The 57,671-nt window shown below is 42.3% G+C and carries 52 protein-coding genes (1 of these 52 cut by a window edge); 29 read left to right on the top strand and 23 right to left on the bottom strand.

The annotated features are described in order from the left end of the window. Entirely contained in the window at nucleotides 1–579 is a 579-nt protein-coding gene (locus BUB99_RS14195; protein ID WP_073123384.1) for a Maf family nucleotide pyrophosphatase, read from the top strand. On the opposite strand, the gene BUB99_RS14190 is transcribed toward BUB99_RS14195, so the two are convergent. The 6 genes from BUB99_RS14190 to BUB99_RS14165 form a co-directional block, all read right to left on the bottom strand. Continuing rightward, entirely contained in the window at nucleotides 563–1,222 is a 660-nt protein-coding gene (locus tag BUB99_RS14190) for a DUF3575 domain-containing protein (protein WP_073123381.1), read from the bottom strand. The genes BUB99_RS14195 and BUB99_RS14190 overlap by 17 nt on opposite strands. Before the next feature lie 3 nt (nucleotides 1,223–1,225). Next, nucleotides 1,226–1,813 carry a hypothetical protein gene (locus tag BUB99_RS14185; protein WP_073123378.1) on the bottom strand — a complete coding sequence of 196 codons (588 nt, stop codon included), beginning with the start codon at nucleotides 1,811–1,813 and terminating at the stop codon, nucleotides 1,226–1,228. A 17-nt stretch (nucleotides 1,814–1,830) separates the two neighbouring features. Next, nucleotides 1,831–2,280 (bottom strand): hypothetical protein, encoded by a 450-nt coding sequence (locus tag BUB99_RS14180; RefSeq protein ID WP_073123374.1) that lies wholly within the window; start codon nucleotides 2,278–2,280, stop codon nucleotides 1,831–1,833. Nucleotides 2,281–2,395: 115 nt separating this feature from the next. Further along, complete coding sequence (locus BUB99_RS14175) at nucleotides 2,396–3,682, bottom strand: citrate synthase (protein ID WP_073123371.1); 1,287 nt, start codon at nucleotides 3,680–3,682, stop codon at nucleotides 2,396–2,398. Between the two features lie 67 nt (nucleotides 3,683–3,749). After that, entirely contained in the window at nucleotides 3,750–4,574 is an 825-nt protein-coding gene (locus BUB99_RS14170; RefSeq protein WP_073123368.1) for a prohibitin family protein, read from the bottom strand. A 78-nt stretch (nucleotides 4,575–4,652) separates the two neighbouring features. After that, nucleotides 4,653–5,909, bottom strand: coding sequence for an asparagine synthetase B (locus BUB99_RS14165; protein WP_073123364.1), 1,257 nt, complete (start codon nucleotides 5,907–5,909; stop codon nucleotides 4,653–4,655). A 305-nt stretch (nucleotides 5,910–6,214) separates the two neighbouring features. On the opposite strand from BUB99_RS14165, the gene BUB99_RS14160 reads away from it, so the two are divergent. Next, nucleotides 6,215–6,988, top strand: a complete 774-nt coding sequence (locus tag BUB99_RS14160) for a hypothetical protein (RefSeq protein WP_073123363.1) — start codon at nucleotides 6,215–6,217, stop codon at nucleotides 6,986–6,988. 26 nt (nucleotides 6,989–7,014) lie between these two features. Here the strand turns inward: BUB99_RS14160 and BUB99_RS14155 are convergent, their stop codons facing one another. After that, nucleotides 7,015–7,659 carry a hypothetical protein gene (locus tag BUB99_RS14155; protein WP_139281021.1) on the bottom strand — a complete coding sequence of 215 codons (645 nt, stop codon included), beginning with the start codon at nucleotides 7,657–7,659 and terminating at the stop codon, nucleotides 7,015–7,017. Between the two features lie 196 nt (nucleotides 7,660–7,855). Between BUB99_RS14155 and BUB99_RS14150 the strand changes: the two genes are divergently transcribed. Further along, nucleotides 7,856–8,290 carry a hypothetical protein gene (locus BUB99_RS14150; protein WP_073123360.1) on the top strand — a complete coding sequence of 145 codons (435 nt, stop codon included), beginning with the start codon at nucleotides 7,856–7,858 and terminating at the stop codon, nucleotides 8,288–8,290. Between the two features lie 61 nt (nucleotides 8,291–8,351). Here the strand turns inward: BUB99_RS14150 and BUB99_RS14145 are convergent, their stop codons facing one another. Beyond that, entirely contained in the window at nucleotides 8,352–9,821 is a 1,470-nt protein-coding gene (locus BUB99_RS14145) for a Na+/H+ antiporter NhaC family protein (protein WP_073123358.1), read from the bottom strand. A gap of 107 nt (nucleotides 9,822–9,928) precedes the next feature. Here BUB99_RS14145 and BUB99_RS14140 point away from each other — a divergent pair, with 107 nt between their 5' ends. The 4 genes from BUB99_RS14140 to BUB99_RS14130 all read left to right on the top strand — a co-directional run bounded on the left by BUB99_RS14140 (nucleotide 9,929) and on the right by BUB99_RS14130 (nucleotide 12,762). Continuing rightward, the gene (locus BUB99_RS14140; protein ID WP_084190567.1) at nucleotides 9,929–10,522 is read left to right on the top strand and encodes a YceI family protein; all 594 of its coding nucleotides are present in this window, start codon (nucleotides 9,929–9,931) and stop codon (nucleotides 10,520–10,522) included. Between the two features lie 97 nt (nucleotides 10,523–10,619). Next, nucleotides 10,620–12,113, top strand: coding sequence for a sodium-dependent transporter (locus tag BUB99_RS14135; RefSeq protein ID WP_073123354.1), 1,494 nt, complete (start codon nucleotides 10,620–10,622; stop codon nucleotides 12,111–12,113). Next, nucleotides 12,110–12,217, top strand: coding sequence for a MetS family NSS transporter small subunit (locus tag BUB99_RS20255; RefSeq protein ID WP_119844136.1), 108 nt, complete (start codon nucleotides 12,110–12,112; stop codon nucleotides 12,215–12,217). The genes BUB99_RS14135 and BUB99_RS20255 overlap by 4 nt, the downstream gene beginning before the upstream one ends. A gap of 74 nt (nucleotides 12,218–12,291) precedes the next feature. Then, nucleotides 12,292–12,762 carry a pyrophosphohydrolase domain-containing protein gene (locus tag BUB99_RS14130; RefSeq protein ID WP_073123353.1) on the top strand — a complete coding sequence of 157 codons (471 nt, stop codon included), beginning with the start codon at nucleotides 12,292–12,294 and terminating at the stop codon, nucleotides 12,760–12,762. Nucleotides 12,763–13,707: 945 nt separating this feature from the next. Here the strand turns inward: BUB99_RS14130 and BUB99_RS14120 are convergent. Next, nucleotides 13,708–14,049 (bottom strand): T9SS type A sorting domain-containing protein, encoded by a 342-nt coding sequence (locus BUB99_RS14120; protein WP_139281020.1) that lies wholly within the window; start codon nucleotides 14,047–14,049, stop codon nucleotides 13,708–13,710. Nucleotides 14,050–14,339: 290 nt separating this feature from the next. Between BUB99_RS14120 and BUB99_RS14115 the strand changes: the two genes are divergently transcribed. Together BUB99_RS14115 and BUB99_RS14110 are read left to right on the top strand one after the other, a co-directional pair. Then, on the top strand, nucleotides 14,340–15,443 hold the full coding sequence (locus BUB99_RS14115; RefSeq protein WP_073123347.1) for a family 20 glycosylhydrolase: 1,104 nt from the start codon (nucleotides 14,340–14,342) through the stop codon (nucleotides 15,441–15,443). Beyond that, entirely contained in the window at nucleotides 15,433–16,596 is a 1,164-nt protein-coding gene (locus tag BUB99_RS14110) for a DUF5009 domain-containing protein (protein ID WP_073123345.1), read from the top strand. The genes BUB99_RS14115 and BUB99_RS14110 overlap by 11 nt, the downstream gene beginning before the upstream one ends. A 1-nt stretch (nucleotide 16,597) precedes the next feature. Here BUB99_RS14110 and BUB99_RS14105 read toward each other — a convergent pair whose 3' ends face one another. From BUB99_RS14105 to BUB99_RS14095, 3 genes are all read right to left on the bottom strand, one after another. After that, nucleotides 16,598–17,416, bottom strand: a complete 819-nt coding sequence (locus BUB99_RS14105) for an alpha/beta hydrolase (RefSeq protein ID WP_073123343.1) — start codon at nucleotides 17,414–17,416, stop codon at nucleotides 16,598–16,600. Nucleotides 17,417–17,500: 84 nt separating this feature from the next. Beyond that, nucleotides 17,501–18,070, bottom strand: coding sequence for a peroxiredoxin-like family protein (locus BUB99_RS14100; RefSeq protein ID WP_084190566.1), 570 nt, complete (start codon nucleotides 18,068–18,070; stop codon nucleotides 17,501–17,503). A gap of 67 nt (nucleotides 18,071–18,137) precedes the next feature. Further along, entirely contained in the window at nucleotides 18,138–18,743 is a 606-nt protein-coding gene (locus BUB99_RS14095) for a thioredoxin family protein (protein ID WP_073123341.1), read from the bottom strand. Nucleotides 18,744–19,195: 452 nt separating this feature from the next. Here BUB99_RS14095 and BUB99_RS20430 point away from each other — a divergent pair, with 452 nt between their 5' ends. After that, nucleotides 19,196–19,366, top strand: coding sequence for a hypothetical protein (locus tag BUB99_RS20430; RefSeq protein WP_158584116.1), 171 nt, complete (start codon nucleotides 19,196–19,198; stop codon nucleotides 19,364–19,366). A gap of 163 nt (nucleotides 19,367–19,529) precedes the next feature. Next, the gene (locus BUB99_RS14090) at nucleotides 19,530–21,668 is read left to right on the top strand and encodes a tetratricopeptide repeat-containing sensor histidine kinase (RefSeq protein ID WP_073123339.1); all 2,139 of its coding nucleotides are present in this window, start codon (nucleotides 19,530–19,532) and stop codon (nucleotides 21,666–21,668) included. Between the two features lie 135 nt (nucleotides 21,669–21,803). Here the strand turns inward: BUB99_RS14090 and BUB99_RS14085 are convergent, their stop codons facing one another. After that, the gene (locus BUB99_RS14085; RefSeq protein WP_073123337.1) at nucleotides 21,804–22,634 is read right to left on the bottom strand and encodes a mechanosensitive ion channel family protein; all 831 of its coding nucleotides are present in this window, start codon (nucleotides 22,632–22,634) and stop codon (nucleotides 21,804–21,806) included. A 78-nt stretch (nucleotides 22,635–22,712) separates the two neighbouring features. On the opposite strand from BUB99_RS14085, the gene BUB99_RS14080 reads away from it, so the two are divergent. From BUB99_RS14080 to BUB99_RS14050, 7 genes are all read left to right on the top strand, one after another. Then, a complete protein-coding gene (locus tag BUB99_RS14080) occupies nucleotides 22,713–23,534 on the top strand; it encodes a DUF4197 domain-containing protein (RefSeq protein WP_084190564.1) in 822 nt (273 codons plus the stop codon). A 54-nt stretch (nucleotides 23,535–23,588) separates the two neighbouring features. Then, a complete protein-coding gene (locus BUB99_RS14075; RefSeq protein WP_073123334.1) occupies nucleotides 23,589–24,053 on the top strand; it encodes a hypothetical protein in 465 nt (154 codons plus the stop codon). A gap of 189 nt (nucleotides 24,054–24,242) precedes the next feature. Next, entirely contained in the window at nucleotides 24,243–26,105 is a 1,863-nt protein-coding gene (locus BUB99_RS14070; RefSeq protein WP_073123332.1) for a DNA topoisomerase IV subunit B, read from the top strand. Nucleotides 26,106–26,108: 3 nt separating this feature from the next. Further along, nucleotides 26,109–28,796, top strand: a complete 2,688-nt coding sequence (locus BUB99_RS14065; protein WP_073123330.1) for a DNA gyrase/topoisomerase IV subunit A — start codon at nucleotides 26,109–26,111, stop codon at nucleotides 28,794–28,796. Beyond that, a complete protein-coding gene (locus tag BUB99_RS14060; protein WP_073123329.1) occupies nucleotides 28,768–29,478 on the top strand; it encodes a TrmH family RNA methyltransferase in 711 nt (236 codons plus the stop codon). The genes BUB99_RS14065 and BUB99_RS14060 overlap by 29 nt, the downstream gene beginning before the upstream one ends. After that, a complete protein-coding gene (locus tag BUB99_RS14055) occupies nucleotides 29,475–30,083 on the top strand; it encodes a SanA/YdcF family protein (RefSeq protein ID WP_073123326.1) in 609 nt (202 codons plus the stop codon). Before BUB99_RS14060 ends, BUB99_RS14055 begins: the two co-directional genes overlap by 4 nt. Nucleotides 30,084–30,201: 118 nt before the next feature. Continuing rightward, nucleotides 30,202–31,458: a 4-vinyl reductase gene (locus tag BUB99_RS14050; RefSeq protein WP_073123324.1), complete on the top strand. Its 1,257-nt coding sequence runs from the start codon at nucleotides 30,202–30,204 to the stop codon at nucleotides 31,456–31,458. A gap of 17 nt (nucleotides 31,459–31,475) precedes the next feature. On the opposite strand, the gene BUB99_RS14045 is transcribed toward BUB99_RS14050, so the two are convergent. The 6 genes from BUB99_RS14045 to BUB99_RS14020 form a co-directional block, all read right to left on the bottom strand. Continuing rightward, a complete protein-coding gene (locus tag BUB99_RS14045; RefSeq protein ID WP_073123322.1) occupies nucleotides 31,476–31,832 on the bottom strand; it encodes a DoxX family protein in 357 nt (118 codons plus the stop codon). Between the two features lie 172 nt (nucleotides 31,833–32,004). Further along, the gene (locus BUB99_RS14040; RefSeq protein WP_073123320.1) at nucleotides 32,005–33,567 is read right to left on the bottom strand and encodes an NFACT RNA binding domain-containing protein; all 1,563 of its coding nucleotides are present in this window, start codon (nucleotides 33,565–33,567) and stop codon (nucleotides 32,005–32,007) included. Further along, nucleotides 33,567–34,328, bottom strand: a complete 762-nt coding sequence (locus BUB99_RS14035) for an MBL fold metallo-hydrolase (protein ID WP_073123318.1) — start codon at nucleotides 34,326–34,328, stop codon at nucleotides 33,567–33,569. The genes BUB99_RS14040 and BUB99_RS14035 overlap by 1 nt, the downstream gene beginning before the upstream one ends. Further along, on the bottom strand, nucleotides 34,325–34,597 hold the full coding sequence (locus tag BUB99_RS14030) for a hypothetical protein (RefSeq protein WP_073123316.1): 273 nt from the start codon (nucleotides 34,595–34,597) through the stop codon (nucleotides 34,325–34,327). Before BUB99_RS14030 ends, BUB99_RS14035 begins: the two co-directional genes overlap by 4 nt. Next, on the bottom strand, nucleotides 34,590–34,967 hold the full coding sequence (locus BUB99_RS14025; protein WP_073123314.1) for a response regulator: 378 nt from the start codon (nucleotides 34,965–34,967) through the stop codon (nucleotides 34,590–34,592). The genes BUB99_RS14030 and BUB99_RS14025 overlap by 8 nt, the downstream gene beginning before the upstream one ends. A 93-nt stretch (nucleotides 34,968–35,060) precedes the next feature. Further along, nucleotides 35,061–39,407, bottom strand: coding sequence for a PAS domain S-box protein (locus tag BUB99_RS14020; protein ID WP_084190563.1), 4,347 nt, complete (start codon nucleotides 39,405–39,407; stop codon nucleotides 35,061–35,063). 359 nt (nucleotides 39,408–39,766) lie between these two features. On the opposite strand from BUB99_RS14020, the gene BUB99_RS14005 reads away from it, so the two are divergent. Further along, nucleotides 39,767–39,961, top strand: a complete 195-nt coding sequence (locus BUB99_RS14005) for a cold-shock protein (protein WP_073123312.1) — start codon at nucleotides 39,767–39,769, stop codon at nucleotides 39,959–39,961. Between the two features lie 299 nt (nucleotides 39,962–40,260). Here the strand turns inward: BUB99_RS14005 and BUB99_RS14000 are convergent, their stop codons facing one another. The 3 genes from BUB99_RS14000 to BUB99_RS13990 all read right to left on the bottom strand — a co-directional run bounded on the left by BUB99_RS14000 (nucleotide 40,261) and on the right by BUB99_RS13990 (nucleotide 44,699). Further along, complete coding sequence (locus tag BUB99_RS14000; RefSeq protein WP_073123310.1) at nucleotides 40,261–43,257, bottom strand: T9SS-dependent choice-of-anchor J family protein; 2,997 nt, start codon at nucleotides 43,255–43,257, stop codon at nucleotides 40,261–40,263. Nucleotides 43,258–43,324: 67 nt separating this feature from the next. After that, nucleotides 43,325–43,588, bottom strand: a complete 264-nt coding sequence (locus BUB99_RS13995; RefSeq protein WP_073123308.1) for a NifU family protein — start codon at nucleotides 43,586–43,588, stop codon at nucleotides 43,325–43,327. Between the two features lie 22 nt (nucleotides 43,589–43,610). Further along, nucleotides 43,611–44,699, bottom strand: a complete 1,089-nt coding sequence (locus tag BUB99_RS13990) for an Mrp/NBP35 family ATP-binding protein (protein ID WP_073123306.1) — start codon at nucleotides 44,697–44,699, stop codon at nucleotides 43,611–43,613. A 126-nt stretch (nucleotides 44,700–44,825) separates the two neighbouring features. On the opposite strand from BUB99_RS13990, the gene dnaG reads away from it, so the two are divergent. The 6 genes from dnaG (at nucleotide 44,826) to BUB99_RS13960 (ending at nucleotide 51,475) form a co-directional block, all read left to right on the top strand. Next, nucleotides 44,826–46,832 (top strand): DNA primase, encoded by a 2,007-nt coding sequence (dnaG, locus tag BUB99_RS13985; protein WP_073123304.1) that lies wholly within the window; start codon nucleotides 44,826–44,828, stop codon nucleotides 46,830–46,832. 2 nt (nucleotides 46,833–46,834) lie between these two features. After that, complete coding sequence (locus BUB99_RS13980; protein ID WP_073123302.1) at nucleotides 46,835–48,037, top strand: bifunctional 3,4-dihydroxy-2-butanone-4-phosphate synthase/GTP cyclohydrolase II; 1,203 nt, start codon at nucleotides 46,835–46,837, stop codon at nucleotides 48,035–48,037. Beyond that, the gene (locus BUB99_RS13975; RefSeq protein ID WP_073123300.1) at nucleotides 48,034–48,645 is read left to right on the top strand and encodes a hypothetical protein; all 612 of its coding nucleotides are present in this window, start codon (nucleotides 48,034–48,036) and stop codon (nucleotides 48,643–48,645) included. Before BUB99_RS13980 ends, BUB99_RS13975 begins: the two co-directional genes overlap by 4 nt. 110 nt (nucleotides 48,646–48,755) lie before the next feature. Then, nucleotides 48,756–49,361 (top strand): RNA polymerase sigma factor, encoded by a 606-nt coding sequence (locus tag BUB99_RS13970; RefSeq protein WP_073123298.1) that lies wholly within the window; start codon nucleotides 48,756–48,758, stop codon nucleotides 49,359–49,361. After that, nucleotides 49,351–50,169: a hypothetical protein gene (locus tag BUB99_RS13965; RefSeq protein ID WP_073123296.1), complete on the top strand. Its 819-nt coding sequence runs from the start codon at nucleotides 49,351–49,353 to the stop codon at nucleotides 50,167–50,169. The genes BUB99_RS13970 and BUB99_RS13965 overlap by 11 nt, the downstream gene beginning before the upstream one ends. 1 nt (nucleotide 50,170) lies before the next feature. Next, entirely contained in the window at nucleotides 50,171–51,475 is a 1,305-nt protein-coding gene (locus BUB99_RS13960) for a hypothetical protein (protein ID WP_073123294.1), read from the top strand. A gap of 138 nt (nucleotides 51,476–51,613) precedes the next feature. Here the strand turns inward: BUB99_RS13960 and BUB99_RS13955 are convergent, their stop codons facing one another. Next, on the bottom strand, nucleotides 51,614–52,924 hold the full coding sequence (locus BUB99_RS13955) for an ammonium transporter (protein WP_073123292.1): 1,311 nt from the start codon (nucleotides 52,922–52,924) through the stop codon (nucleotides 51,614–51,616). A 221-nt stretch (nucleotides 52,925–53,145) separates the two neighbouring features. On the opposite strand from BUB99_RS13955, the gene BUB99_RS13950 reads away from it, so the two are divergent. The 4 genes from BUB99_RS13950 to BUB99_RS13935 all read left to right on the top strand — a co-directional run. Continuing rightward, a complete protein-coding gene (locus BUB99_RS13950; RefSeq protein ID WP_084190562.1) occupies nucleotides 53,146–54,873 on the top strand; it encodes a sensor histidine kinase in 1,728 nt (575 codons plus the stop codon). Further along, nucleotides 54,863–55,492 carry a response regulator gene (locus BUB99_RS13945; protein WP_073123288.1) on the top strand — a complete coding sequence of 210 codons (630 nt, stop codon included), beginning with the start codon at nucleotides 54,863–54,865 and terminating at the stop codon, nucleotides 55,490–55,492. The genes BUB99_RS13950 and BUB99_RS13945 overlap by 11 nt, the downstream gene beginning before the upstream one ends. A 139-nt stretch (nucleotides 55,493–55,631) precedes the next feature. Beyond that, complete coding sequence (locus BUB99_RS13940; RefSeq protein ID WP_073123286.1) at nucleotides 55,632–55,946, top strand: hypothetical protein; 315 nt, start codon at nucleotides 55,632–55,634, stop codon at nucleotides 55,944–55,946. A gap of 974 nt (nucleotides 55,947–56,920) precedes the next feature. Continuing rightward, nucleotides 56,921–57,671: the 5' portion of a cation:proton antiporter gene (locus BUB99_RS13935; RefSeq protein ID WP_073123284.1), read on the top strand. Its footprint extends 554 nt past the window's final position; only the first 751 of its 1,305 coding nucleotides appear in the window; it begins with the start codon at nucleotides 56,921–56,923; its stop codon lies off the right edge, out of view.

Here is a 57,671-nt window from a genome sequence, read left to right as displayed (position 1 = left end):
ATGCGTAATAAATTGATATTGGCGTCTAATTCGCCACGAAGACAGCAGTTGATGCAGGAGGTAGGTTTTGATTTTGAAGTGAAAACGATGGAGGTCGCGGAGGATTATGGTGAGATGCCTGCGGAGGAAGTTGCCGAGTACCTCGCCATCAAAAAGAATGATGCGTACCGTAAAGTGCTCAAGGATGAAATCGTGGTGACTGCTGATACAATAGTCGTCAATGCTGGCATAGTGTTGGGTAAACCAGCCTCTGAACAGGAGGCTGTAGAGATGATACGTGCGATGTCTGGTGGTAGTCATGCGGTGATCTCAGCCGTTTGCATCTCTGATGACCAGCGAAAAGTTAGCTTTAGCGACCATGTAGCGGTCAAGATGGTCGCACTATCAGATGAGGAAATTCAATTCTATGTAAAGAAGTACCAACCGATGGACAAGGCGGGAGCCTACGGTATCCAAGAGTGGATAGGTATGGTAGGTATTGAGCAGATTTCAGGCTCTTTTTACTCGGTCATGGGATTGCCGATTCACAAGGTGTACCAGAGCCTGAAATCTGATTTTGGGATTACTCCGATGCTTTAGCAGTGCGCCCGAAACGGTAGCCTACGTGTACGCCAATACGAAAATCCCAATATTTACTGTCATTGCTATCGATGTACTCGTCCTTATTATAGGAGTCTGAGTCTGACTGGTTTTTGATAGAACTCTGGTATTGCGGTGTCTCGTAGTGGAAGTAGGCATTTCTCCCTAAAGCAGTATTGAATCCAAAAATGATGTTAGAATCCGTGACCCATTTCATGCCGAGGTTGAAACCTACGGCAACCTTTTGGTAGTCAGATTGTACAATTTCAGAGTTGTAAAAGGATTCGTTATTTGCTGAGTTATAGCCGTTTTCCGTGATTTCCATATCGGTATAGCCATTTTTATATCTACTATATATCCCGATAAAGAACAAATCCGCTCCTTTGATGGGGAAGGGATAGAATCTTAGTTCTGGTCCGAAATAATAGTAGCGATGATCGTCCTGATCAGGAAAACCATAGACATAGCCCCCGAATGCTCCTAGTGTCGTGTTTTCATTAAGTTCTAAGAATTCGTAATTGACATTGATTTCATACAAAATCAGATTACTCAGGTTGATTTGGAAATCATGCTGGGCAGATGCCCAGTGACTGATAGTGGTCATCGTGAGCACTAAGAGTAATGTGTACAGGTGTTTTTTCATCGTTTAGTCGTTTTTGTTCGTGCCAAATCTATAGCCTACGTGTGCGCCAATCTTAAATCCAAAGTACTCATCGTCAGTGTCTCCTGGTTCTTGGTCTAAATAGGCTTGGTTGTCATAGTTAGAGACAAGATTTCTGTCTACACCACCAAAGAATCCGAAAATAATGTTATTCTTTGTCACCCATTTGGACCCCAAGCCTATACCAAAGGCAAATTTGTTGTATTTCGACACGGGTTGGTTTAGAGCGCCATTTCCATAATAATCCCAGTCGGCGGCTTTTGCCTCACCATTGCTGTACTTGGCATAGACACTGACAAAGAAACGATCCAAACCATTTTGTGGGAGTACATAGTACTTCAATTCTGGGCCGATGTAGAAAAAATTGTTGTATCCATCCTCTGTTGAGAGATCCGGTAGACCATAGTAATAGCCCATAAAGCCACCAAAACTCAGGTTTTCATTGATGCCTTTATCTATGGATCCAGATGCTTCGAATAGTAGTAGGTTGACGATGTTGAGATTTACATCTGTCTGCGCACGTGATACGAATCCCCATAGCATGAAGACGAGTAGCAAAAGATTGGTTTTCATTGGTATATGTTAATGGTTTAGAATCTAAAAAGTCTGGCAGTCTCCCCCCATGGGATTCTAGAGAGTATCAGTGCAAGACCGATTGCAAAAAAGATCAGTTGCTTCTTGAATTTTTCCTGATCTGTAGCAGCTCTTTTGGCTTTGGCTTTTCCGATGGTGATCACAGCGACCGCAGCGATCATGACGAAGATGTGTTCTACTGCCCAAAATCTCAGCGTAGCATTTTTCATCACAGATACGTCACCACCAAAGGCATTGAAAGCATAAGGGCTAGTGAAATATAGTCCGAGTCCTAGCAAGAACATCAAATGAATACAGCCTACGAATGCAGATGCAATAGCATTGTCTCCCTTTGAGTAGGGGATGTTGCCTTTGCTGCCCACGAAGGATTTGTATATCGTGATGACGGCTAGGATCAAGATGACCCATCTGAGCCAGGAGTGTGTGTAGAGTAGTATTTCGTACATAATCGTATCTTATTTTGTCGTTGAATTTGAAAGCTAAATTAGTTTGAAATTGGCTATAAAAAAACCCTGACCTTTCAAAGAAAGACAGGGTTTTGTATAGTATCTGAGACGAGGATTATCTCTTGTTGATATCCACGTAGGTTCTATCCGTTTCGCCGACGTATACTTGTCTTGGTCTACCGATAGGCTCGTTGTTTTCTCTCATTTCTTTCCACTGAGCGATCCAGCCTGGTAGTCTACCTAGAGCGAACATCACGGTGAACATCTCTGTAGGGATGCCGAGAGCTCTGTAGATGATACCGCTGTAGAAGTCTACGTTTGGATACAAAGAACGCTGTACGAAATATTCGTCTTTCAATGCTTTCTCTTCTAGTTTTCTAGCGATATCCAATACAGGATCATTGACTCCTAGTTTGTCTAGGACATCGTCCGCAGCTTTTTTGATGATTCTAGCACGAGGATCAAAACTCTTGTACACTCTGTGTCCAAAGCCCATCAATCTAAATGGATCGTTTTTGTCCTTAGCCTTCTCGAGGTACTTGTCAGCATCTCCACCATCTGCTTTGATTGCTTCTAGCATTTCGATCACTGCTTGGTTAGCTCCACCATGTAGAGGTCCCCATAGTGCATTGATACCTGCAGAAAGCGAAGCGTACAAGCTAGCCTGAGACGAACCTACGATTCTTACTGTAGAGGTAGAGCAGTTTTGCTCATGGTCTGCATGCAAGATCAATAGCGTATCGAGTGCTTTCGCGACTACTGGATCGATTTTGTAATCCTCTGTAGGTAGTGCAAACATCATCTTGAGGAAGTTGCTACAGTAATCAAGACTATTGTCTGGATATATTACAGGGTGTCCCATCTGATTTTTGTAAGCCCAAGCTGCAAATGTTGGCATTTTCGCAATGATACGAATGATGCTCAGATTCACCTCTTCTACAGATCTGTTAGGATCCAAAGACTCTGGGTAGAATGCGGTTTGTGAAGTAACCAAAGAAGATAGTACGCCCATCGGGTGTGCTGTAGAAGGAAAACCTTCTAGGATCTTTTTGATGTCCTCATGTACCAACGTGTGTTTAGTGATTTCACCTCTGAACTTGTCCAACTCAGCCTGAGTCGGTAGGTCTCCGTAGATCAAGAGATAAGCCACTTCGATGAAGGTAGATTTCTCTGCCAACTCTTCGATGGTGTAGCCTCTATGTTTTAGGATTCCTTTTTCACCGTTCAAGAAGGTGATAGCACTTTTGGTTGCTCCGGTGTTTTTGTATCCCGGATCTAATGTTGTCAGTCCAGATTGCGCTCGCAGAGCACCTATGTTGATTGCTTTTTCATTTTCGGTACCTACTTCGACTGGCAGTTCTATTACTTTATCTCCTACCTTTATTTCTGCTATTTCTGACATTATTTACTGAATATGTTTACGACATTTAATTATTGCGAATTTAAAATAATTTGTTTCAAAAAGAAGTCTAATTATTACCTAATATGAGAGGTAGACCATCTTTTGCATTGCCAATCACGACCACTTTTGCGTTCGGTGAGTTGGCGAGCATTTGCGTAGCTTCAATACCGCGCATTTTGAGTAGTTCTGGGGTCAAACTGGAGTTGACAATTTTGTTGGCCTGCGCTTCGCCTTCTGCGGCAATTCGCTTTCTCTCAGCTTCACTTTTCTCTTTGTCTAATCTAAACTGGTAGGCGAGGGCTTCTTGCTCTTGCTGGAGTTTGTTTTCGATAGCTTGTTTGATCTGAGCCGGTAGGTTGATTGACCTGATCAGGAGCGCCTTCATGATCACATTGTTTTGTGGTGCAGCGAGCGTTTTTTCGGTTTCTGTTTTGATGGAGGTTTCCACTTCCGCTCTCTTGGTAGAGTAGATTTCTTCTGCAGTATAGCGACCCATCACTTGTCTTACTGATGATCTCACTTCGGGGATCACCAAAACGTTGATGTAGTTACTTTTGAAGTTTTCTTGTATCTCACCGATTTTGTCCTTCATTGGCGTGAATCGTACCGATACGTCTACATTGATGGATAGACCATTTTTGTCCAAAACATCCATACTCTCTTCGACTTTGCTCTCTGAGACATCAAAGGTGTAGATGCTGGTCCAGGGTGCTTTGAAGTGCCATCCTGGCCTGATAATGTTGTCTTTGTCTAGTTTACCGGTCAGGGTATAGAATGCCACGGCGCGCTCAGCAGGTTCTACTTTGAAAAACAGGCTTGACGAAAGGCTGACTACTACGATGAGTGCGATCGCACCGATGAATACAAAAGGTAAGAGTTTTCTATTGTCCATAATGATATGCTTATTGGTGGATTGTTTGAGGTGTCGAAGTTAGGGCAAAACCAGTAGAGATACGGGTATATATGGGGATCATGTTTTTTGCTTCTTCTTTTTTGCTGCGGGGAAGAGAATGTTGTTCAAGATCAACCGATAGCCTGGCGAATTGGGGTGTAGGTTCAGGTCGGTCGGTTCTTCGCTGACCATGTGCTGGTAGTCTTCGGGATCATGTCCTCCATAGAAGGTCCAAAATCCCTTGCCAAAGATACCGTGAATGTACTTGGTTTCTTTGATAGAGGGGGTTTCTCCCAGTACTACGACATCTGATTTGACGAGCTTCTTTTTGAATGAAGTCGTTTGTCCCATGAAGCCTTTGATGGTGTGCTCATGGTTTTGGGTGAGCATGGTGGGTACTGGATCCCATTTGGCAGAGAACTCAAAAAGCGAAAAGTAGTCCTGTTCCTCACGCAATCCACGCTGTGCAGGCGAGGTGTCTATACTGGAGAACTCATATTGATAGGGATTTCTTTCCAAAATGAAATTCTCAAAAGCGAAGGTTTTGTTGTAATCGAGCTTCGACTGGGCATTGGGATCCATGGGGTCTCCGTCAAACATCGATTCGCAGATGTCTACGCCCTCAGCGGATAGTGCAATATCATAGGTGTCAGTGGCAGAGCACATCGCAAAGAGGAATCCTCCACTGGCGACATAAGATTGAATCTTTTTTACTACGGCGAGTTTGAGGTGGGAGACTTTGTTGAAGCCATGTTTTCGTGCCGATGCTTCATACTCTCGCTGCTGTTCTTGATACCACGGATAGTGCTGGTAGACTCGGTAAAACTTGCCATACTGTCCCGTGAAGTCTTCATGATGGAGGTGCAGCCAATCGTACTTGGGTAGTTCGTCGTACATCAGTTCGTCATCGAACACTACATCATAGGGTATCTCGGCATAGGTCAGAACGAGGGTGACCGCATCGTCCCAAGGCTGTTTACTCTTTGGAGAATAAACTGCTATTTTGGGTACTTTATCTAAGGTCATGGCATCCATATTAGAGGAAGGGCTGGCGATTTCGGATAAGATGCTGTTAGCTTGTGCGTCAGAAATGACCTGATAGCTCACGCCTCTGATGATCAGTTCGTTTTCGAAGGTCTGGTAGTATTTGAATAGGAATGAACCGCCTTTGTAGTTGAGTAGCCAGTCTACCGTAATATCATTTTGTAGTACCCAAAAAGAAATGCCATAGGCTTTGAGGTGATTGGACTGGGTATTGTCCATCGGTAGGAATAGATAGGAAGCTTTGGCTTGTACTGAGATGAGAATCAATAGTAGGAGTACGATGCGCTTCATGCAGATTATCTTTGTTTGGGATCAAATTTATGAACTCCCGTCAAAGTTCTATCGAATATTGACGATTAATGTTGCGGTCTGGTTAGATCATGACCAGAGGTGATGAGGATTCGGTCAATGTAATAGAGTCATGTTTAGGTCGTTTGCTGTCAGATTTCTTTTATATACTAGGTCGGCGTTGTATTCTATGTATATGTGTATAATTTTAAGGTCAGATCAACCTTGATCGATACAGTCGGTCATGGAGTTGCAGACCAGTTGTGATAGCATATTAGTAATTAGGATTAAAATCTTGTGGAGAGTTGATGAAGTACCTTAGCATCATTTGGTTTGTTTTGATAGCGCAGTTGAGTTGGGCTCAGCAGTTGCACATGACGGGAGTCTACAAGGGGGAGAGTCTCTACATCAAAAACCCTTATGTGGTCGCTACCAACTCTTTTTGTATCCAATCCATCCATGTGAATGGACAAGAGTCTAAGGCCAACCTAAAATTGACAGCAATAAGCCTACATTTTGATGGAGTCAAAGAATATGCTCCCGTCAACATAAAGATCAATCATGCCGATAGCTGTCAACCAAAGATCGTGAACCCAGAAGCGATCCTTTACTACTCATCCTTTAAGTTCGACAGTCTGGTGATGAATGATTCGATACTGCACTGGTACACCAAGGGGGATAGACGAGAAGGACAGTTCATCATCGAACAACTCAAGACCGATCGATGGGATGAAGTGATGACGGTAAGAGCCAAGGGGAGGTTTGATGGGGCAGCGTATGTGTATTTTCCAGAACACAATGATGGAGGTAACAAATACCGTATTCGCTATGAACTTCCTAACGGTCGTTATCTATACTCTGAGGAACTAGAGTATTACCACTATCCAGATGGGGTGACTTTCTCTCCCAAAGTTGTCACGGACTATATGTATCTCTCTCGCGAGGCACGGTTCGAAATCATGAATGCCAATGGTGAAGTGATTTTGCAGGGGACGGCTAAGAAAATACCTCTTAAAAGACTGAACCCTGGAGACTACACTATATTACTCGAAGGAGATCTGGATACTTTCGTAAAGAAGTGAAAGCTATATATGTGAGGTGTTCGGGACTAGAGTTTAATCCATCCAGTGATTCTATCATTGATGATCGTGTGGCTGAGCTGTAGTCCATTGGGGGAATAGAGTAAATAACCTTCTAGCGCAAAGAAATCAGGAACACAGGATACGACGGTTTGATGATGGATGCTTTTACCTGCCATCAAAAAATGATCGAGTTGACCAATTTCATCACCCACGAATACAACGTCTTTCAAAAATACTCGACAGCCTTTTTGGCGCATTACCGATCTGCCCGATGGGGTGAGGTGGATGGTGTCATTGCCATAAAAATAGAATAACTGAGACATCAAGCGGTCTCGAATCAATAGGTCGTTTTCGACTATTTCAAAGTGGTGCATTATAGTGTCTTGTATTTTATCCTCTGTATAGGCTGTGGACAGCTGGGTGTAGTATTCTTGAAAGAATAGACTGTCATTCCTTTCTGATATGGCTAATGTCAGCGTGTCTCCTCTGTATTCTAGTTCTCCTGTTAGGTCTTCGCAGGTCGTGGTATAGCGTATATAATGAGAGGCTTGCCCATCGGCTGGGAGAGATAGGTCGACAGGGTTGGGCGTGTAATAGAGTTCTGGACTGTCATGTTCGCAGGCTACCATTAGAATAGTGGTAATGACCCATAGATAAGAAAAGCTTTTCATGGTGTAGGTTTTGATGCTTGACTAGTAAGGCCCCAGAGAATACATTTTGGTTGGAAACGGGTATGGTGTTTTGGGATCAAGCTTGTGAGTGCCTAGGTGGGCTTTTGGCTTTTGGTGCGAAAATCAATTATTTTGGGAATCACAAATGTCTAATAATGAGGAGAAAGGTATTTGGTAAAACCTAAACGAACGAAAAATGGAGACTTCTGAAAATGTGAAAATCCCGATTTGGTTTTGGGTCGTGATGATTCTGATGCTACTATGGAATTTGATGGGTGTAGGCTCATTTTTGTATCATGCATTGATATCAGATGAAGCACTACAGGCTATGCCAGAGGCTGAACGAGATTTGTATGCCAAATACCCCGCATGGACTTATGTGGCGTTTGCACTGGCAGTACTCGGAGGTACCTTAGGGAGTATTGGTTTGCTGCTGCGTGCAAGTTGGTCTCGGATGGTTTTGTTAGTTTCCTTGGTGGCGATTGTTGTTCAGATGTACCACAGTTTGTTTATCGCCAAGTCCACGGAGGTGTATGGGCCAGGAGCTGTGGTGATGCCAATTATGGTGGTGTTGGTTGCGGTGTTTTTAGTCTGGTTGGCAGGGTATGCCCAGAAGAGAGGTTGGGTATGATGCATTTACTTATAACATCTCTAAAGATAGCTTGTGTTTTTATCTCTTATTATAAACATCACTATATAATCCAAGCCATGGCCAAGTATAACGCAAAAGTAGCTATGCCCGCTATCGCGGCATAGGGAAGCTGCGTATTGACATGATCGATGTGGTCACTGGCAGAGGCCATTGATGAGATGATGGTTGTGTCTGAGATGGGTGAGCAGTGATCTCCAAATACACCACCGCCTATGGCAGCTGCGATCGCCATGCTGACATTGCTGTCCATGTTTTGTGCCATGGGGACCGCTATAGAGATCATGATGGCAAAAGTACCCCATGAGGTTCCTGTACTAAATGCGATAAAGCAACTCGTCGCAAATACGATGGCTGGGACTAGTTTGGGAGATAACCATGCCTCGGTGATGTGGGCGACGTATAGCCCTGTACCGAGTTCCTTGCATAGCGCACCGATCGTGAAGGCGAATACCATCAATAGTGCCAGTGATACCATGCCAGACATACCTTTGATGGCTAGGTCTATCATTTCTTTGAGTCCCATGATCTTTTGTGATTTGTATAGGAGCATGGCACTGACGATGGAGGCGGTGATGGAGTACATCACGGCTGTAGAGCCCGATCCATTGCCGATAGCTGTAAAAACCTGTTCGATCCAAGATCCTGTCATACCATCTTGCCATCCTGTATAGACGAGCATAGTAGGCATGAATAGGATCATGACGAGGATGGGAATCGTCATATTGTACGCCCGAAGTTTGTTCTCGTGCTTCGCTTCGATCAGAGCAATTTCGTCAGAGATCATGGGAGTAGAGCCTTCGGCAATTACTCGTCCTGTCGTACGTGTGCGCTCTTCGGCTTTTTTCATAGGCCCAAAATCTTTGCCGCTCAGAATGACATAGAGTACTATGGCGATAGCCAAAAATGGATAGAAATTGTATGCCAGAGAACTGAATAGTAACTTGAAAGGAGAGTCAAATCCCTGAGCCAGCAATAGGCTCATGATGAAAGCCCCCCAGGCATTGAAAGGGAAAATGATGCATGAGGGAGCTGAGCTGGAGTCTGCTAAGTATGCTAGTTTTTCCCTCGGGATTTTCATCTTGTCAAAGATAGGACGGTACAAAGTGCCTACGGTTAGGATGGAGATGTTAGATTCAACGAAGATGATCATGCCAGTTAGTGCTGCATAAAGTTGAATCATTTTTCTACTCTTGGTATCATTGGCTTTTTTCTCTAGGCGGATGGATACCCACTGTATAAAGCCTGCTACACCTCCTGAGCGCTGAATCAATGCGATCAACGATCCAACAAGTAGCGTAAAAATAACTGTACGTGTATTACCACTGTCTTTGAACACCTCCACGAAAGCTGCTAGAGTGTCCATTGTGCCAGTGAGTGGGTTGCCGCCATTCAGGATGACCCAGCCGACCCATATACCGAGAGTCAGAGATAGAAAAACTTGTTTTGTTCGCAGGGCTAAAAAGATAGCCAGTATAGATGGTACCAATGACCAAAAACCGTACTCACTCATAGAATCTAAAATTGAATCTCGAATCTAGTTCAATATCAATCTAGGTCAAAGAGCTATGGGAATTGTCTGCAAAATTGATTATATTAAATCAAGCAAAACCTAAGATTATGAGAAAGACAAATTACCTATTTGCCGCCATGTTGTGCGCGCTGTTTTTGGTGTCACCGATGAGCCACGCACAGACCAAGTGGAAGAGTGATCCTGTTCATTCCAACATTCAGTTCGAAGTAGACCATCTGGCCATATCGACCGTGATAGGTAACTTCTCTGAGTTTGTGTGTGATGTGGAATCCAAACGAAATAGCTTTGAAGGAGCTAAAATAGAGGCTGTCGTCCAAGTCAGTAGCTTGTCGACAAAGAACCTAACGAGAGATAAACATCTCAAGGAAGACGATTTCTTCAATGCGGAAAAGTATCCTGTGATGACTTTTAGAAGTGAATCATTCGTCAAAAAAAGTGACAAAGAGTATGTGATCACGGGTTGGTTGACGATTAGGGATGTGACCAAAAAGGTTTCGTTCCCAGCAGAATATAGTGGAATGGCGAAATTGGGTGATAAAACGATTAGTGCTTTTAAAGCCAACTTTGTCATCAATCGGTTCGATTACAACCTTACATGGAACGATACGCTGGATACAGGGAGTCTTGTGGTAGGGGAAGATGTCAATGTTAAGATGAATCTGGAGCTGATCAAGATTTAAGAATTACAATTAAGGTAGGTTGAATACTAGGGGCGGTCTCAGGCAATGTCCATATATGCTTTTGAGACCGCCTCTTTTTGTGTAGTTTCGGCATTACATGAGCAATACCGAAAATTTTAGTAACCGTTGGGGAATTATACTCGCTTCTTTAGGGATGGCGATAGGGGCAGGGAATCTCTGGCGTTTTCCTCGACTGGCAGGACAGTATGGTGGGGCATTCATTATCCTATGGATCGTATTTTTGTTTATATGGTCGATTCCATTACTACTGGCGGAGTTCTCTATGGGTAAAAATTTTAGAAAAGGAGTCATTGGCTCTTTTGCACACCTGGCAGGCAAACGCTACACTTGGATGGGGTTTTTTATCACACTCTGTACTTTAGGGATTGCATTCTATTACTCAGTAGTGACAGCATGGTCACTTAGGTATTTGACTTTTTCTGTGGATCAGTTATTTCGTGACACATCTCTTTTGGGGCAACTGGCAGTTCAGCCTAATTATATGCAGGACTACTGGGCCGAGGTGTCTCATGGTAGTATTGTGACACTAGTCCTTTATATTGGATGCGTGATGGCAGGCGTATGGGTGCTGTCCAAAGGAGTACAAAAGGGACTTGAACGAACCAACAAAGTGCTGATTCCGAGCTTGTTTGTTTTGCTGTTGGTTATTGTGTTCGTGTCTCTTAGTATGGATGGAGGAGTAAGAGGCTTGGAATACATGTTTGCAATCGATGTAAATCACTTTTCTAACGGTAAGGTCTGGATAGAAGCCCTGTCACAGTCGGCTTGGTCGACAGGTGCAGGGTGGGGACTGATGATTACTATATCTTCTTATTCTCGTCAGAAAGAAGACGTAGCACTCAATACATTTATAGGGGCTCTGGGTAATAATACGGCTTCTTTGGTGGCTGGTATGGCGATTTTGCCAGCGGTGTTTGCATTGGCAAGCTCAGAAGCAGATGCAATTACATATCTGCAGCAAGGTAACCAAGCACTGACTTTTACGGTCATACCAGAACTATTTGCGCATGTGCCAGGGGGCGGGATTTTATCTGTATTGTTCTTTGCTGCGCTATCTATGGCGGCTTTTAGTTCGCTGCTACCTATGCTAGAGTTGATGGGGCGAAACCTTCAAGACCTTGGACTACAGCGCAAGCAGGTGATGCTATGGGTGGCAGGGTTCTTTATCTTTTTTGGATTTCCTTCTGCATATTCACTGGATTTTTTCAATAATCAGGACTGGGTTTGGGGGCTTGGATTAATTCTATCTGGGATGTTTATATTATTCGGTTTGGCTGTTTTTGGATTGAAACGGTTCAAGGAGACTTATATCGATGAGCATTCAGATCTTCAGATTTCGACACGGTATTTTCAGGGAGCAGTCGTTTGTAACCTGGTGCTGGGGTGCGTACTGATCTACTGGTGGATGTCACAGGGTTTTAGCAGTCATCCATGGTGGGACGACTCAGGACAGTGGAATATGTTCGATACCTATAGCAATGCATCTATTATCACCCAGTGGGGGATTGTGATCCTCGTGGGTGTTGTTCTCAATAGTTTTTTATACAGGAAATTTGCAATCAAACAATGAGCGTACAAGCAATCATCAGTATGGTGACTATCCTAGGGGTAGTGATAGGTGGTTTTATCTACTGTCTGACAATAGCTATGCGCAAAGAAGACAAGCATAGATAGAGTTGCTCAGTTTGTTGATGATAGGCTGTGCCATCTCAGGATGAATCCCTAATTTCGAATCTTAATATATACCCATGGAAAAAATAGACGCGCTCAATCAAGTAGCAGAATTTCATAAGACATTTAAACACCCTATCGTTACCACTCCTGCGATCCCAGATGCAAAGCGATGTGCACTGCGTGTGGAACTGATATCAGAGGAGCTTAAAGAACTCGATCAAGCGATCAAGGACAAAGACCTAGTAGAGATCGCTGACGCGCTCTGTGATATACAGTATGTGTTATCTGGTGCGGTGTTAGAATTTGGTTTGGGGGACAAGTTCGTAGAACTGTTCGATGAAGTGCAACGCTCTAACATGAGCAAAGCATGCAAGTCTCTCGAAGAAGCGGAAGCAACGGTGAAACACTATCGAGAAAATAAAAATACTGAGAGCTATATCAAAGAAGAGGATGGCCTATTTCTGGTCTATAGAAAGGAAGATGACAAAACACTGAAGTCTATCGATTACTCACCAGCGGACCTTAAATCTATATTGAATAAATAGTAGGTTGATTTGATTTTAGGTTGGATGAAAATATAAAAGGGTAGCCATTTGGCTACCCTTTTTTGGTTAGGTTAAGTTCTATGCTGGTTGATTCAGGGGTATCGACTTATTACAGTTGTAAAAGTCAACTAATGTGAGTTTCTATTCCTGCCAAACCAGTTCAAAATCCTGTCATTATTAGTGATAATTGCTTGAAAATGGGCTTTAGGTCTATTTTTTTAGGATAGGACTGTGTTTTATAGGATGCTTTCACGGGGAGTTTCTAATACATAATCCCAGTTTAATATGGGGGTATATGGTGAATTGAAATGCGCCATTCGATAGAGATACTACTGTGGTAAAGTGAGAGTGTAACTCAAGGTGTGGTTGAATATTATAAGAAAGGCAGTATGATAAAAGGGTAGCCATTCAGCTACCCTTTTCGGTTAGGTTAAATTTGTATGGGTTGATTCAGGGGGACACAACTTATTACCATTGTAAAAGTCTCTAGGGTTGAATTTTTAATACTGCCAGATCTGTTCATTATTCTGCCAATGTGATTAATTGTGGGGGGTGTTTTTAATCTAACTATATAGGTGGTTAGCATGTCTCTGATGAGTGCTTCGGGTGAGGTGAAGCTCTGTTTTGGCAAGCACATAGGTTGGGATCACTCCGTATTTCTGGGGGTAGAGGTAGTAGATCACTTCGTTATTCAAGATTCATTGTTCGAAATTCATTATTGTTTTTTTTATTATAAAATAATCACCTATTATGAGTCTTTGAGCTAATATTTAAATGATTGAAATAATGAATCTCGAATGCTCAATGTCGAATATTGATTTTTATCCCCAGACATACCGACTGATCCATAGGTTGTGCGAAAATGCCTGTGTATAAACAAAAAAATCCCAGACGTGTCACGTCTGGGATTCCAAAAAGTTATAAACTTATTCTTATTCAGTTTCTTTATTTTAACTCCACAGTTTTGGAGACACTGTATACATCGTTAGATACTGCATATACATACTCACCAGCAGGATAAGCAGATAGGTCAAATCTTTTGGCATACTTTGCGTTGTTGACATCTTTATCTTGGTAGATCAATGATCCAGCAGCGTCATATATTTTTACTTTAACTACTTCTCCTTCTAGCTTGTTGAAGGCTACCAATACTTTCGACTGAGACATAGCCGTGATCTGAACATTTAGTTCTGGACTAACCATTTTTTCAGACTTTTCTCCAGCGTATGCTAGTGAAGTCATAGTTACCAATAGAGTCAGGGCGATTGTTTTTAGTGTCGTTTTCATGTTCGTAATTTTATCGTTTTTTGAAATTGATTACGATGCAAGGATAGGGCAAGCTCTGATACTACTAAAGTGGAAATCGGTGAGCTGTATATTTTTTCAGGTGAAATGAAGAATAAAATATTTGAGCCTTTTTCTGAGAAAAGTAACATGAAGTGATTTCATAGTTAGATTTTTGAAATGAAAGAGGAGTTTGAATAAACCAATCGAAAGGCAAGTGCTGTTAGGCTATGATGTGAATCGGTTTAGCGATTATATGTGACTAGGTAGCATGAGAAGTGTATATTAGACTCATGAGAAAAATGATATTGATTTTGTGGATGTCTGTCTTGTACACTGGGGTATGGGGACAGTCTGTGACCAATGATACATTGGCTATGCCTACGTTATATGGTTTTGCGATAGCTGCACCTACTCCGGATCGTCTAGATGAATTCATCTCTTTTATGGAAGAAGAACTCGGCCCCAATGGGATCAATACTTTAGTGCTACGTGTGGATTATAATTATTCTTATGAGTCTTATCCAAAATTAAGAAATGAAGATCCACTCACGAAAGCACAAATCAAGAAGCTAGTCAAGTCAGCGCAATCTCAAAATATAGCATTGATCCCACAGATCAATTTGCTAGGACACCAGTCTTGGGCTTCAGGATTGGAGAAACTGCTACAAGAATATCCCGAATTTGACGAAACACCACATGTGAAGATGCCCAAGAAGTACGAGTGGCCGAACAAGGACAGTCTCTACTGCAAGAGCTATTGCACGCTTCATCCTCAGGTGCACGAAGTAGTATTTGCTTTGGTGGATGAGATCATGGAAGTTTTCGAAGCATCGGCATTTCATGCAGGAATGGACGAGGTGTTTTACATAGGTGATGATCAATGCCCCAGATGTGGTGGGCAAGACAAAGCTGAACTATATGCAGCAGAGGTCGGACGCATTAGAGATCATCTAGCAACTTCAGATCGTAAGCTTTGGATCTGGGGAGATCGATTACTCGAAGGAAAAACGAGTGGTTTAGGTATGTGGGAGGGTAGCTACCATAGTACAGAAGCAGCTATTGACCTCATCCCTAAAGATGTGGTGATATGTGACTGGCACTATGATGTAGCAGAGCCTACTCCTGCACTCTTTGCAACGAAGGGACTGTCAGTGATTTCTTGTTTTTGGAACAAAGCAATGGTTACGACTGCACACATGGAGATGATGGGGTTCTTTCAAGAAAATAGCAATCCACGTATGCGTCCGAGATATCTAGGGACAATGCAGACGGTATGGAGTCCCGCTGGTTCGTTCTTGGATGCCTACTATGGCAAGAGTACCAACCAATCTGCTATGGATCAAGTTGCTAGTTTTAAAGCCATGATTAATTATCTTGATCAGAATGAAAAGTAATAGACTTGCCTCGATAGATATAATTAGAGCACTGACGATGTTGCTTATGATTTTCGTCAATGACCTATGGTCTCTGACCGAGATACCTGAGTGGCTCGAACATAAGGCAGCAGATGTGGATGGTATGGGACTAGCTGATGTCGTCTTTCCAGCATTTTTGTTCATCGTAGGACTATCTATTCCTCATGCTCTCAAGGCCCGCATAAAGAAAGGAGAATCCAAACCTAAAGTACTGTTGCATATCCTGAGTCGAACGGTTGCCTTGGTAGTCATGGGACTGTTCATGGTCAACATGGAAAGTATCGATGATGGTCAGATGATAGTGAGTAAGCCTTTCTGGCAGATTTTGATGGCACTGGCCTTTGTACTGATTTGGAATAACTACCGAAACCCTAAGGTGTGGAATACCATACCGACCGTGGTGATGAAACTAGCCGGATGGAGCATTTTACTCCTTTTGGCAGTGATCTATCAGAGTGCGAGTGGAGACTGGATGTTGATTCACTGGTGGGGAATACTGGGGCTGATTGGTTGGGCTTACCTTCTATGTGCAGTGCTCTATCTATGGATAGGAGATAGTATACTAGCGATATCTTCGGCCTGTATTGTATTGGTATTCATGAATGTAAATGAGTTTTTGCACCTCGGTGGAGTAGACTTCACTCTGGTTGTGAGTGCTTCTAATCACGCCAGTGTCATGCTGGGTGTCTGGGTGACGGTGATGTACTCCTATATGATCAAGAAGGGTAAGTCCACATACCTCGTGCCGGTCTTGTTAGGTTTGTCTGGTGTCTTGTTGGCCTTTGGTTTTTTGACACGACCAGAGTGGGGGATTTCCAAAATTCTTGCAACCCCTTCCTGGACGACTATCTGTGCTGGGATCACGACCCTTGTTTTTGTCATCCTATATGTGCTGACGGACCAAAAGGGAATGACGGCTTGGTCAAAACCGATCGCAGCGGCAGGCTATAGTACGCTCACGTGTTATTTGATTCCGTATTTTGTCTATCCCATATTGACTCTGGTGGGTTGGGACTTGCCAGATATGTTTACAACAGGAACGTTGGGGTTAGTCAAATCCATACTGTTTGCTGTATTGGTGATACAGATCACAGCATGGATTGATCGTTTTCAGATTAGATTAAAAATCTAATTCACTGTGAAACAATGCGTTCGACTTCTTTGAGGAGTAGGGGGAATGCCGGCTCAGTCATGCCATGTCCATAGCCATCCATCTCATAGATGCGTGTGTCCTGATGTCCTGCGACCTTCATCATGCGCATCATAAAGGCATTTTCTTCATAGCGACCGAGTAGCTCCATCTCACGATCACCAGTGATGAGTAGGAGTGGTGGTGCATCTGCTCTCACGTGGTAGAGTGGTGCTAGATTATCGATCACTGGTTGTGTTCCTGCGATACCTCTTTCTTCTCGAACAGTGAAATGTGTAATTGTATGACCACTAAAAGGAATCAATCCTGCAATACGGTTGGCATCTATGTTATGAGTGGCTAGCCAGCGTTTGTCCATTCCGACCATACTTGCGAGATAGCCACCCGCAGAGTGCCCGGACAGAAATATCTTGTTAGGATCTCCACCGAACTCTTCGATGTGTTCAAATACCCATGCGATGGCAGCAGCGGCATCTTCGATGTAGACGGGTGCTTTTACGTTGGGGTAGAGGCGATAGTTTACACCTACGATGGCTACCCCTTGTTGTTTGAGACGTGCAGGGAGTTCTTTGTTGCCGCTAGTGAGTCCACCGCCATGAAACCATACGATGGTCGCAAAGTTAGCGGAGTCTGTAGGGTAGTAGAGGTCTAGTTTGCACCGCTCAGCTATATAGCTATCTGTTTTTTGGAGCTTTTTGCTGTAGTATGCTAGGTCACTTTTAGTTTGGTACTTGTCTGATTGTCCCACAAGTGGCAGTACTATCGTTAGGGTTAGTACTATGGACAGGAAGTAATTTTTCATCTTGTGTGCTTGTTTGATTCGGTTCGCTAATTAACCCATTTCACACCAGCTATCTCAAAAACAGAGATGATTTTTAGTCCTTATTTATACATTACCAGTTTCGGCAAACTTCGAAATAGTCTCTAATTTCATGCGGTCGGTCAGACTGCGGGCATAGTGTACCTTTCGTACCATGCCTTTGTCGTCGATGAGAAACTCGGCAGGGATTGTTTTGATAGACTCGTTGCCCTCCATCATGTGTACAGGCAGTCCTTTCATTTTGGCCTCTACGACGGTTTGAAAAAAACTAGTCACGTGACTTACTGCTGATTTGACACCAGAGGATTCTATGCCATACTTCTGATACCAGATTTTGTCTGGGTCTGATATTAAAGGAATAGGATTCACATCTACATGAAACTCGTGGCTCTTAAGTACTTTTTCTTCGGATTCAAAGAAGAAGATCATCTCTAAGCCTAACGCTTTGAACGCCGCATGTTTTTTTTGTAACCGATGGATACGTATGTTGCAAAACGGGCAACCTGCATGACGAAAGAAGCCGACTATGACACGCTTACCACGGTAGTCTTTGAGGTTGATCCGCCTGCCAAAGATATCAGTGAGATCGAATGTAGGAGCGAGAGTGTTGATTGCGAGGGTCAGGCTTTCGGACATTTGTTTGTTCTATTTATGGAGTCTGTATGTGATAGATACGAGACTCCATAAGTTATTGGATTTCTGTCTATTTAATGAGTTTTGCCAATTCATTTTGTGTACTGATGCCTTTATCTGCATTGTACCACTTCTGTATTTCTTTGGATAGCTCTTCGTAGGCAGGGCGTTCTGCTTCGGGGGTAGATTTGTAGTTCATGACTTTTTGTTGAGCGACAGCAGGTCTAGGTCCCCATACGGTGAGCTCTGACCAGTTCTCATCTAGAATCGCTAGGATCGGGATGGAGGTCGCACCGTTGGTCTTGTAGTACTCCATGAGATCGGGGTTGGAGTCTCTTAGGACGATGTGCAGTGTGATATTAGGGTTTTGCTCCGCGATTCGAGCTATGACGGGGACGGTCTGAGAAGCGTCTCCGCACCATGATTCGCTGATCAGTACCCAGTGCTGGGGGCTTTGGATCGTTGCGACAGCTTGGGTGATTTCGGGATTTAATTCTGCCTTTTTGTAGACACGCTGCATACGTGCCAGACCCAGTACGGAGTAGTCGTAGTACATCTTATTGTCAGGAGAACTGGTGGCTTTCTCTTCGGTGTGTAGTTGCTCGATGCGGGCGATGTACTGCTCGAAAGTATAGGCGTCTTTTACCGCCGATTGGATCGTTTCTTCTTTGGTCATGATATTCTTTTTGAACACTGTTTGATTTAGTGTGTACCCAACGCACCTTTCTAGGCTTTAGTTCCGTGGGGGATAGAGATTAATAGTATAAGTTTTAAAAAGGGAGACCTTGATCTATGTTTATAATGGAAGGAAACATTTAAAGTCAAATCGCTTCTCTACTTGATAATTGGTATATTTCGAGAATTAATTGACGAATCCTTGGATTCGTTTCTTTACTACCCGAACTTTAAGCTTAGAATGTGAGAGGTGTGTGGTTTATTCCTCTCGTCAGTAGCGTTGACATGTCATGGTTCATACCGTTGTTCAATATCTGCGCTAAAATAGTTTTCTATATTGTTGCGGTGTTTGTTTGAATATAACTCAGACAAGTAAATCATTCTCTACATGTATGTGGGAGTAGAAACTATAGTAAAACATGGCTAGTTGATAATTAAAAAAATCCGATCGAAATGAAAGATAGTACACGTCAGGATGATGATTTGGAGCAACAAAAAATTGATGAGGGCATGGAAAGTATTGACCCTACGGGAATAGGGGGACTAGATCATGCGGATCAAAAGATTGATCTGGATGATTTAGACATAGAAGGACTTGAAGAGTCTATGAGCTCTGAAGATTGATAACCAAGGACTAACTGAATAGCAGCAGTATCATTTTCGAGAAAAAATAAAATGATAAGTCATGATTGGTTCAACCAGTGAATGGAAATACATGTTTAAATTTTCCATTTTACTTATTTTTTGTTCTTTCTCCGCTTTATCCCAAAAGCTGGATCAGAAGAGTATGCTCGAAAAACTAGCCTTGATGCCTGCGGATACCCAAAAAGTCAATATGCTATTTGAAGTGCTTGGTGCGATTGACGACCGAGAGCACCGACTCGAACTTGCCGAGCAGGCTTATTATATTTCCGCTTCACTGAACTACCTATGGGGACAGGCGAAGAGCTCTTACCATATAGGAGAGTGCCTAAACAAAACCCGTAATTTTGCAAACAGTTTTAAGAATCTTGAGGTAGCCCAAACTTTGGCAGAGGAAATTGCAGATACTAAATTGATTTCAGATGTGCTCTTTGCCTATGGGGAGAATATGAACGATTTGGATAATTTGGATTCTGCGATGTATTATTATGTTCAGTCTTTGACATTAGCTGACTCGATGGAGTACTCTTATAGAGCTGCGGAGGCTCACTATGGGATTAGTAGTATTGCTAATTCTTTGGGAAATAATGTGTTAGCGATGCAGCATATCCTAAAGGCAAAAAAGTACTATGAGGAGCTAGGAACTAATCAGAATGCTTGGCACATATGGAACTTGCTGGGGATTATCTATGATGAACTATCGGATCAAAGCAAGGCTTTTGAGTATTACTATCGTGCACTGGAAGTTGCCAAACGAAGTACAGATACTAACGCTGAAATTATAGTATCGAATAATTTAGCCATTTTGTATGAGCTAATAGGAAAGAGTGCCGAGGCTAAAGAGCTGTACTGGTCAGCCATTGAAAAAGCACATGTTTTAGGATTGGATGAGGATGAAGCTTACTTGCTGGGGAACATTGGCTGTATTTTTCTAGAGGAAAAGGATACGATAAGAGCGCAAGCGGTTCTGATGCGTTCACTTACTTTGACCAAAAAAGCAGGAAGAGGTTGTGATTTGGCTTATCCCTATGAAGGGATGGCAGAGCTCTATGGAATTAAAAAGGAATATGACTCTGCAAGTTGGTATTATGATCAAGCTATTTTGTTAGCCAAGCGCTGCCAGAATCATATGCTTGTGGCAAGTGCGCTCAGGCATTTGGGTGAGATTCAAATTGAAACACACGCTGTGTCCAAAGGATTGAAGCATCTAAAAGAGAGCTTGGCACTTTGCGAACGTTTTCAACTTATTGAAGAACGTGTCAAGTCTAATTTCTCACTCTATAAAATATATAAGAAGGTTGGAGATTTAGGAACTGCTCTTCGCTATTTCGAGGCTTATCAGAGGTCGAGAGACCTACTACTGTCGGATCAAGAGAGGTCAGAGGTGTCTAAAGTAACTGCTAATTATGAATTTGAAAAGAAGCTACATCTATTAGCATTCAAAGAAAAAGCCGAAAACCTTGCGTTACGGGCTCGGTTGGACAAGCAAGTGTCTAACACCAACAATCTCTATCTTATTCTAGCACTGATCTTGATTCTTGGAATTAGCTTAGGGAGGTCTTATTACCTTATGCAGCGGCACAATCAGAAACTGGTACAAATCAATGAAGAGAAAAATACCCTCATGGGTATGGTTGCTCATGATCTGAGGAGTCCCCTGAACAATATCAAGGGAGTGATGTCACTAGTCAATTTAGATCATGTGAGCAGTCAGGAGCAGCGCAATTATACGCGTATGCTCAACGATAGCGTAGATAATATGCGTGATATGATTGATCGAGTGATGGATATGAGTGCTGTTGAGGATATGAAGATTAATTTGGATATGACACCATGTGATGTAGCCACTCTCGTGAACAAAGTAGCCGATAACTATGAATATGTAGCTTCCAAAAAGAATATCGTCATACATAAGAACTATGACGATCAAGTCTATCAGGCATTAATCGATTCCAAGTATACTATGCAGGTTTTTGACAACTTGATGTCCAATGCGATTAAATATAGCGATAGAGATACGAATATTTACCTCTCACTGGAGCGTACAGATAGGACTGTGATCGTTCGTCTGAGAGATGAAGGACAAGGGATAACAGAAGAGGATCAAGAACTACTCTTTACTAAATATCAGCAGCTGAGTGCACGGCCTACAGGCAATGAAGAGTCCATTGGTCTAGGGCTATCTATCGTTAAGAAGTTCGTAGATGCTATGGGAGCTACCATCCAATGTGAGAGTGTCATAGGAGAGGGAAGTACCTTCATCGTATCTTTCCGTACAGCATAGTGGAAGGGTCGTGTCACCGTGATACGAGTGTTATTTTTATCGATTTGTAGGAATGAGAGATTATAATAAATAGAAGTGCAGCTGATGAAATGGCCTCCTTGTTAATCCGATATCTATTGTAGTCATGTTGTGCGTTTAATTTTTTTGGTTCGAATGTACATGAATGTCTCGTTGCGGAAATGGTATCGTGATATTTTCACGGTTAAATGCAGCGTATATTTCTTTTCGAATCTCACTTTTGACGAATTCTATTTCCCACATGTTTCTCGTCCAGAAGTATACTTCAAGGTTCAAAGAGGAGTCTCCAAATTCTATAAACCGAGTAAAGGGTTCAGGTTTTTTTGCGACGTAGCTATTCTTCAAGGCTGACTGCAGGATGAGCCGTTCGGCATGATTGAGGTCTGTACCATACGCTACGCCGACTTCTACATGAAACCGGGTGGCTTCACGATTGTGTGACCAATTGATCACATTGTCTCCGACCAATTTGGAGTTTGGGACTATGATCATGATGTTGTCACGTGTAGCGACGCTGGATGTACGCATATTGATTTCGGTGATTTTGCCTACGAGCCCATCGAGCTCCACAATATCCCCAACAGTCACCGTACCCTCTATGAGTAGTACCAATCCTGAGACCAGATCATTGAAGAACTGCTGAATCCCCAAACCTAATCCCACCAGCAATGCGGCAGAGCCCGCCAAGAGGAGCGTCAATTTGATCCCCATGGTCTCTAGTCCTGCGGCTATCGCTGCTACGATCAGAACATACTTGATGATTTGATAAAAAGCCAAGCTACGTCCTTCGTCATAACTCTTTGTTTTGATCTGGCGAAGAAAGATCCTGTAAGTGATAAAGAGTATCAACTTGGTACCAATAAATATACCAGCCAGAGCCAATATATGATACACCATGATCTGATAGTCACCTATATGCAATAACTCGATGTGTAAGAATTCTTTCATAATACAGATGATCTTTGAAAAACTAAGATATATTCTTTTAGACAATGTTACATTTGAGCCAGAGAAGAAATTACCGCTATGAGAAAAACATTGTTATTGATTCCGTGCCTGATATTGTTGCTGATGTGTAGTTGCGAAGAAGCTGAAAAGTTCTTTGACCTGCCCCTGTCCGAACAAGAAATCGCTGAGGGACTCAAAGCAGCGCTCAACGAAGGAGTGGACGAATCGACTACTTCGGCGTCTGCCACAGATGGTTACCTTAAAAATGAATTGATCAAGATATTTTTACCCAGCGAAGTAGCCGCACTACAAGAGACCATAGCGAATGGCTCTGTGCCTGTAGTGGGAGTGAAGTATAGCACCATCATGGATGTGTACATCGCTGCTACCCCTGATATTGATCAGGATCCTTTCGAAGAGCTGATTACTGCTATGAATCGCGGCGCAGAATCCGCAGCACAGAAAGCATCGCCTATATTCGTCGATGCGATCACGAGTATGAGTATTACAGATGCCTTGGCGATCCTGCAGGGAGGTGAAACCTCTGCTACTGAGTATTTCATCAGCAAGACGAGGAGTCAGCTGATTGATAGTTTTCAGCCAGATATCAAATCTGCACTAGATCAGACACAGGCGACTACCCTTTATGCTAGCATCCAGGGTTTTTTGGCTTACGAGTATGAGGTTAATTTGGTAGTGACCACTCAAACCATTGCCGTCAAGGATTATATCAATCAGGAGCTGCCCGAATCAATAGATGGGTATGCTACGGAGCGAGCAGTTGAAGGCTTGTTTTACCTGATAGGGGAGGAAGAGAAGAAGATCAGAGCTAACCCACTCGACTATGCCAGTGCCATCATCCAAAAAGTGTTTGGTAGTGACGAAGCACAAACGAATTGAGTTTTTTCTTGCTCGCACTTTGCTTAGTTTTGCAATCTGAAATTTAATTCCATTATGGTCAAGGCAATCAAGTTCTGCTATCTCATTTCTGTTCCTATTTTTTTAATCGTATTGCTCTATTATTACGCACTGTTCCCAGCGCAGATCGATGTGTATTTTAATGCGAGCGGTTTAGCTACGCATAGTGTGGATAAGAGTATGTTGTTTTATCTGGCGATAGGCGTTTTTGTGGTGACCAATGGGCTCATCTTCTTGTATAGACGTTTGAAACAAAGCGAAGTGGATATGGACTTGATCGATTTTGGTCAGATGACCAAATCCGAAAGTATGTACCATTGGATCAATGGACTTTCGCTGATGTTCAATGTTACTTACATCCTTTCCATTATTTATCTTGGCCTCTTCCAGTCCAGACAAAACTTGGATATCACCGACTACACAGTATTGGTGTACTTAGGGCCGATATTTATCATCTTGTGGATTTTTTGGTTTTTGTATCTACAAATCACCAAGAAGTAAAAACATATTGCTTATCAGATAGTTATCGCTATTTGATTCAATAAATTCTCCAATGACTTAGATCTGAATTGATTTTTTGAGCGGAAAAATGACTTTATTTTTTCATATCAAATCGGCTATATTCACGGTCTGTTTCGCACGACTGATGTGTCTGTTTTGGCGCATCGACTAGATTGATCAAAAGATATTATGGCTGAAAAAGTTGAATACACGGAAGATAGTATCAAATCCCTCGATTGGAAAGAGCATATCCGTCTCCGTCCTGGTATGTATATCGGTAAACTCGGTGATGGTTCTGCACATGACGATGGGATCTATGTACTCGTCAAAGAAGTCATGGACAACTGTATCGATGAGCACATGATGGGATATGGCAAGACTATCCAGGTCAAGGTCGGTGATCATCGCGTAGAGGTGAGAGACTATGGACGTGGTATTCCGCTGGGTAAGGTCGTGGACTGTGTTTCCAAAATCAATACGGGTGGCAAATACGACTCTTCAGCCTTTCAAAAATCGGTAGGGCTAAATGGCGTGGGTACAAAAGCGGTCAACGCTCTCTCAACCTATTTTCGCGTGCAGTCCTTCCGTGATGGAGAAACCAAGATGGCAGAGTTCAATGCGGGCAACATCACGCTCGACTCGCCAGTAGAAAAGTCAGAGCAGCGCAATGGGACCAAGATAACCTTCGAGCCAGATGCGTCAGTATTCAAAAACTACCATTTTATTCCAGAATATCTCGACAACCTGATATGGAATTACGCCTTCCTCAACGCAGGATTGACGATCAATTTCAACGGGCAGAAATACCATAGCGAAAACGGTCTCAAAGACCTTTTGGCGAAGAAGACAGATGTCGAAAGCCAACGCTATCCAATCATACACCTCAAAGGTGAAGATATAGAAATTGCTCTGACACACTCCAATCAGTATGGAGAAGAGTACTATTCATTTGTCAATGGGCAAAACACGACGCAGGGAGGAACACACCTCGCAGCGTTCAGAGAGGCAGTAGTCAAAGTGGTCAGGGACTTCTACAAGAAGGACTATGATGCAGCTGATATCCGAGCCAGTATCGTCGGCGCGATCGCTGTTCGGGTACAGGAGCCCGTATTTGAGTCTCAGACCAAGACCAAGCTAGGTTCGTTGACCGTGGTGCCAGAGGGAGCGACCATGCGAACTTTCGTATTGGATTTTCTCCGAAAGAGTCTCGACGACTATTTGCACAAAAACTCAGAGACGGCAGATGCTCTACTCAAGCGTATCCTTCAGTCTGAGCGTGAGCGCAAAGACATCGCGGGTATCAAAAAACTCGCCAATGAGCGTGCGAAAAAAGCCAATCTACACAACAAAAAACTAAGAGACTGTCGTCTCCATTTTGATGACAAAAAAGGAGACGAGGACAAGAAGAATGGGACGATGCTTTTCATCACAGAGGGAGACTCTGCCAGTGGGTCCATCACTAAATCACGCGATGTACAGACGCAGGCGGTTTTCAGTTTGAGAGGCAAGCCGTTTAACTGCTTTGGGAGTACAAAGAAGGTCGTGTATGAAAACGAAGAGTTCAACCTACTCCAACATGCACTCAATATTGAGGACGGGATAGAGGGGTTGCGCTACCGCAAAATCGTCATTGCGACGGATGCCGATGTGGATGGGATGCACATTCGTCTGCTATTGATGACTTACTTCTTACAGTTCTTCCCGGAAGTGGTCAAAAATGGTCATTTGTTCATTCTTGAGACGCCATTGTTTCGAGTGAGAAACAAGAAAGAAACGATCTATTGCTACTCAGATGAAGAGCGTCAAAAGGCCATTGCTAAGCTAGGTAACAAGCCAGAGATCACACGGTTCAAAGGACTGGGAGAGATCTCACCGGAGGAGTTTGGAGAGTTTATCGGAGAGGACATTCGTCTCGAACCCGTCATTCTCAACAAAGACACGAAAGTAGAACAGCTTCTGAAATTTTATATGGGCAAAAACACGCCTGATCGACAGAATTTTATCATCGAAAAATTAAGAGTAGAAAAGGACCTAGTAGAGGAAGTAGCGTAACAAATGGAAGAAAACGGACAAGAACCAAACGAAGAATTAAATAACGAGTCTAACGAGCCAATCCACAATGTGCTGCCCGTATCGGGGCTGTACGAAAACTGGTTTTTGGATTATGCCTCTTATGTAATCCTAGAGCGCGCGGTACCTGCCATCAATGATGGTTTGAAGCCTGTGCAGCGACGAATTCTCCATGCGATGAAGGAGATGGATGACGGGAGGTACAACAAGGTTGCCAATATCATCGGATCTACCATGCAGTATCACCCGCACGGAGACATGTCCATCGGTGACGCCATGGTCAACCTCGGGCAAAAAGAACTGCTCATCGATATGCAGGGCAACTGGGGAGATGTGCGCACGGGGGATCGTGCGGCAGCATCTAGGTATATTGAAGCTCGGCCTTCCAAGCTGGCGCTGGATATCCTGTACAACCCACAGACGACAGACTGGCAGCTCTCCTATGATGGTCGTAAGAAGGAGCCCGTGACACTTCCTGTAAAATTCCCCTTGCTACTGGCTCAGGGGGTAGAAGGGATCGCGGTGGGGCTATCTACCAAAATCCTACCGCACAATTTCTGCGAGTTGATCGAGGCATCTATCAAACACCTGAGAGGCAAACCCTTCAAGCTCTATCCTGATTTTCAGACGGGTGGAGTCATCGATATCGAAGAGTACAACAAAGGGGGACGTGGCGGCAAAGTAAAGGTTCGTGCGAAAATCGAAGAGTATGACAAGAAAACACTCGTCATCAAGGACATTCCTTTTGGTACCACCACCACCAGTGTGATAGAGTCTATTATCAAAGCCAACGACAAAGGGAAAATCAAAATTAAAAAGGTGGTAGACAATACTGCCAAGGATATTGAGATTTTGGTAGAGCTGGCCAATGGTGTCTCTCCAGATATTACCATGGATGCATTGTATGCTTTCACGGATTGTCAAGTATCGATCTCGCCAAATGCCTGCGTGATCGTGGATGAGAAGCCTATATTCACCAATGTGGATGAGATCCTCCGTATCAATACAGATCAGACGGTCAAGTTGCTCAAGCAAGAGTTGGAAATCAAGAGAGGAGAATTGCTGGAGAAAATCCTGTTTTCGTCTCTTGAAAAAATATTTATAGAGAACCGCATCTATCGTGACATAGAAGAATGCGAAACGTGGGAAGCCGTACTCGAAACGATCGATCAGGGGCTGGAACCGTTCAAGGAGCAGTTTTACCGTGAGATCACGCAGGACGACATCATCCGATTGACAGAGATCAAAATCAAGCGCATCTCTAAATTTGACAAGTTCAAGGCTGATGAGCTCATGAAGCGCCTGCAAGAGGAGTTGGCGGAAGTAGAGCATCACTTGGCCAATCTGGTAGACTATGCCGTGGCTTATTTCGAAAACCTGCTCAAAAAATACGGAGAGGGCAAAGAACGTAAGACAGAAATCTCATCCATCGAAACGATCACTGCCACGACAGTGGCGGCCAACAATGCCAAGTTGTATGCCAATTTCAAAGAAGGATTTGTAGGCTATGGTATGAAGAAGGATGAATTCATTTCGGACTGTTCGGATTTGGATGACATCATTGTATTTCACAAAAACGGAACCTTCTCAGTAGTCAAAATCCAAGACAAAGTCTTTGTAGGCAAGGATATCATCCATGCGGCGGTCTTCAATAAGAACGACGAGCGAATGGTCTACAACATGGCCTATGTGGATGGTAAGTCTGGACGATCAATGGTCAAGCGCTTCAGCGTGACTTCCATCACCAGAGACCGTATCTATAACCTGACCAAAAGCGACAAGGGATCTAAGGTACACTACTTCACTGCCAACCCAAATGGAGAAGCTGAGCTAGTGACGGTATACCTGACAGCAGGTTCTTCTGCACGCAAGAAGGTTTTTGACTTTGATTTCGCGGATATAGAAATCAAAGGACGTGCGGCAGGAGGGAATACACTGACCAAATACCCTGTACGTAAAGTTGTACTTAAATCTGAAGGAAAGTCAACACTCTCTGGGACAGATATTTGGTATGACGAAACCATTGGCCGACTGAACCGCGATGAACGAGGTGTATTGTTGGGTAACTTCAATGCGGATGATAAAATTATCGTTTTTTTCAAAGATGGAAACTGTGAATTGACCTCATTTGAGCTTTCTAATCACTACAACCAGAACCAAATTTATAAGATCGAAAAGTTCGATCCGAATGGGATTGTCACAGCTATTCATCAAGATGGTGAGTCGAAGATTTCCTATATCAAGCGGTTTGCGATAGAAGCTACGAGTATTGACAAGACTTACAATTTGATCAATGATGCTAAAAATTCAAAATTGCTCTTTTTGACTTCTACTACTAATCCGAAAGTTGAGATTGGCTACCGTAAGAAGGGAGAACGAAGCAAGTCCGTCAAAGAATTTGAACTCTCTGAGATCATTGACAAAAAAGGCTGGAAGGCCATAGGAAACAAGTTTCCTGTCCAAAACATCCTATCAGTGACGGAAATAGTGGTCGAGCAACCGACACCTGACTCTTCGTCTACAGCGGAACTAGATGCGCTCAAGGAGAGCATCAAGGCAGAAGTCAAGAAGGAAGAGAAAACGGGAGAAGGCTATGATGTAGGATCGTCTGTCGATCTGGATACTAAGAAGAAGGAGGACAAGGATGAAAAAGATCAACTTGGACTCTTTTGATAAACAAGCGTACGATCAGAAACTACTGCGTTATCTGGATCAATACGTCACAGATAACAAGAAGAGAAAATTCGAACAAGTACTGAATCAGCGTACTCGTCATTTGACTTTTGTGGTGGAGGATATCTTCAAATCGCACAATGCCAGTGCTGTGATGCGTACGGCTGAATGTCTAGGACTACAAGATGTACATGTAGTCGAGCAGAATAATAAGTTCGACTTCAACCCTTATGTCCTACGTGGCTCGGGTAAGTGGCTCACTGTTCATCATCATAAAGATCAAGAGCAAAACGTGAAAACCTGTTTTGCCATGTTGCGTGAGCAAGGGTATCAAATTCTAGCGACATCACCGCGAGAGGCCGTAGATTACCGAGAGGTGGATTTGACCAAAAAGACTGCAGTGGTCTTTGGAGCAGAGGAAATAGGGATCAGTAACTATGTGAAGGAGCATGCAGACCAATTGATCACTATTCCGATGGCAGGCTTTACAGAGAGCTTTAATATCTCGGTCAGTGCTGCTATCGTGCTAGAATTTTACAATCATGCGATAAGAAAGACTGAAGGATGGCAACTTTCTTCGGAAGAAAAGTTTTCTTTGTTGCTAGAGTGGTATCAGAAAGTGGTGCCCAAAATCGATATGCACCTAAAGTATTTCGAGCAAAACCAAACCAAATTTGAATGAAGTTTTTTCGCTACCTCTTCGGAGGATTTTTACTAGTTCTTGGCTTTCTGGTATTCTGTAACGTATGGATCATTGGCGAGACTTCTGGCCGCATCTACGACGACTCTAGACAGGTGCTAGGAGCTGAAGTAGCCTTGGTGTTTGGTACGAGTAGCAAACTAATAGGAGGGGCTGATAATCCGTTTTTCGTTAATCGAATGGAGGCAGCAGTGGAATTATATAAGTCGGGAAAAGTAGAAAAACTGGTGCTCAGTGGTTCGCGTGACTCTATCTATTACAATGAAGCACAAATGATGGAAGAGTACCTCATGGAGCACGGTATACCACAGTCTAGTCTTATATTGGATGACAATGGAGATAGAACATTAGCCTCTGTCGCTAGACTCAGAGATGTCTATGGGTACGAGCAGTGTGTAATGGTCACCCAAGAGTACCATGCTTATAGGTGTCTTTTTATCGCAGACAAGTTAGGAATGAATGCAGAATGCTATCAGGCTGATACTCCAGAGATATTCGAACATAAAAAAGCCATTCTTAGAGAATTGTTCGCTCGAACTAAAGCAGTGATTGATCTTTATCTACTCTATCCCCAGAATAACAAATAGGATATTCTATCTTTCTATCCTGAATTGGTAAAATGTAGGTGCAAATCATAATTTCGCATTAAATTGCCCAATCTTTAATGATCAATTAACTACTGGATTATAAATCTTACCTGTATCTATGGAAATATCTTTTGATACTTATTTCGAGGACAAAAGTGTTTACTACTTTGCTAACGAACCCCTGAACTTCCAGAGTGAGTACTTGAACCTATACCTTCAGAAGGGAATAGAGGATATGGGGAATAAATTCGATATCGTAGACTTGCTTGTGACTACTTCGCAAGAGATTGCCTTTACTTCCTTTAGCAGATACTTCAAAGACAACGAACGCTTTATTAAAATCGAGAGGCGGAAAGAAGCAGTAGAAAAGTACTTCGCCCATTGTGGCTTTGGTAGGATTCATCTAGAGAGTATACAGCCCAAAGGTGGTTATATAGACGCTACATCAGAGCATTATGCCATGGCATGGAAACGTCATTTTGGGTTAAGAAGCAAGGGGTTATCAGGAGTGAGTTATTTTACTTTGGGTTTTTTGTGTGGTGCGATAGAGGCAATATTCGAAGTAGAGCCAGGCACATTCCGAGGCAAACAAATCCAGTGTCTCTCTCAAGGTGATAGTATCTGTAGGTTTGAAATCTTCAGAGGATTCAAACGCAAGATCAATAAATCACCTGGTCTAGGTAAGCTACAGCATGAAGTTGGTGAGGTAGACGATGTATTCGTTCCTAATGGTAATAGCGTCGTAGAGGCTATCAATGGGCTCAATTTGAGTGGTTTGGATTCCAAAAAAGGTCTTATCGATCAATTTGATATGACTATCACCAAACATTTTTCTAACTATATGGCGATGATCGAGATCAAACTCCTTATGCAAGCCAAAAAGAGGTTGGGGCCAGGTGGAATCAAAACGATCAAAAAGTTCTTAGAAAAATTAGGAGAAAGCAACGCTTACTTTACGATAGGTAAGATGATCAACTCTGATTATTGGGCAGAATATATTGCAGGTTCTGTTGGTAAGGATGAGAGTAGCGAACTATATGCTTGTCTTGATATATGGACAGCCTTCGGGTGTGGCAAATGGCAACTTGCTGCCAAAACCACTGGACAATTTCAGATCAGTATTAAGAATAACCCAGAAACAAATGCTTTCCTTAAACTAGTAGGTAATACCAAATCACCTCTTGGGTTTTATGCGGGTGGGCTCGTGATGGGTACGATCAATATGCTGGACAAAGGAGCCAAAACAGGTGGGGAAGGGATAGACTTAAACTTTGTCAACAAACTGATTAAGGGAGGTCATCACTACGAATATATCCAAAAGAACTGCCGCATGGTAGGAGGAAATATTGACACACTGATCGTTAGTAGAACTTAACGACCAGTGATGTGAATCTAGCTGCGTAACTGACCTGAAAGCACCCAAGCGCCACCACCCAGAGCAATATCCTTAAGAAACATCGCAGTAGCTGCTTGATCACCACTAGTAGCACCAGGTAGGTGTATCATTAGTGCAAATAGCACCAGCATGAGACCTAGTAACTGAGCCGCTAATCTACCTTTTTTGCCAATAAGGATGCCTAATCCTGCTGCAATCAACGCTACACCTGTTAGATAAACCCAAAAAACGCCTCCGGGTATGTATGAGGGGACCATACCTGTCATGCCTTTAGCTCCCATAAAATGGAACAGTCCAAAGATCATCATTGGAATTGAATAGATAAATTTGCCTAATGTCGGTAATGCTTTCATATAGTTAATTGTGTTTAGTTACATAATAAAATTGATAGCCTCATGACTATGAACGTGTGATGGGCTAGCGGTCGGTTAGGAAGGTGACGAACTAAGGCTGTTGGTAATCTCAATTCATTGTTCATAAATGAATGTAAGTATAACGGAGCGAATTGTCAATGACAGAAGCTGTCTATTCCTCCAGAAGTGATCTGCTAGGCTTCACTAATACGACTTGTTCTCTATCCACCATGACTTGACCAGGTAGGCTTCCTTTGGGTTTACGAACATATTTCTTTTGGGTATATAGAACAGGGCAGAGCGTGTCGTGCTGTCTTTTAGAATACCAGGCAGCAAGGGCTGCTACTTCTTCGATGATGTGCTTGGCGATGATTTGGTTGTTGGGATTGCGAATGATAGCATGGGAGCCAGATACATCTTTAGCATGTAACCAAGTGTCATTTTTCTTGGCGTATTTTTGCGTTAGCAGATCGTTGTTGCGAGCATTTTTCCCTAAATAAACTTCAAAACCATCAATCATACAGGAGTAGAAAGGAACTACGACTTTGTTGGTTTGTGCCGCACTTGATTGATCCTTGAGAAGCTTTTTCAAATCCCGATAGTTGTCTGTGGTTTTGAGTGTTTCTAGCTCCTTCATGAGTTGTAGTGCATGTTTCTCTTTCTTACGTAGATTCTTGATGGCTATATCTAGTTCTATATTTTGATTTTTAGATTTTCGATAGTAGACCTCTGCATTTTTTTGCAAGCTCATCTTGGGTTTGATTTTGATCTCAAGCTCTTGATTGGTATAGAAATCAAAAAGTGTAATGCTCCGTTGTTCTGTAGCAAGAGGGACATGCAGATTGGCCATAAGTATATTGGCCAGCTCATCATATTTTCTACCTTGCTCTATTGCATCGATTTTGGTCTGGGTGTGTTCGAGGTAGTTTTGTGATTTTTGGAGTTCCTTTTCGATTTGCCGTATGGCTCTTTCCTTGTCTCGGTTGAAGTGATACTCTTGAAAAAATGCCCGTGCATAAGCATTGCTAATGGCAATAGTGTCTGTAAACACGGTTACTTCACCTAAGCTAGGGTCAGTTATGAGTCTCATTTTTGGGAGGGCTTCTGTCTCATAGAGGTAAAAAGTCCGATCTAGTAACTGATCCAATAGCTGATCTAGCAGTCCTAACTTTTCATCATCAGCGCTCTCGTGATACCCTTTGCTTTCTAAATACTTTTTTAGGTTCTTATCGAAAGTGGGGAAGATCGATTTCCATGCAAAGTCTGCTGCCCGAATAGCCTCATGACTTTGGTCTATGGGGCGATCTAAAGCTATTAAGTCAATCTGCTTGTCTGCAACTAGATCATTTTTAAACATTGCTACATATGCTTCGTCATGGAATAAGACCACATTGGCACGACGGCCGTGTAGTTTGAAGAGTAGACTGTATGTACCGAATTCTATGGTCAGGCAGCGTTCATTCACGTATTGTGTGATGCCCGTGATGGTCTCATCGATGATGTCTTCAAACAGATCTGCTGAATTTCTTTTGGCCCGTGCAAATTGTTCGGGAAAGGACAGGAGGGACGCCTCGCCATCTAGGTTTGCTTTGATATAAAACGTGCTTTGATCGTCCTCGAATGCTAAGACCAGTTCATTTTTGTTCTGGCTAAAACATGTAGTAAGTCGTTTGCCAATCAAGTGATCTTTGAGATCCTCGCTGAGAAATCGCAGAAAGTAGTAGTTGAATTGCATCAGAGTGAAATGCTCAACCCATCATAGGCTAGGGAGACGTGATCAGGCAATTGTTCTTGCACCTCGCTATGTAGTCCTAGGTAATGGCTAATGTGAGTAAAGTAAGCTTTCTTGGGTTGTAGTTCTTTTATCCATTCCAAAGCTTCTTCTAGTGTGAGGTGTGAGATATGCTCTTTGACCTGAAGCGCATTGAGCACCAATACATCTAGGTTTCTGAGTTTGTCTTTTTCAGTCTCGGAAATAGTTTTTGCATCTGTGATGTAGGCAAATTTCCCGACTCTAAAACCATAGACGGGTAGTTTGTAATGCATGACTTCCACAGGGGTTAGCTTAATTTTACCAATTTGAAACGGCTCATTTTCTATTTCACGAACTTCAAAAGTGGGTACGCCAGGGTATTTTACCTCAGAGAAAGCATAGCCAAATTCTACTTTGAGTCTATCGATCACAGTGGGACGGCCATAAATCGGCATGTCTCGTTTTTGTTTGAAGTTGAAACTGCGAATGTCATCAAGGCCCGCTACATGGTCTTTGTGTTCATGTGTGAATACGACTGCATCCAAATGATTGACACGGCTAGTAAGCATCTGCTGGCGAAAATCAGGGCCTGTATCAACGACTATACATGTGTCCTCTTGTTCTATGAGGATAGATGATCTCAAGCGCTGATTTCTAAAATCCACACTGCTACATACCTCACATTGACATGCAATAACGGGTATGCCCTGTGATGTACCTGTGCCGAGGAAGGTGATTTTCAAAGTTCGAGTTGCTTATTGGTGAGTTCGTGCAAAAAGCTCTTATTCTTATCACTCAATCTTTCGTGAGAGATTTTCACCTCCTTTAGGATTTCGAGTAGACAGTTTATTTTTCCGTCTAATGAATAGAACTTATTGATAATAATGACTTTAGATTCGTTCAGGATGCAGTAGCCCGATTGGAAATTCCCTTTTTCGTATCTCAAAATATAATCTGACTCAGAGAAGAGGTCTTCCAGTTTGTTCAGAAAATGTTTTGAGTATTTAATCATCCTTTTCCGTGTAGAGTTTTACTTTGTCTACCAGTAAATCGAAATTAAGTGGTTTAGGAATGTATTCATTTATACCGACTTCATTGAAATCACTGATAGAGTAATTTCTTGCATTGCCAGTGATCGCTAGTATAGGTATCTTGGATTTGATAGGGTCGCTGAGTTGTCTGATTTGTTTGGCACACTCCATTCCATCCATTTTGGGCATGTTGATATCCATCAGGATTAGATCGTAATCTTCAGCATCTAATTTTTTCAGAACTTCTTGGCCATTTTTAACTGAAGTGATACTGAAATTTTGAATCTGTAAGATTTTCTTCGTTAAATTTTGAATAACTGAGCTGTCTTCTGCAATTATTATTTTTTTCATTATCAGACATTTTAACCAATAGTTGTGCTAGGCACTTGCAATACTTTAGGCTTCTATAACTAACCAAAAGAAGCACAATTTATAAACAATCTATCAGTTTTGAAGGATATTTTTGTAATTTTCCTTGAACTCAAAATATGATTCTAAAATGGAATTTAGTTGTGTATTTAGGTCTTTGGTATCTCCAGTTTTGAGTTGTCTTTCTAGTGTAATCACTTTACTTTCTAGTATCTCTATACCGAGGGTTCCTGCACTTCCTTTGAGTGTGTGAAGCTCTTTTCGAATCTCTTCTATTTCGTTTTGTGTATAGAATGTGAAGCAGTTGTCGATTAGTTCTTTAGCCTCTACCTCAAAGTCAGACAGTACTGATTCTAACAATTCCTTACCTCCATATTTAGAGAGTTGATTGAGCGTGTTTTGATTGATCACCAAACCCAATTTTTCATCATTGAGAGCTTGTTTGATTTCTTTAGGTTCGAAGTGTACATGATCTTTGACTTTGTTGATGACGATCTGTGCTTTGATGGGTTTGGCAACATAGTCGTCAAGGCCTGCCTCTAGGAATTTTCGTTCGTCATCCTCCATAGAGTAGGCGGTCATCGCGACTATAGGAGGGAGTTTAGGGATATTCATCGATTTTAGTTTGACTGTTGTCTGCACTCCATCCATCTCTGGCATTTGTATATCCATGAATATAAGATCAAACCCTATCGTGCTGGCTTTGTCGATGGCTATCTGCCCGCTCTCGGCGGTCTCTACAGTACAGCCTGCTTTGATTAGTATTTGACTGGCGACTGTGCGATTTACTTTGTTGTCATCTACGACGAGAATTTTAGGAGCACGCTGTGCAAATTCTTCGGGGACGTTGATCCTTGACTCTGGCTCTGATTCTTTGGTTTCAACCTCCGTATCTTCTATGATGCCTGCTTCAAAAGTGAACCAGAAGGTGCTTCCGAGTCCAGGGGTAGAGGCTACTCCGATTCTGCCCCCCATAGACTTGACGAGTTCTTTGGAAATGGCGAGACCCAGGCCAGTACCACCATAAGATTTGGTGCTGGTATTGTCGAGTTGGTTAAAATTGATGAAAAGCTTATCCAGTTCGCTTTTTTGTATTCCTATGCCTTCGTCTTTGACTTGGACTTTGAATTGATGCTTGTTGTTCTCGGTCTGTTTGAGGACTAGACTTATGTTGATCGTGCCTTTTGCTTCGGAGAACTTGATGGCGTTGCTTGTGAGGTTGGATAGAATTTGAAATAATCTGGTCTCATCAACCATGATACGCTCTGGTGTATTTTGGTCTAAGTGGTAGTATATGCAGGAGTTGTTGAGTTGAGCCTGCTGAGAAAATAGGTCATAGAGTTTTTCGAAAGTATTGATGAGACGAACTGGTTTTTCTCTCAGTTGCATTTTTCCTGCTTCGATTTTGGAGAGATCCAAAATGTCATTGAGAATCACCATGAGCGTTTCAGAGGATTTTTTGATCGTCTTCACGTAATCAAACTGCTCCTGATCTAGTTCTGTACTGCCCAAGAGGTCTATCATTCCAATGATGCCATTCATCGGCGTGCGTATCTCATGACTCATGTTGGCTAGAAATCGTTCCTTGATCGCTAATGAGTTTTCTGCAAACTCCTTGGCCTCTAGTAGTTCAATGTTGGTTCGTTTGAGAACAGATATATCCCTCGCTACACCTTCAAATCCAATGGTACGGCCATCTCTATGCAGCAAACGAATGTTACATATGAAATCCATTTGCTCACCAACTGGGCGTTTGAGTCTAGCTTCTAGGTTTTGGAGTGTGTCTTTGGTGACTAGTTCGCTGATGATTTGTTCTGGAGGAATGTCTGAGACAAAAAAGCTCATGATATTGCGACCGATAACCTCATCATCTGTCAATTGAAGCGTACTTACAGATGGACTAATCATGTTGATTCGTCCCGTCATATCGCAGCGTATATAGATATCTTGTATAGATTCGAAGATTTCTCTAAACTTCGATTCGCTCTCGGATAGAGCAATCTCTGCGTTTTTCTTTTCGGTGATGTCATTGGAGATGACCGACACCTCTTCTATGTGTCCGTCTGTTTTGACGATAGGGTTAATAAATACTTCAGTCCAGTTAATCTCTTGATTTTTGGTGGTTTCCTTGTTTTGAAAGTTGATAGGGTCTCCCTTAAAAGCTTCTTGGTAGTATTGTTCCCACCTGGATTGGACTTCTTTATCTTCTGGATTGATGAGTTGCCCTAGTTTTATATTTACCCCAAAATTATGAGAGAGGTTATTGGCGAAATTGTCATTGTATGAAGTCAGTTGATAGTCTTTGTTGACCGACCAAATTTGATGACTACTACTCTGGAAAATAGCTCGTAACCGTGCATCTTGATCGGTGATTTTGTCTTCGTTTTGCTTTCGTTCGATGGCCAATGATATTTGGCTGGATACAAAAAAAAGAAGCTCTAAATCTTTGTAACTATAGTCGGATCTGTCCTCGAAGGAATGGATGGTCAACAATCCTATATTTTTGCTACCTACCGTGATCGGTACACCCAGCCATACCTGTGGGATATAGCCACCAAAATCTTCTTCTACACTTTGTAAATAGGCCTCTATCTCTTCACGATAGAGCATCTTGGCCTGTGTGCTTTTCATGATGTAGTCACTTAGCAGCTCATTGATCTTCTTCTGCTTCTTGATATCGTTTTTATCGGTTAGTGCAGTCTTAAAGTAGGGGATACTTTTCTCTTTGTCATCCGACGAAATCAATATAGAGATGTTTCGGATGATGAGGATGTTATTTAGTTCATTGAATAGGTTCTCATATAGCTCGTTGAGCTGCATGCCTTCTACATTGTAGCTGGCTATTTTAAAGTAAAGGGATTGCGCTTTTTCGGTACGGATTCTTTCGGTAATGTCATAGAATATCCCTCTAAATTGGGCTCTGCCGTTTGCGTCAAACGAACAATTGACTCTACCTGATACAAATATTTTTTTGCCTTGATCGGATAGGAACACGCTCTCGAATCTATCCAATTGATCTCCTTTGATAACCTTGTCAAGGTTTTCGACGGTTTTGTTCCATTCATCTGGACTTACAATGTCTTTGAATTTGAGTTGGTCGATGAGCTGATGATAACCCAGTTTTTCTGACCAAGCCTGATTCACGAACTGGAAGCTGCCATCTTGATCAAAGATCTGTATTAGATCGTAGGAGTTGTCAAATAGTTCTTTGAGTTGATCGTTGGTGCGTTCGAGCTGACGTTTGACGAGCTGTCTTTCTGTAATGTTCTCGCCGATGAGGTTAATCCCTGAGACCTCATTGAGGGCATCTTTTAGGAAGATGACGTTGAACCTAACCTGAATTTCTTGCTCATCTTGGGAGAAAAATTTACCCTGAAGTTGATTGGTGAATTTGCCTTTGACTGCTAGCTGGGCGTATTTTTTTTGGTTGATTTGGGTCGTCCCATCGGGTATGAACGCATCGAACAGGTTCATCCCTACGAGATCCTTGAGCTCACGCTTGAGATACTTGAGTAATTTGCTGTTGCAGAAGCGAATCGTACCTTCTGTATCAGTAGTCAATGCGACGACTTCTGAGGTGTCGAGAGACTCTTGTAGCGTGATCTCTGCGGATGCGATGGCTTGATCCTTGGTAGTCTCCAGCTCTAAGTTTTTTCTCTCAGTAGTGTCAACTGCGGCAAACACATAGCCGAGATACTTGTTATTCTTGGAATATCGAGGGATGCCAGAGTCCAACAACCAGTGATAGTTGTCATCTGTGTCTTTGATTCGAAACGAGAACTCGAATTTCTTCTTTTTGCTAATCGCAAAATCTAATGCACTCGTGTACTGTGCTTGGTCATCTGGGTGTATCAGCTCACTCCAGTTGGTGTGTTTCTCGTGCCTATCACCTAGTAGTTTTTGCCAGCCTTTGTTGAAGTAGGTGACTTTGTTAGACTCATCGGTGATACGGATGAAAACTGGCGCATTGTCTGATAGGGAGTTGGCATTGCTGGCGGTATTAGCAGTTTCTTCTACTAGGTCTAGATGGGCGAGAAAACGCTCGTCCTTGATTTTGCTAAGTGTACAGATAACGGGAAAGGAGTTGCCATTTTTGTCAATGAATTCAAACTCAAAAGGTTCACTTTTTCCATAGCTTGCTTTTTTGAGTTGATAGAGCCAGTTCTTCTTGCTTTCTTCTCCATCTACCTGATAGATCGGGAGTATTTCTTCTACTGATTTGTCCTCAAAGTCATTGGCAAAGACGAATTTCTCTTCAGCTTTTGGGCTGAACTCGATCACCTGATCCGCCTCGAAAATGAAAAAGAAACTCGCAGAGGATTCTAACAAGAGGTCATACTTGTTGTGCAGCTCCTTTAGTTCGTTTCTGAGCTTTTTGATTTCATTGACAAGTTCGGATCTCTCTTGGTTTAGGATCGCCATTCTATCTAGCAGTATTAAGCGTAAGTCTAAAACTAATAAGAAATATTAATACTAAAACACTATCGCCTGAAAGTACCATCAATCAATCGAGTAGATATTTCTTCTAATAGACATGAGTGCTATTTTATCTATATATGAATTGTCAAATAAAAGGTTTAGCTTTGCAATACTCAATAATATTTGAGTCAATAATTAAGTAAATACGCTGTTCCAAACAGTAAGTAGTATCGGTAAGAAGTAATTTCCATTAAGAATTTTCTCCTAAGAGGTATCCACTCAAGTTGGTTTGACACAAGATGTCAGATTCAAACGTCTTTCCTTCATTATTGAAGAAATAATAACAATACAAGTAGATTAAAATGCAAGAAGGAACGGTAAAGTTTTTCAACAGCGAAAAAGGATTTGGATTTATTACGCCAGACAACTCTAAAAAGGATGTTTTTGTACACATGAGTGGATTGATCCACGAGATCATGGAGAATGATAAAGTGTCATTCGAAGTAGAAGAAGGAAAAAGAGGCTTGAACGCTGTAAACGTAGAGCGCATAGACTAAGTGTCGTGTGATTGATTTGGTACTAGTCATGTATTAGTGCCATATAAAAAATAAAAAGAGGTGATCTTGCACAGCATGGTCACCTTTTTTTTATCAATGCTAATAGGGTACAGATTACAGATCGGTCGGTATCTCTGGGGGTAAAAATCAATATCCGACATTGAGCATTCGAGATTCATAATTCCAATCATTTAAATATTACCTCAAAGATTTATAATAGATAATAACGAATTTCGAACAATGAGTATTGAATGACGAAGTGATCTACTACCTCTCCCTCAGAAATACGGTGTGATCCCTTATTGCCTGCTAATCATCACTCGGCTAGAGATGTGATCATTTTCTCCTAGGACTTGGAGGATGTAGATACCAGATCGAAGTTGAAGATTATCGATGAGGTAGACTTGATTGAGCGTGTTTTCTATACGCTGTTCTAGTAAGACTTCTCCATTCAGGCTGAGTAGTCTCAGCGTTGCATCTTGTTTGGTGTTGAAGTTTAGTTTGACGTTGAAATAATCGTATGCTGGGTTGGGGTAGATTCTTATTTTCTCAGTTAGGTCTAAGGTGTCTGGCTCTGCCACATCATAGAACTCAATGTTGTCTACGAATAGGTTGTTTCCGTTTTGATTGGTGAAGGCAAAAGCCAAACGAATATCATTTTGGCCTGTATAGTCGCTGAGGTTTATTGTCATAGTTTTCCAGTCTGTTTCTTCTGAGGGATACCACTCAGAATTGGTTTCTGTGACGGCTAGACCAAGTCCATTTTGATCATATAACACTTGGTCAAAGTTGCGACCGCAATCTGTCGATAACAGTACCTGTAGTCGGTCGTTTTTGCCACTACGATAGGCATAAGAGTAGTCAAAACGAATTGCTGCTTGCTCAAATTCTGATAAATCTAACAGTGGACTTACAAACATGTTTTGAAGTCCCGTATTGATATTGCTATAGGCGTTGTAGAAGAGGCTGCGGTTAGTGAAGTCTCGGTCATCTATATAGATTTCCCAAAACTGTAAATCACTGCCACTGTAGTATTGCCAGTTTTCGTAAGGAGCAGTGGTGAGAAAGTCTATTTTAAGAGGGATGTCTTCTTGAGAATCATCGACTATAAAGTGGCTGATCCAGTTGTTGTTGTCTGGATTTTCGTCGGTTTCATTATTGGGGTTGGATACCTCAAAGGAAATTTGGTTTTCTCCAATAGGAAGGTCGGTAAAGGCCATGTCAACGGTGGTGAATTCGCCTGGATTCAAACTGATTCCGTTGACGGACTTACTTTGCTTCTCTTCATTTACGGTGGCAGTTAGATCAAAGGATGTCATGGGTAGGAAGCCGTTGTTTCTTACGGTGACATCTGCACGAAAACTATTGATACAGCTCACGATAGGGATATTCGTGAGCGCATAGATGCTGGCATCATAGTTATGAGTGCTAGAACTTACGATCTGGATGTCGTCTAGGTAGAGGTTGTTTCCATTGCCATTGTAGCCTATGAAGGCAATCATAATTTCGTCTTCAGTATTGTACTCACTGAGATTAAGATCAACGCTCGTCCAGTCTCCAGGCCCTGTGGGTACGAATGGTGCGGATTGGTAGGCTGTAGTTCCCAAATTAGGAGCCCAAGATAGCATTAGGCTATTGTCTAATGGAAAGGTCTCTCCACAATCGGTAGATATTCGTATTTCTAAACCTTCGGCAATGATGCCTGCTGTTGGGGCGTAGGCGTAGTTGAATCGAAGATTGGCTGCTGCAATCCCTACCATGCTGATCAATGGGCTGAGCAGATAATCGATCGATCCAAAAGTATCGTTGGAACTTTCTCCATAGCGCAGAGCGATGGCTTCATTGTCTACTGTGAGGTTCGGTGCGGTTTCGAAACTCCATAATGAACCGTCGGGGATGTGCCACGATGAGGTGAAGTGGGTGGTGCTTTGTGTGAAGTTCTCATAGACTGGCATGACCTCATGTGATGGCAGATAGGTTTGTATGGTTTTGCTATCATTGCTAGGATTGGCATCTGCTGTGTTGTTGACCTGATCGATAAGGAACGTGAATTGTGTGTTTTTTTCTGTTAAGAATAAACTATTAAAGGTGATGTCTACTGTGGCTAGGGGGGGCAATGTATTGGAATACTGAATTTGTTCCACGACGACTTGATCTATCAATAGAGAGATGCTAAACGAAGAGATGTCATTGTTGCCATAGTTTCTAACGGTGATGGATGGATTCAGCATCTCATCACAACTACCAGTTCCTGGCGAGATGATTCGGTATATGCCGAGATCATTGGCGACTTGTATGGCTTCTAGGAGTGCTGGACTAGTTAGTAGGCTTTTTCTGCGAGGGCTGTTCTCTATGACCGTACGCATACGCTCTTTTTGATCCACCGTGAATATATTCATGCACTTGTCTGCGGTGTAGTCCATGTAGTTTTGTGCCATGTCTTGTGTGCCGCAGGAGAAAGCGTCCGCTACGTCTGTACAGCTAAGGTTGCTATTGGTGCTGCTGCTCTGTGGGGGGGTGTCGTCGCAGTAGTCGTCTACAGTGCAGCTAGAATTATCTCCCCAGATATGTCGAAGACCCAGCCAATGACCGAGTTCGTGTGTGACGGTTCTGCCACGAGAGAAATTATCGGCGTTGTAGCCTGTGCCGAAGTATTGGTAATCAATAAATGCTCCATCGATCAGCGCGTTGTTATTGCGGTCTATATCTAACCCTGCTAGGTTAGATAGTGGCATGTAGGCATAGCCCAGATAATCTGCACTTAGGTCGCTGACCCAGATATTGCAGTATTGGTTTGCATCCCAATAACTCTCTGCTGCGAGTACGTCTAAGTTGTTGATACTGTATCCGTCTTGACTGCCTTGGACACGATCTATACCTGTGGTAGGTAGGCCCTCGGGGTCTCTTTTGGCGAGTACAAATTCTATTTGTATATCTGCCGCTACAGAGAGAAAGTCTGTTGGAGTGTCTGAAGCGTCCGTGTTAAGCCGTCGTAGATCTTCGTTGAGTGTGGTTATTTGGGAGAGGATTTGTTCATCTGGGATATTAGTCCCCGTGCCGATAGGTTCGCCCTGATGTATGACGTGTATAACAACAGGGATTGTGTATACAGTGTTGTTTTGGATGCCAGAAATCCTTGAACGTTTTCTGTTGGCTATTTTTTGCTCAATCCAGTTCTCGAATTGTTCAGTTGATTCGGGGTGCTGGAGTTTGTTGAAGGGGACAGTACCACATCTGTCTTGCGCGAAGACAGATGTGGATAGTATCAATAGTAGAATTAGAATGGATTTTTGCACGGCTATTTATTCCCTTGAAGCTAATCAATGTTTCAAAGATCCCAAAGAGGAGATTTTGAATCAAGGACTATAGTGCAGCCTGAGCGTTCTTAGCTTTTATAGCAGTCACCTCGGGAGCCATACGTTTTATGGCTTCTTCGATACCTGCTTTCATGGTCATAGGAGACATAGGGCATGATTCACATGCGCCCAATAGCTCCACGTGTACGACGAAATCATCATCTACATCTAGTACTCTGACATCACCACCATCAGCCTCTAGATAGGGTCTGATATTGGCAATGGCCTGGTTGATACGTACTAATAGCTCTTCTTTTTTATTGCTGTCCATAATTGATTTTGTGTTACCAAAGTTAACTCATTTGTACGACGTTTGTTTTGTCTTGTGTGGCATTTCTGATAGCGATCTGTCTGGCTACCGACTGTGATAGCTCCATAAAGGCATCTTCTGTGATGCCATCTTTCATTACCGCAGGGAAACCACTGTCTCCACTTTCTCTGATAGACTGTACGATAGGGATCTGTCCGAGGAAGGGTACTTCTTCTTTTTCCGCGAGCATCTTTCCACCATTTTCTCCAAAGAGATAGTACTTGTTGTCAGGCAGTTCTTCTGGTGTGAAGTAGGCCATGTTTTCGATGACGCCTAGTACAGGTACATTGATTTGTGGTAGTTTGAACATCGATAGTCCTTTTTTAGCATCCGCTATGGCTACTTTCTGAGGAGTCGTTACGATGAGAGCACCTGTCACGGGTACCGATTGTACGAGCGTTAGGTGAATGTCACTTGTCCCAGGAGGGAGGTCAATCAATAGGTAATCTAGATCTCCCCATTTTACATCTGAGATGAATTGCTTCAATGCTGAACTGGCCATAGGGCCTCTCCATACAATGGCGTTATCTTTAGGCGTTAAGAAACCGATCGATACAAGTTTTACTCCATATTGGGTGATCGGGATGATCAAATTTCTATCTCCTTCTTTGACCATCTCTGGTTGCTCATATTCACAGTTGAACATGGTAGGGATGGATGGACCAAATATATCCGCATCGATAATACCTACTTCTGCACCACTTTTTGCCAGTGCTACGGCTAAGTTGGCAGTCACCGTAGATTTACCTACTCCACCTTTACCAGACGATACTGCTATGATGTTCTTGACATTAGGAAGGGTGAAAGATTGTCCTCTGGTAGAAGTTACCTGAGCACTCATCTCAATTTTGATCTCTAAACCGTTTGCTATTGGCTCTAGTGCGGCTAGGCAGTCATTTTTGATCTTTTCTTTGAGGGGACATGCTGGCGTGGTTAACTCTACGGTGAAGCTGATGGTTGTATCACTGATCTCAATATCTTTGATCATGTTGAGCGTGACCAAATCTTGTTTGAGATCTGGGTCTTGAACCGTGCCAAGTGCTTTGAGTACGTCTTTATCTGTTACTTTCAAATCTTAAAAATGTCTATTATTTCAATTTTGGTGCAAGTTAAACGATATACCGTTTTTGTATCATAGAATGAGTTAATTTCGTGCTAGATTTGTATTTCTAAAGACCCCAAAAACTATTTTATATCCGTGATCAGTAATCATACCATAGAGGAAATTAAAAACCGTATGGATATCTATGAAGTGATCAGTGAGTTTGTAGATCTCAAAAAGTCCGGGTCTAGTTATAAGGCTCTCAGCCCTTTTACTGACGAAAAGACACCTTCGTTTATGGTGTCGCCATCTAAGAATATATTCAAATGCTTTAGTACTGGAAAGGGAGGTGATCCGATTACTTTCTTGATGGAACTGGACGGCCTTAGCTATATGGAAGCGCTAAAGTTTCTGGCGCAGAAGTATGGAATAGAGCTAGAAGAAGAGGTGCAGACCGAGGAGCAGGTCAATGCCCAAAATGAAAGAGAGAGTCTGTTTATTACGCTCAACTATGCCAAGGATCACTTTGTGTCCAATCTATGGGAGAGTGAAGAGGGGAGAAATATAGGGCTGACATATTTCAAAGAGCGGAGTTTTAGCGAAGAGACGATCAAGACTTTCGAACTGGGCTATGCGCTAGATCAGTGGCAAGGCCTCATGGATGCTTCTGCCAAAAAAGGGTATAACGAGACTTATTTAGCGCGTGCTGGACTGAAGATTGTCAAAGAAGATAAGGCTTACGATCGATTCAGAGGAAGAGTGACTTTTCCGATTCATAATGTATCAGGAAAGGTCATTGCATTCGGAGCGCGTACGCTCAAAAGCAACGAAAAAGGCCCTAAGTATCTAAACAGTCCTGAAACAGAACTCTATACCAAGAGTAAAATACTCTATGGGATATTTCAGGCGAAGAACGAAATAAGAAACCAAGCCAACTGCTACCTGGTAGAAGGCTATACAGATGTGATATCGCTCTATCAGGGTGGTATCAAGAATGTAGTGGCATCCTCGGGGACTTCTCTGACCGAGGATCAGATCAAACTAATCAAGCGATACACAGAGAATGTGACAGTGCTGTTCGACGGGGATAAAGCGGGTATCAAAGCGTCTATGCGTGGGATAGACATGATGCTCTCAGGTGGACTCAATGTCAAAGCGGTGCGTTTTCCCGAGGGTGAGGATCCAGATAGTTATTCGAAGCAACTAGGAGGAACCGCTTTTAAAGCATACCTCGATGAAAATAGTCTGGATTTTATATCCTTCAAGACAGAGCTGTATATCACAGGGACCAATGATCCGATCAAGCGAGCAGAGGCTATTCGGGAGATTGTACATAGTATCTCGCTGATTCCCGACCCGATCAAAAGAACGGTGTATGTCCAGCAATGTAGCAATAAACTAGGAATAGAAGAGGGGACTTTGATTTCTGAGCTCAACAAACTGTTAATCAAGGAAAGTCAAAAAAACAGTTACTCTTCTAATTCAGGTAGGTCACAGGGAAGTAATCCTGCACCGAGTGGAGGGTTCTTTCCACCAGATTTTCAAGGAGGGATGCCACCTTTTGGGATGGAGCCACCTCCAGATTTATTTGCAGATCCTCAGGACTTATTAGAAGAAAAAGTCAGCCCAAACGAAGTTATTCGTAACCAAGAGCGGGAGAGTATCCGTATGTTGATCAACTATGGTGAGGAAATGATCGATGGGTTTGAGGGTACGGAAACACACTTGGCCAATTATATATTGACTGAATGTGAGGATATTGAGTTTACTACATCAATTTATGAGCGAATATTGAATTTATTCAAAGAAAAACTCGTTGATGGACAAGTGCTGAACTTGAAAGATCTGCTGAATCATGATGACGATGAAATAAAAAGAGAAGCAGTGAACTTGTCTACAGAGCGATATGAGTTGAGTCACAACTGGTCCGACAAGTTTCAGATATCAGTGGCGCATGAGCGCGACTCATTACGCACCTCTGCCATGGGCAATATCCTGCGGCTGAAGTTTAGGATTATACAAAAAATGATAGCTGAAAACATGGAAAAAATGAAGACAGCTACCGATGACAATGAAATAGATGGGTTTCTATCCATTCAGAAAGATTTAAAGGAGATGGAAATGGCCATCGCCAAAGAGTTAGGAAACGTTACCGTAAAATAGAAATGTTAGATAAAGTATCAGACGCTATAGCAGCGATCAAAAGGGGAGAAGTTATCATCGTAGTAGATGATGAAGATAGAGAAAACGAAGGTGATTTTGTTTGTGCTGCGGAAAGTGTCACACCAGAAATTATCAATTTCATGGCGACTCATGGTCGTGGTTTGATCTGTGCCCCCTTGGTGGAAGAGAAATGCGACGAGTTAGAGTTAGAGCTGATGGTGGGTAAAAATACAGCTGCTTATGAGACACCCTTTACGGTATCGATCGATTTGATCGGGCATGGATGCACCACAGGTATATCTGCCAGCGATCGTGCTAAGACGATCAAAGCATTGGTAGATCCTACGATCAAACCAGAAGAATTAGGAAAGCCGGGTCACATTTTCCCTCTCAGAGCTAAAAAAGGTGGCGTACTGAGAAGAGCTGGACATACCGAGGCAGCCATAGATTTGGCACGTTTAGCGGGAATGCAGCCTGCAGGTGTATTGGTAGAGATCATGAACGAGGACGGGACGATGGCTCGTCTTCCGGATTTAAGGAAAGTAGCAGAGAAATTCAATCTACTACTCATCTCTATCAAAGATCTGATCAGCTACCGAATGGAGAAAGAGTCTCTGATCGAAAAGCAGATCACCGTGGATATGCCCACCGAATGGGGAGATTTTAAATTGACCTCATACAAGCAACTCAGTACAGGAGAGACGCATTTAGCTTTGGTCAAAGGGGAGTGGAAACCAGATGATCCGGTAATGGTGCGGGTGCACTCCTCATGTGTGACAGGTGATATATTTGGCTCGTGCCGATGTGACTGTGGGACACAGCTACACAAAGCCATGGAAATGGTGCAGACCGAAGGGACTGGAGTGGTGCTGTACATGAATCAAGAAGGTCGTGGCATTGGCTTACTCAACAAGCTCAAAGCTTACAAGCTCCAAGAAGATGGTCTAGACACAGTAGAGGCCAATGAAAAACTAGGTTTTCAAGGAGACCATAGAGACTATGGTGTTGGCGCGCAGATTCTTCATGATCTAGGGGTGAGCAAAATTAATTTGATCACCAATAACCCAACCAAGAGAGTGGGGTTGATGGGGTATGGATTGGAAATAGTAAACAATGTCCCGATAGAGGTAACCCCTAATAAACACAATCAAAAATACCTAGAGACCAAGAGAGATAAAATGGGACATAGTATTTTGAAGAAATGATAAAAAGATTGGCTTTCATATTATTGATGGTAGGTGCGGTGAGCGTTACTTATAGTCAAGAATTTTCATCCCGTGTCTGGCATACTGGATGGATGGTGACTGTTGAGGGGGATACGCTACGTGGAGAACTCAAATATGATATGGAAGCCAACTCTATACAGGTCATGCGAGAGGATAGAATCTATACCTTTAGTAGTAAGAAGATCATGTATGTCGAGTTTTTTGATAGTGTACTGAAGAATTATCGTCAGTTTTATTCTATTCCTTATAATGTATCCTATGATTACCGGGCACCTATTCTGTTTGAGGTGCTATACGAGGGGCCTACTACATTGCTCTCCCGAGAAAAAATCGTGATTGAAATGGATCCCTATAGTCAATCCTACTACTACACCGGGCCAGGATCCAGCCGTGAAAGTGTCTCAAGAACGTATTATTTCGCCTTCAAATCAGGTGAAATCAAAATGTACACAGGCAAAAAGGGAGAGATATTCACCTTGCTACCAGAGCATGGCGATGCACTAAAGTCCTACATCAAAAAGAACCGTCTGGACCTCAATGACGTGCGTGATCTCATCCGTGTGATGGCGTTTTACAATTCTATTTAGAACTTTTTCTTAGTTTTCTTTCGTTAAATTCTGTTTGGGTAGAACTATCCTTCGAGCATTGTCATCCTATAGGTACAAGTTTGAAACTATGATGTATACTAAACAGATTAATGAGTTTGCCTGACCTAGCCAGCCATCATTCGGAACAAATGCTCATGCGCGCTAAATTGGGAGATGAACTCTCCTTCAATGCCCTAGTAGGGGTGTGGTACAAGCGGATTTATAATTTTTCCTATAAGTATTTTGTTGATCATGACATGGCTACTGAGGTCTCTCAGCGAACCTTTATCAAAATGTATGATAAACTGTCTGATTTGGAAGATAATTCGAAGTTTAAATCTTGGCTATACATCATAGCACTGAATGTATGTAGGGAAGAGGGGAGAAAGAAAAGTCGAGTAGCGAAGATGTTTGTCTCCGAAAATGATGAATCTAACAGTCCACAGCAAACCGAGATGGTAGACTCGGTAGCGCACACGTTGGAACAAGCTGAACTGTCACAAATCGTGATTGATTCACTGAATATTCTTTCAGATGAGCAAAAGGAGGTTATCCTCATGAAGGAATACGAGGGACTTAAATTTAGGGAGATAGCAGAAGTACTCAATGTTTCGGAAAATACGGTGAAGTCAAGGCTTTACTATGGACTTGGTAATATGAAAAAAATATTAGTTAAGAATCGCGCATTTAATGAATCATATGGTTATGGAAAATAAAGCGAACGAGGAGAGAATCATAGACTATCTATATGGAGAAATGTCCACAACTGATCTGGCTATGTTCAAAAAGGAACTTGCCGTGAATAGTGAGCTGAAGAGACAACTGGACGATGTGTCCGGAGTGTCGGGACATTTAGATATGGTAAAGGACCGAGAAGTTGTAATTCCACCAGTAATGATTCGTAGGACGGCTCCTAAAACAAAGGGAGCGTTCTCGCATGGTGCTTTTCGATGGGGACTTTCTATCGCTGCATCATTACTTATACTCATGGTAGCTGGCTATCTCATGGATTTCAAAATTATAAAAACAAAGGAAAGCACGATGATAGGGTTCGGGGAAATGAATGTGAAGCCAGAGCTGTCAGAGTTGGAAGTGAAGCAGTGGATTGCTAGAGCTGTAGACCAACAACAGAAAGAAACGTCTGGAGCGATTTTGACGCTACAGACTGATCTAGAAACACGGCTAGGAGAAAGTGAGAAAGTGCAAGAACAGGCCTGGAATAAAGCGTTGAGCAAACAGTATGTCAAGCAGGAAGAGATTATGCAACTCTATGTCGCTCAACTCAATGATAGCAATAAGAAGATGATAGAAGATTTCTTTTTGGTTTCGAATCAGACACAAAAAAAATACATGAATAGAGTTTTGGCTGATTTCAGTGATTTTTATCAGAAGCAGCGAAGCTATGACCTAGAGATGATACAGTCCAACTTAGGTATGCTAGAAAATTCCTACAGTACACGACAGCTAGAACAAGAGAATATGTTGGCTAGCCTGTACAATATTGTTAAAACTCAAAGTAAATAGAATGAAGAAGGTAATGGTAATGCTGCTAATGGTGACGGTCAATCACCTAGTGGCGCAGGATATAGATCCTAAAAAAATGGAGAGAGATCTTAGAATCTCTGAGGATGTAATCGGTTCACTTGTTAAATCAGAATCAGAAGAAGGAGAGTATTTTTCGGTAAAAGTCAGTGCCAACTATGTGCCTAATTTTGGTGTGATGATAAAGATAGATAGACTGGGGCACTTCTCTTCTTCAAACATCCATTCGGATTTTGATTTTCATTGGCAGTTTAATGATGAAGAATGGCAGATGAACCTGGATGAAATGCAAGCAAATGCTGAGAGAATCGCCGCTGAAATGGAGATGGAGGCGCATCATCAGGAAGAGATTGCGATGAGAGAATACGAGAGAACTAGACGAAAGAGTGAGAGGGTACGAGAGAAAGATGAGCGGAAGGAAAGCGATGACATAGAAATAATTATTGAGGATAATAGAGGTGAGAGATATACGGTCATAGAGACACCTGAGAGTCCTGAAGGTGTCGAACATGGCGTAGTAGTGGTTCGAAGAACTAATGAATCAACTGATGGTGGTCAAGAAGAATACCAAAACTTATTCCATGAAGTGATAAGGGTGTATTTGGCTGACTATGCAAATTTGATGAGTCAGTTGCGGCCAGAAGACAAAGTGCTACTCACCACAGAAGTAGGCTTAAATAAATCCAGTGATCCAAGATTTAAGATTAGTGCCTATGTGCTGGTAGATGATATAATGGCTAAGAATAGTGGTAAACTGTCTGTTGAGAAATTTCAAGAGAAGATTGTCTTTTCGGAAACGGAGATTAGCCATAAAAAAATGGCAGACTTGGAGCTTTTAGCAAGTATTTTTCAGCGTCTGTATAAGTCTGATTTGGCCACTACATATTACACTTCAGAAAGAGTGCAGTATGAGATGCTTGATCATTTTGGAGCGGTTTTTAAGATGAAGATGTATTCGTCTGTGCAGTATGGTAAGGATAATTATAAAGTCGTAGCGAATGGCAAGACGGGTTTGACTGAGTCAGAGAGGAATCAAATTGTGAGTGAATTATATCCACAGTTTGAATATGAGTTGATCGAGAACGTATTGGATTACGGGAAAACGGTAAAATCTTTGAGATCGGATGAATATTTAGTGTTTCAAATCAAACTGACCCAGTGTAACGGGTGTGCAATTCCCAAAGACTTAAAAGTGACCGTACAGCAGTCTGTGTTAGATAATTACAATCAAGGTAAGATAAAGCGTGATGAGGCATTGTCAAAAATCAGCATAGATACAGGTCATTGATGCTATGAAAGAACTAGAATAAATAGCTGCGTTTTTCATCTAGGCGTATTGGGAACTTATGAAACCGGATGAAATAGGTGTGTTATTTATATCAAGAAGCCAGGCAAGAATTTATGTCTGGCTTCCTTTATTGTTATTTTACTTCACTGATTCCACATAGTCCTCCGTGTCAAAGCTTTCCTCTCCGTGGTAGCCCAAATCCATTCCTTGGTCTTCTAGAGTGTCTTCTACACGACCACCGCCTGTTAGAAAACCTGTAATCTTAAATAGTATATAGGACCCTAGCCCTGAATACACAACTGTAGCTCCTACAGCTATGAGTTGAGGGATGACTTGTGACGGATTGCCATACAACAGGCCCGCTTCTCCATTAATTTCTGGATTGGCAAAGAAGCCCGTAGCGATTGCGCCGAATATGCCGACTAGCCCATGTATCCCAAATACATCCAAGGTATCATCATATCCGAGGAGTACTTTGAGTTTGACTACCCCGAAGTAGCCTATTAGTCCAGCGATAGCACCGATAACTAATGCTCCCGTGACATCTACATAACCAGATGCGGGAGTGATACCTACTAGTCCCGAGACTACTCCTGAGGCTGAACCGAGCAGTGTAGGTCGCTTGTCTGTCGACACCCATTCGACGATTAGCCAGGCCAGACCACCTGCTGCAGCAGCTACGTTGGTCACGAGCAAGGCATTCGCTGCGATGAAATCAGCTGCGAGAGCACTGCCACCATTGAATCCAAACCATCCAAACCATAGGAGTGAGCTGCCGAGTAGCATCAGTTTGGTCGAGGATGGCCGGTGTTCCATTTCCTTATGGCCTTTTCTGTTCCCGATCAAGTACACAAGTACGAGACCTGATATCCCTGCATTGATATGGATGACCGTACCGCCTGCAAAGTCCAGTTCGCCATGGTCACTCAAAATACCACCACCCCATACCATGTGTGCGATAGGTGAATAGATGAACATCACCCAGAGGATGGAGAATATGAACCAAGTAGAGTATTTGACTCGCTCGATGATTGACCCACTGACGAGCGCCACAGCGATCGCAGCAAAGGTGCCCTGAAACATAATGAACAATAAATGCGGAATAGAGCCTACTAGATCGTCGATTTTGATACCGTGTAGCATGAAATAGTCTAAGCCTCCGATAAAGCCATTGCCTTCACTAAAGGCTAAACTATAGCCTATTACAACCCACACTACGGTCGCGGTGCAAAAGGCTGTGTAACTCATTCCGATGGTGTTGAGTACACTTTTTCGACGGGTGAGTCCACCATAGAACAAGGTTAGACCGGCTGGTGTCATGAGCATGACGAGGGCAGTTGCGATCAGCATCCATGCCGTATCACCTGTGTCGAAAGCGGAGGCTTCTGCATGGCTCAAAAAAGGCACTGAAAGTGCCAAAAGAAGCAGTACAATTGATTTTTGATTCATTTGTAATAATTGATTTATCCAATGTTTAAGTTTCTGATATTAAATAGTTTGATTTGGAGGGATTCTATTTAAACTCAATTGCAAGAATAATCATTTTATAATTCACGCAGTTAAAAACATGATTTGAAACATGATATTTTATGTTTGTATGCGAATTGGATTTAGAGGATTAATGAAAGAATCAGAAATCCATTAATTGTTTCTTATAAGGTTATTGCAACATGAAAAGTATAAGTATACGGCTTTGGACGACTATTATGATCAACATGCTCATCTTGTTGACAGTCAGTGCTGTATCTATATTTTTTTATATGCAGTTTCAGCAAGCTCTCAATGATAGAGTTTTGCTTCATTTGGCATCTATTAAGAATCTAAAATGTGTACAGATCGAACATTACCTCAATGGAGAGTGGGATCGGTTCGAGGAGGAGATCTCAAATGAGCTTTTGTTGGGGTTAGAGCGCAAGAATCATACCTACACGAGAGATCCCGAGGGCTACCTGTGCGAGGAGTTTAGTTTTGGGCAGCAGGATGTGGTTTCAGGCATTTACGATGTGAGTCGGTGTGATGAAGATGGTGAGATCAAACTGGCGTTTGTCAAAAAGCTAGATGATGGGGGCTATATTTTAGATGCTAGAAAGATCCCTCGCATACAGGAAATTTTGCTCGAAAGAACAGGAATGGGGCAGAGTGGTGAGACTTATCTGGTAGGAGTGGATTCTTCATTGCGTTCGGTTTCACGTTTTTTTCCTGGCGAAAGACCTCCTGATATCCATGCACACACGCAAGGAGTTGTAAGTTCTCTAGCGGGCAAAGACAGTACGGGAGTTTTCAAAGACTATCGTGGTGTGGAAGTATATAGTGCGTATCAAAAGATAGAGGTGTCGAATCTCAATTGGGGTATATTGTCCGAAATCGATCTTCGGGAAGTGAATCAGCCGTTACAGTCCTTACGTATCAAACTGCTTATGATTACCATTTTGGTATCCATCATGTCTATTGCACTTTCATTTTTTCTCACCGATATATTTTCTAAACCATTGATCAAAATGCGAAATCTGCTTAATGGGATGTCTAAAGGTGAGTATGATGTTACCTTCAATAAGTATTATCCAGCATTAGAAATTAATCAGATGTTTATCGCACTAGATGAACTTAAAAACTCGATCAATGGAGCTATACAGTTTTCTCATGAAATAGGAAGAATGAATTTGGGGGCGAATCATAAACTCTCGGGTGAAAGTGATGTGTTAGGAAAATCATTGATCCTGATGCAGAAACGATTGATAGAGTTCAAAAAGATGGAAGAGCAAAACCGTCTACTGTCCAAACAATCATTGATCACGGGGCAAGAAAACGAGCGAAAACGTCTGTCAAGAGAGTTGCATGATGGGTTAGGTCCTATGCTCACTACGCTCAAGATGAGTGTGCAATCTGCTAATCTTGAAGGTGAGGATAAGTATAGGATCAAGAAGATCGTAGATGATACCATCGTTGCGATCAGAGGGATGTCTTATAATCTGATGCCTCATTCACTGATTGATTTCGGGGTGGGCAAGGCTTTGGAGAACTTTGTAGAAATGATGCGTAAGTCTTCTAGTTTGGATATTCAGTATGTCAATACGACAACTCATGATGAGGAAAAGCTTACTCCAGAGTTGAATATCTGTGTTTTTAGGGTTTGTCAAGAGTTGATTAACAATACTTTAAAACATGCGGAAGCCACTCGTGTGAGAATGTCCCTCACCGAATTTGAGGATAAACTTAGTCTTTACTATTTTGACAATGGGAAGGGGTTTGTCGTCGATGAAGCTAAATTGGGGTCGGGTTTACGAAATATTCGTGAGCGCATAGAAGTATTCAAAGGATACTTTACGATTCATTCAGATGCAGAAGGGACCGAAGTAGAAGTAGAGTTACCAATAGGAGAGAGAATAGATGAAAATTAAATTGGCTATAGTGGATGACCATCAGCTGTTTCGTGATGGTATGTCGGCGTTGTTGTCCTCCAACGAGGATTTTGAAGTACTGGGAGGGTTGAATAATGGAGTGGAACTGTTCGAGTTCTTAGAGAAGGGAGAGATTCCTCATGTACTGCTACTAGATTTGACGATGCCTGAGATGAATGGTTTCGAGGCACTCAAAAAACTTAAAAAGGAATATCCTCAAATCAAGACCATTGCTATATCCATGCACGACGATGGTAACTATATCGTCAAGTGTGTGCGTAGTGGTGCCTATAGTTATCTACTAAAGAATACGGACGAAGAGGAATTGGTGCAGGCTATTAATACCGTTTTTTCTGGGCAAAAGTATTTTAATCCTACCATATCTGAGCGCATGATCAATATCATGGCTATGGAAGGAAACCAACCGAAAAAACTGTCAGCAAAGGAATCAGAAATATTAGAAATGATCTCCAATGGACTCACGACCAAAGAAATTGCAGAGAAACTCATCATCAGTACACGGACTGTAGAGACGCATAGGGTCAATATGATGAAGAAATTAGATGTAAAAAACACCGCTGAATTGATCAAAAAGGCTACAAAGCTGAGTATTATATAAACATCCGTATAAATACGGATGTTTGGGTTACCGAAATGTTCGTATAAATATTTACCAGATTTCTTAGAGAAAACCGCCCTCATATAGCGCGTATAATTGTGTAGAAGTTAATTGAAAACATCACATAAATTATAGAGCTATGAAAACTATCATAATTGCATTCGCCTTTACACTAGCGGCCACTATGAGTTTCGCCCAATCAAGAAACGACCTCAAAGGTCCAGCGGCTAAGAACTACAAGCCTTGGAAAGATAAAAATAAGACGGAAGTTTCTATCGTGATGAAGTCTACTGACGCTGACCGTGTACAAGGTCCAGCAGCAAAAAATCAGAAGGCTTGGGATCAAGATTCAAAAGCAGACTTCCAAGAAGTAGCATTGGTATCTAGAAAGAATGATCTCAAGGGTCCAGCGGCCAAAAACCAGAAGGTTTGGGCTAACAAGGACAATGACTAATAACACATGGAGGAGATAACCATTCCTCGGCTTAACTCTGCATGCCCCGACAGCATGCGGAGTTAATTTAAAACTTGGTTGTAAAATATTTAAGAACAGTCCTTGGAGGGATTGATAGCGTAATAGGAGTTATCCAATAGTTAAGTACTCAGTACCATACACAACGGTGATGGCTGAGTGCTTTTTTTTTGAAAGCCCTACTAGCGAGACATGAGTTGCCTGTATAACTGATCGATCTCAGCTGCTTACTCTAAGAGATTTTTTTCTACATGCTCAAGTACTAATGTGGGGGCTTAGTATCTATTGTCGGTTTTGTGCTCGGGCGTAATCCACCAAAAAAAGCCGACCTTTAAATTGCTGGATGCCGGTATTTTTAGCTTATTAAGCCGCTTTTGAAGCTGTTCGATTTGCATTTTTTCCTTTGTATGATCACTTCTTTAGTCATCTTAGGCTTTTTGTACTCAACTTTATCTCTAAATATGTGGTAGGAGACAGCGAGTATTTTGTGTCCTATCGCTATGAGAGCCTTTTTCTAAAACTAATGTTTTCTTTATTGGGTTGAGCGATAGCTGAGATTCGGTTCCTAAAAAAGTTCAACCCTTATCAACTAATTTTCTTTTTTTCTGTCTGTCGAATCAGGTAGGCTATTAACTCTGATGATGCAATAGCATCATTCGGGGTAAAGCGTTATTGGTATTTGGTGTTTATTATTCCAATCATTCAAATTAACCTCAAGGATATATAGGAGATGGTTATTAACTAAAAGCAATAATGAATTTCGAACAATGAATCTTGAATCACGAAGTAATCCTCGATCTCTCCCCAGAAATAAGGAGTGACCCGAAAGTAGGGCGGTTTTTGAGGAGTAGCTGGGGTAGGTAGGTATTAATACGGAGGATAATTTACCGTTATTCTTAGATTACATTTGGTCTGAGGAGCATTTATCATTGTAGCGTACTTAAAATCAATATGCTATGCACTTATTTGACGTTGTTGCTTTTTTGATCTTCCTGTCTGGTCTTTTCATATTCGTCAATACATTTTATCTGAAGATGCCCACTTCTCTTGGGTTGATGATTCTGACGATGTTACTTTCATTTACTGTCATGATTATTGGACACATGTTCCCAAGATTCCACATTGCGGAACATGTCAAAGCTTTTGACTTTCGTGATGTCCTCAACCAAGTCGTGATCAGTGTCATTCTGTTTGCTGGAGGGCTACAGATGAACATGAAAAAACTAGGTGACCTGAAACTGACAGTTATTCTGTTGTCCATTTTTAGTGCGATCTTATCGACAGTTGTGATTGGATCGTTGATCTATGGCGTGCTTCATTTGGTTAATCTAGAGGTGAGTTACCTCTACAGTTTGGTGTTTGGTGCTGTGATTTCATCTACCGACCCTATCTCTGCTGCCAATATCACAGGTAACTTTTCTATTCCTAAAAAACTATCTATTAAAGTAGAAGGAGAATCACTGTTTAACGGTGCTTTTTCAGTCGTGCTGGCGTTTGTACTGTATCATGTAATGATGGTGTCAGAAGGTCACGAAATGATCCTGATGGAGGTGACACGCGTCGTGTCAATAGAGATACTTGGTGGCGTGGCTATCGGAATAGGTATGGGGTATATTGGGTATTTGATCTTGAATTATATTGATAATGAAGACATGCATATAGAGGTGCTCATCACTATTGCTTTGGTGATGGTGGGATCATTCATCT

This window comes from Reichenbachiella agariperforans, from assembly GCF_900142205.1.
Classification (GTDB): domain Bacteria; phylum Bacteroidota; class Bacteroidia; order Cytophagales; family Cyclobacteriaceae; genus Reichenbachiella; species Reichenbachiella agariperforans.
Note: the sequence above shows the minus strand (reverse complement) of the source record. Positions and strands in the feature narration are given on the sequence as shown.

Excerpts from the sequence above, each read along its gene's own strand:
- BUB99_RS14135 (WP_073123354.1), top strand. The coding sequence starts at position 10,620 with ATGAGCAATACCGAAAATTTTAGTAACCGTTGGGGAATTATACTCGCT.
- BUB99_RS14095 (WP_073123341.1), bottom strand. The coding sequence starts at position 18,743 with ATGACCAAAGAAGAAACGATCCAATCGGCGGTAAAAGACGCCTATACT.
- BUB99_RS14145 (WP_073123358.1), bottom strand. The coding sequence starts at position 9,821 with ATGAGTGAGTACGGTTTTTGGTCATTGGTACCATCTATACTGGCTATC.
- BUB99_RS14030 (WP_073123316.1), bottom strand. The coding sequence starts at position 34,597 with ATGATTAAATACTCAAAACATTTTCTGAACAAACTGGAAGACCTCTTC.
- BUB99_RS14020 (WP_084190563.1), bottom strand. The coding sequence starts at position 39,407 with ATGGCGATCCTAAACCAAGAGAGATCCGAACTTGTCAATGAAATCAAA.
- BUB99_RS14085 (WP_073123337.1), bottom strand. The coding sequence starts at position 22,634 with ATGAAAGAATTCTTACACATCGAGTTATTGCATATAGGTGACTATCAG.
- BUB99_RS14120 (WP_139281020.1), bottom strand. The coding sequence starts at position 14,049 with ATGAAAACGACACTAAAAACAATCGCCCTGACTCTATTGGTAACTATG.
- BUB99_RS14190 (WP_073123381.1), bottom strand. The coding sequence starts at position 1,222 with ATGAAAAAACACCTGTACACATTACTCTTAGTGCTCACGATGACCACT.
- BUB99_RS14060 (WP_073123329.1), top strand. The coding sequence starts at position 28,768 with ATGAAAAAGATCAACTTGGACTCTTTTGATAAACAAGCGTACGATCAG.
- BUB99_RS14050 (WP_073123324.1), top strand. The coding sequence starts at position 30,202 with ATGGAAATATCTTTTGATACTTATTTCGAGGACAAAAGTGTTTACTAC.
- BUB99_RS13965 (WP_073123296.1), top strand. The coding sequence starts at position 49,351 with ATGGAAAATAAAGCGAACGAGGAGAGAATCATAGACTATCTATATGGA.
- BUB99_RS14075 (WP_073123334.1), top strand. The coding sequence starts at position 23,589 with ATGGTCAAGGCAATCAAGTTCTGCTATCTCATTTCTGTTCCTATTTTT.
- BUB99_RS14100 (WP_084190566.1), bottom strand. The coding sequence starts at position 18,070 with ATGTCCGAAAGCCTGACCCTCGCAATCAACACTCTCGCTCCTACATTC.
- BUB99_RS14105 (WP_073123343.1), bottom strand. The coding sequence starts at position 17,416 with ATGAAAAATTACTTCCTGTCCATAGTACTAACCCTAACGATAGTACTG.
- BUB99_RS14140 (WP_084190567.1), top strand. The coding sequence starts at position 9,929 with ATGAGAAAGACAAATTACCTATTTGCCGCCATGTTGTGCGCGCTGTTT.
- BUB99_RS14055 (WP_073123326.1), top strand. The coding sequence starts at position 29,475 with ATGAAGTTTTTTCGCTACCTCTTCGGAGGATTTTTACTAGTTCTTGGC.
- BUB99_RS14065 (WP_073123330.1), top strand. The coding sequence starts at position 26,109 with ATGGAAGAAAACGGACAAGAACCAAACGAAGAATTAAATAACGAGTCT.
- BUB99_RS14005 (WP_073123312.1), top strand. The coding sequence starts at position 39,767 with ATGCAAGAAGGAACGGTAAAGTTTTTCAACAGCGAAAAAGGATTTGGA.
- BUB99_RS14175 (WP_073123371.1), bottom strand. The coding sequence starts at position 3,682 with ATGTCAGAAATAGCAGAAATAAAGGTAGGAGATAAAGTAATAGAACTG.
- BUB99_RS13980 (WP_073123302.1), top strand. The coding sequence starts at position 46,835 with ATGTTAGATAAAGTATCAGACGCTATAGCAGCGATCAAAAGGGGAGAA.
- BUB99_RS14115 (WP_073123347.1), top strand. The coding sequence starts at position 14,340 with ATGAGAAAAATGATATTGATTTTGTGGATGTCTGTCTTGTACACTGGG.
- BUB99_RS13975 (WP_073123300.1), top strand. The coding sequence starts at position 48,034 with ATGATAAAAAGATTGGCTTTCATATTATTGATGGTAGGTGCGGTGAGC.
- BUB99_RS13955 (WP_073123292.1), bottom strand. The coding sequence starts at position 52,924 with ATGAATCAAAAATCAATTGTACTGCTTCTTTTGGCACTTTCAGTGCCT.
- BUB99_RS14070 (WP_073123332.1), top strand. The coding sequence starts at position 24,243 with ATGGCTGAAAAAGTTGAATACACGGAAGATAGTATCAAATCCCTCGAT.
- BUB99_RS14165 (WP_073123364.1), bottom strand. The coding sequence starts at position 5,909 with ATGAAGCGCATCGTACTCCTACTATTGATTCTCATCTCAGTACAAGCC.
- BUB99_RS20255 (WP_119844136.1), top strand. The coding sequence starts at position 12,110 with ATGAGCGTACAAGCAATCATCAGTATGGTGACTATCCTAGGGGTAGTG.
- BUB99_RS13945 (WP_073123288.1), top strand. The coding sequence starts at position 54,863 with ATGAAAATTAAATTGGCTATAGTGGATGACCATCAGCTGTTTCGTGAT.
- BUB99_RS14090 (WP_073123339.1), top strand. The coding sequence starts at position 19,530 with ATGCTCGAAAAACTAGCCTTGATGCCTGCGGATACCCAAAAAGTCAAT.
- BUB99_RS14170 (WP_073123368.1), bottom strand. The coding sequence starts at position 4,574 with ATGGACAATAGAAAACTCTTACCTTTTGTATTCATCGGTGCGATCGCA.
- BUB99_RS14130 (WP_073123353.1), top strand. The coding sequence starts at position 12,292 with ATGGAAAAAATAGACGCGCTCAATCAAGTAGCAGAATTTCATAAGACA.
- BUB99_RS14185 (WP_073123378.1), bottom strand. The coding sequence starts at position 1,813 with ATGAAAACCAATCTTTTGCTACTCGTCTTCATGCTATGGGGATTCGTA.
- BUB99_RS14150 (WP_073123360.1), top strand. The coding sequence starts at position 7,856 with ATGGAGACTTCTGAAAATGTGAAAATCCCGATTTGGTTTTGGGTCGTG.
- BUB99_RS13960 (WP_073123294.1), top strand. The coding sequence starts at position 50,171 with ATGAAGAAGGTAATGGTAATGCTGCTAATGGTGACGGTCAATCACCTA.
- BUB99_RS14110 (WP_073123345.1), top strand. The coding sequence starts at position 15,433 with ATGAAAAGTAATAGACTTGCCTCGATAGATATAATTAGAGCACTGACG.
- BUB99_RS14160 (WP_073123363.1), top strand. The coding sequence starts at position 6,215 with ATGAAGTACCTTAGCATCATTTGGTTTGTTTTGATAGCGCAGTTGAGT.
- BUB99_RS14025 (WP_073123314.1), bottom strand. The coding sequence starts at position 34,967 with ATGAAAAAAATAATAATTGCAGAAGACAGCTCAGTTATTCAAAATTTA.
- BUB99_RS13940 (WP_073123286.1), top strand. The coding sequence starts at position 55,632 with ATGAAAACTATCATAATTGCATTCGCCTTTACACTAGCGGCCACTATG.
- BUB99_RS14155 (WP_139281021.1), bottom strand. The coding sequence starts at position 7,659 with ATGAAAAGCTTTTCTTATCTATGGGTCATTACCACTATTCTAATGGTA.
- BUB99_RS14180 (WP_073123374.1), bottom strand. The coding sequence starts at position 2,280 with ATGTACGAAATACTACTCTACACACACTCCTGGCTCAGATGGGTCATC.
- BUB99_RS14045 (WP_073123322.1), bottom strand. The coding sequence starts at position 31,832 with ATGAAAGCATTACCGACATTAGGCAAATTTATCTATTCAATTCCAATG.
- BUB99_RS14040 (WP_073123320.1), bottom strand. The coding sequence starts at position 33,567 with ATGCAATTCAACTACTACTTTCTGCGATTTCTCAGCGAGGATCTCAAA.
- BUB99_RS14195 (WP_073123384.1), top strand. The coding sequence starts at position 1 with ATGCGTAATAAATTGATATTGGCGTCTAATTCGCCACGAAGACAGCAG.
- BUB99_RS13970 (WP_073123298.1), top strand. The coding sequence starts at position 48,756 with ATGAGTTTGCCTGACCTAGCCAGCCATCATTCGGAACAAATGCTCATG.
- BUB99_RS14080 (WP_084190564.1), top strand. The coding sequence starts at position 22,713 with ATGAGAAAAACATTGTTATTGATTCCGTGCCTGATATTGTTGCTGATG.
- BUB99_RS20430 (WP_158584116.1), top strand. The coding sequence starts at position 19,196 with ATGAAAGATAGTACACGTCAGGATGATGATTTGGAGCAACAAAAAATT.
- BUB99_RS13950 (WP_084190562.1), top strand. The coding sequence starts at position 53,146 with ATGAAAAGTATAAGTATACGGCTTTGGACGACTATTATGATCAACATG.
- BUB99_RS13995 (WP_073123308.1), bottom strand. The coding sequence starts at position 43,588 with ATGGACAGCAATAAAAAAGAAGAGCTATTAGTACGTATCAACCAGGCC.